At 48.9% G+C, this 56,394-nt stretch carries 58 protein-coding genes and 1 tRNA gene (2 of these 59 running past the window's edge); 34 read left to right on the top strand and 25 right to left on the bottom strand.

From position 1 onward, the window contains the following. The 4 genes from AC5JMP_RS25390 to larC form a co-directional block, all read right to left on the bottom strand. Nucleotides 1-495, bottom strand: the beginning of a protein-coding gene (locus tag AC5JMP_RS25390; RefSeq protein WP_495854288.1) for a chemotaxis protein CheW. The gene continues 498 nt to the left of window position 1, outside the view; 495 of the gene's 993 nt are visible here — the first part of the coding sequence; it begins with the start codon at nt 493-495; its stop codon lies off the left edge, out of view. Between the two features lie 2 nt (nt 496-497). Next, nucleotides 498-863, bottom strand: coding sequence for a response regulator transcription factor (locus AC5JMP_RS25385; RefSeq protein WP_495854287.1), 366 nt, complete (start codon nt 861-863; stop codon nt 498-500). Nucleotides 864-926: 63 nt separating this feature from the next. Further along, entirely contained in the window at nt 927-2,318 is a 1,392-nt protein-coding gene (locus tag AC5JMP_RS25380; RefSeq protein WP_495854286.1) for a response regulator, read from the bottom strand. A 388-nt stretch (nt 2,319-2,706) separates the two neighbouring features. Beyond that, nucleotides 2,707-4,191, bottom strand: coding sequence for a nickel pincer cofactor biosynthesis protein LarC (gene larC / locus AC5JMP_RS25375; RefSeq protein ID WP_495854285.1), 1,485 nt, complete (start codon nt 4,189-4,191; stop codon nt 2,707-2,709). Nucleotides 4,192-4,390: 199 nt separating this feature from the next. Here larC and AC5JMP_RS25370 point away from each other — a divergent pair, with 199 nt between their 5' ends. The 4 genes from AC5JMP_RS25370 (at nt 4,391) to AC5JMP_RS25355 (ending at nt 9,972) form a co-directional block, all read left to right on the top strand. Continuing rightward, entirely contained in the window at nt 4,391-5,035 is a 645-nt protein-coding gene (locus AC5JMP_RS25370; RefSeq protein ID WP_495854284.1) for an L-threonylcarbamoyladenylate synthase, read from the top strand. Nucleotides 5,036-5,127: 92 nt separating this feature from the next. After that, nucleotides 5,128-5,253 carry a hypothetical protein gene (locus AC5JMP_RS25365; protein ID WP_495854283.1) on the top strand — a complete coding sequence of 42 codons (126 nt, stop codon included), beginning with the start codon at nt 5,128-5,130 and terminating at the stop codon, nt 5,251-5,253. Nucleotides 5,254-5,559: 306 nt separating this feature from the next. Further along, nucleotides 5,560-6,798 (top strand): HetZ-related protein, encoded by a 1,239-nt coding sequence (locus AC5JMP_RS25360; RefSeq protein WP_495854298.1) that lies wholly within the window; start codon nt 5,560-5,562, stop codon nt 6,796-6,798. A 498-nt stretch (nt 6,799-7,296) separates the two neighbouring features. Further along, a complete protein-coding gene (locus AC5JMP_RS25355) occupies nt 7,297-9,972 on the top strand; it encodes a serine/threonine protein kinase (protein ID WP_495854282.1) in 2,676 nt (891 codons plus the stop codon). A gap of 124 nt (nt 9,973-10,096) precedes the next feature. Here AC5JMP_RS25355 and metK read toward each other — a convergent pair whose 3' ends face one another. From metK to psbB, 6 genes are all read right to left on the bottom strand, one after another. Further along, the gene (gene metK, locus AC5JMP_RS25350; RefSeq protein WP_495854281.1) at nt 10,097-11,368 is read right to left on the bottom strand and encodes a methionine adenosyltransferase; all 1,272 of its coding nucleotides are present in this window, start codon (nt 11,366-11,368) and stop codon (nt 10,097-10,099) included. Between the two features lie 224 nt (nt 11,369-11,592). Continuing rightward, a complete protein-coding gene (locus AC5JMP_RS25345; protein ID WP_495854280.1) occupies nt 11,593-12,333 on the bottom strand; it encodes an HAD family hydrolase in 741 nt (246 codons plus the stop codon). Nucleotides 12,334-12,466: 133 nt separating this feature from the next. Continuing rightward, complete coding sequence (locus AC5JMP_RS25340) at nt 12,467-13,576, bottom strand: 30S ribosomal protein S1 (RefSeq protein ID WP_495854279.1); 1,110 nt, start codon at nt 13,574-13,576, stop codon at nt 12,467-12,469. Between the two features lie 318 nt (nt 13,577-13,894). Continuing rightward, a complete protein-coding gene (gene nrdR, locus AC5JMP_RS25335) occupies nt 13,895-14,410 on the bottom strand; it encodes a transcriptional regulator NrdR (protein ID WP_495854278.1) in 516 nt (171 codons plus the stop codon). Nucleotides 14,411-14,662: 252 nt separating this feature from the next. Continuing rightward, nucleotides 14,663-14,761: a photosystem II reaction center protein T gene (locus tag AC5JMP_RS25330; protein WP_495854277.1), complete on the bottom strand. Its 99-nt coding sequence runs from the start codon at nt 14,759-14,761 to the stop codon at nt 14,663-14,665. A 146-nt stretch (nt 14,762-14,907) separates the two neighbouring features. Continuing rightward, nucleotides 14,908-16,440, bottom strand: coding sequence for a photosystem II chlorophyll-binding protein CP47 (psbB, locus tag AC5JMP_RS25325; protein ID WP_495854276.1), 1,533 nt, complete (start codon nt 16,438-16,440; stop codon nt 14,908-14,910). Nucleotides 16,441-16,806: 366 nt separating this feature from the next. Here psbB and AC5JMP_RS25320 point away from each other — a divergent pair, with 366 nt between their 5' ends. Together AC5JMP_RS25320 and psbM are read left to right on the top strand one after the other, a co-directional pair. After that, entirely contained in the window at nt 16,807-17,109 is a 303-nt protein-coding gene (locus AC5JMP_RS25320; protein WP_495854297.1) for a 2Fe-2S iron-sulfur cluster-binding protein, read from the top strand. 96 nt (nt 17,110-17,205) lie between these two features. Beyond that, entirely contained in the window at nt 17,206-17,319 is a 114-nt protein-coding gene (psbM, locus tag AC5JMP_RS25315) for a photosystem II reaction center protein PsbM (RefSeq protein WP_495854275.1), read from the top strand. A gap of 185 nt (nt 17,320-17,504) precedes the next feature. Here psbM and AC5JMP_RS25310 read toward each other — a convergent pair whose 3' ends face one another. Together AC5JMP_RS25310 and AC5JMP_RS25305 are read right to left on the bottom strand one after the other, a co-directional pair. After that, on the bottom strand, nt 17,505-17,933 hold the full coding sequence (locus AC5JMP_RS25310) for a photosystem I reaction center subunit II PsaD (RefSeq protein WP_495854274.1): 429 nt from the start codon (nt 17,931-17,933) through the stop codon (nt 17,505-17,507). Between the two features lie 180 nt (nt 17,934-18,113). After that, on the bottom strand, nt 18,114-19,793 hold the full coding sequence (locus AC5JMP_RS25305) for a DUF6930 domain-containing protein (RefSeq protein WP_495854273.1): 1,680 nt from the start codon (nt 19,791-19,793) through the stop codon (nt 18,114-18,116). A gap of 150 nt (nt 19,794-19,943) precedes the next feature. Between AC5JMP_RS25305 and AC5JMP_RS25300 the strand changes: the two genes are divergently transcribed. The 6 genes from AC5JMP_RS25300 (at nt 19,944) to AC5JMP_RS25275 (ending at nt 26,303) form a co-directional block, all read left to right on the top strand. Further along, nucleotides 19,944-20,309: a HesB/IscA family protein gene (locus AC5JMP_RS25300; RefSeq protein WP_495854272.1), complete on the top strand. Its 366-nt coding sequence runs from the start codon at nt 19,944-19,946 to the stop codon at nt 20,307-20,309. Between the two features lie 139 nt (nt 20,310-20,448). Beyond that, nucleotides 20,449-20,880 (top strand): tetratricopeptide repeat protein, encoded by a 432-nt coding sequence (locus AC5JMP_RS25295; protein WP_495854296.1) that lies wholly within the window; start codon nt 20,449-20,451, stop codon nt 20,878-20,880. A gap of 263 nt (nt 20,881-21,143) precedes the next feature. Further along, nucleotides 21,144-21,332 carry a hypothetical protein gene (locus tag AC5JMP_RS25290; protein ID WP_495854271.1) on the top strand — a complete coding sequence of 63 codons (189 nt, stop codon included), beginning with the start codon at nt 21,144-21,146 and terminating at the stop codon, nt 21,330-21,332. A 111-nt stretch (nt 21,333-21,443) separates the two neighbouring features. Then, nucleotides 21,444-21,695 (top strand): DUF8620 family protein, encoded by a 252-nt coding sequence (locus AC5JMP_RS25285; RefSeq protein ID WP_495854270.1) that lies wholly within the window; start codon nt 21,444-21,446, stop codon nt 21,693-21,695. A gap of 288 nt (nt 21,696-21,983) precedes the next feature. Then, entirely contained in the window at nt 21,984-23,663 is a 1,680-nt protein-coding gene (locus tag AC5JMP_RS25280) for a Ppx/GppA phosphatase family protein (protein WP_495854269.1), read from the top strand. Between the two features lie 261 nt (nt 23,664-23,924). Then, on the top strand, nt 23,925-26,303 hold the full coding sequence (locus tag AC5JMP_RS25275) for a putative PEP-binding protein (protein ID WP_495854268.1): 2,379 nt from the start codon (nt 23,925-23,927) through the stop codon (nt 26,301-26,303). On the opposite strand, the gene AC5JMP_RS25270 is transcribed toward AC5JMP_RS25275, so the two are convergent. From AC5JMP_RS25270 to petN, 3 genes are all read right to left on the bottom strand, one after another. Continuing rightward, nucleotides 26,287-26,640 (bottom strand): hypothetical protein, encoded by a 354-nt coding sequence (locus tag AC5JMP_RS25270; RefSeq protein WP_495854267.1) that lies wholly within the window; start codon nt 26,638-26,640, stop codon nt 26,287-26,289. The two genes, AC5JMP_RS25275 and AC5JMP_RS25270, sit on opposite strands and share 17 nt — an antisense overlap. Before the next feature lie 173 nt (nt 26,641-26,813). Further along, nucleotides 26,814-26,990, bottom strand: a complete 177-nt coding sequence (locus AC5JMP_RS25265; protein ID WP_495854266.1) for a hypothetical protein — start codon at nt 26,988-26,990, stop codon at nt 26,814-26,816. A 35-nt stretch (nt 26,991-27,025) separates the two neighbouring features. Then, nucleotides 27,026-27,115 carry a cytochrome b6-f complex subunit PetN gene (gene petN / locus AC5JMP_RS25260; protein WP_495854265.1) on the bottom strand — a complete coding sequence of 30 codons (90 nt, stop codon included), beginning with the start codon at nt 27,113-27,115 and terminating at the stop codon, nt 27,026-27,028. A gap of 330 nt (nt 27,116-27,445) precedes the next feature. On the opposite strand from petN, the gene AC5JMP_RS25255 reads away from it, so the two are divergent. Then, complete coding sequence (locus AC5JMP_RS25255) at nt 27,446-27,931, top strand: hypothetical protein (RefSeq protein ID WP_495854264.1); 486 nt, start codon at nt 27,446-27,448, stop codon at nt 27,929-27,931. Between the two features lie 118 nt (nt 27,932-28,049). On the opposite strand, the gene AC5JMP_RS25250 is transcribed toward AC5JMP_RS25255, so the two are convergent. Beyond that, nucleotides 28,050-28,487, bottom strand: coding sequence for an Hsp20/alpha crystallin family protein (locus AC5JMP_RS25250; protein ID WP_495854263.1), 438 nt, complete (start codon nt 28,485-28,487; stop codon nt 28,050-28,052). A gap of 272 nt (nt 28,488-28,759) precedes the next feature. After that, nucleotides 28,760-30,286, bottom strand: a complete 1,527-nt coding sequence (locus tag AC5JMP_RS25245) for a YifB family Mg chelatase-like AAA ATPase (RefSeq protein WP_495854262.1) — start codon at nt 30,284-30,286, stop codon at nt 28,760-28,762. 411 nt (nt 30,287-30,697) lie between these two features. Between AC5JMP_RS25245 and AC5JMP_RS25240 the strand changes: the two genes are divergently transcribed. Beyond that, a complete protein-coding gene (locus AC5JMP_RS25240; RefSeq protein ID WP_495854261.1) occupies nt 30,698-31,114 on the top strand; it encodes a hypothetical protein in 417 nt (138 codons plus the stop codon). A 522-nt stretch (nt 31,115-31,636) separates the two neighbouring features. Here AC5JMP_RS25240 and AC5JMP_RS25235 read toward each other — a convergent pair. From AC5JMP_RS25235 to AC5JMP_RS25225, 3 genes are all read right to left on the bottom strand, one after another. Next, nucleotides 31,637-32,227 carry a hypothetical protein gene (locus AC5JMP_RS25235; RefSeq protein ID WP_495854260.1) on the bottom strand — a complete coding sequence of 197 codons (591 nt, stop codon included), beginning with the start codon at nt 32,225-32,227 and terminating at the stop codon, nt 31,637-31,639. A gap of 19 nt (nt 32,228-32,246) precedes the next feature. Next, on the bottom strand, nt 32,247-33,224 hold the full coding sequence (locus AC5JMP_RS25230; RefSeq protein ID WP_495854259.1) for a hypothetical protein: 978 nt from the start codon (nt 33,222-33,224) through the stop codon (nt 32,247-32,249). 459 nt (nt 33,225-33,683) lie between these two features. Beyond that, nucleotides 33,684-33,830, bottom strand: coding sequence for a hypothetical protein (locus tag AC5JMP_RS25225; protein ID WP_495854299.1), 147 nt, complete (start codon nt 33,828-33,830; stop codon nt 33,684-33,686). Nucleotides 33,831-34,165: 335 nt separating this feature from the next. Here AC5JMP_RS25225 and AC5JMP_RS25220 point away from each other — a divergent pair, with 335 nt between their 5' ends. The 6 genes from AC5JMP_RS25220 to AC5JMP_RS25195 all read left to right on the top strand — a co-directional run bounded on the left by AC5JMP_RS25220 (nt 34,166) and on the right by AC5JMP_RS25195 (nt 39,235). Then, a complete protein-coding gene (locus tag AC5JMP_RS25220) occupies nt 34,166-34,516 on the top strand; it encodes a histidine triad nucleotide-binding protein (protein WP_495854258.1) in 351 nt (116 codons plus the stop codon). Nucleotides 34,517-34,663: 147 nt separating this feature from the next. Beyond that, nucleotides 34,664-35,746, top strand: a complete 1,083-nt coding sequence (gene psbA / locus AC5JMP_RS25215; protein WP_495852956.1) for a photosystem II q(b) protein — start codon at nt 34,664-34,666, stop codon at nt 35,744-35,746. A 293-nt stretch (nt 35,747-36,039) separates the two neighbouring features. Beyond that, nucleotides 36,040-37,023, top strand: a complete 984-nt coding sequence (gene accA / locus AC5JMP_RS25210; RefSeq protein WP_495854257.1) for an acetyl-CoA carboxylase carboxyl transferase subunit alpha — start codon at nt 36,040-36,042, stop codon at nt 37,021-37,023. Between the two features lie 478 nt (nt 37,024-37,501). Continuing rightward, the gene (locus tag AC5JMP_RS25205) at nt 37,502-38,215 is read left to right on the top strand and encodes an SDR family oxidoreductase (protein WP_495854256.1); all 714 of its coding nucleotides are present in this window, start codon (nt 37,502-37,504) and stop codon (nt 38,213-38,215) included. 76 nt (nt 38,216-38,291) lie between these two features. Beyond that, entirely contained in the window at nt 38,292-39,002 is a 711-nt protein-coding gene (gene folE / locus AC5JMP_RS25200) for a GTP cyclohydrolase I FolE (protein WP_495854255.1), read from the top strand. Nucleotides 39,003-39,052: 50 nt separating this feature from the next. Further along, complete coding sequence (locus tag AC5JMP_RS25195) at nt 39,053-39,235, top strand: hypothetical protein (RefSeq protein WP_495854254.1); 183 nt, start codon at nt 39,053-39,055, stop codon at nt 39,233-39,235. On the opposite strand, the gene AC5JMP_RS25190 is transcribed toward AC5JMP_RS25195, so the two are convergent. After that, the gene (locus AC5JMP_RS25190) at nt 39,215-40,930 is read right to left on the bottom strand and encodes a potassium channel family protein (RefSeq protein ID WP_495854253.1); all 1,716 of its coding nucleotides are present in this window, start codon (nt 40,928-40,930) and stop codon (nt 39,215-39,217) included. The genes AC5JMP_RS25195 and AC5JMP_RS25190 overlap by 21 nt on opposite strands. 207 nt (nt 40,931-41,137) lie before the next feature. On the opposite strand from AC5JMP_RS25190, the gene AC5JMP_RS25185 reads away from it, so the two are divergent. Then, entirely contained in the window at nt 41,138-41,470 is a 333-nt protein-coding gene (locus AC5JMP_RS25185; RefSeq protein WP_495854252.1) for a hypothetical protein, read from the top strand. Between the two features lie 83 nt (nt 41,471-41,553). On the opposite strand, the gene AC5JMP_RS25180 is transcribed toward AC5JMP_RS25185, so the two are convergent. Continuing rightward, entirely contained in the window at nt 41,554-42,009 is a 456-nt protein-coding gene (locus tag AC5JMP_RS25180; RefSeq protein ID WP_495854251.1) for a DMT family transporter, read from the bottom strand. A 216-nt stretch (nt 42,010-42,225) separates the two neighbouring features. Between AC5JMP_RS25180 and AC5JMP_RS25175 the strand changes: the two genes are divergently transcribed. The 11 genes from AC5JMP_RS25175 (at nt 42,226) to AC5JMP_RS25125 (ending at nt 52,322) form a co-directional block, all read left to right on the top strand. Next, nucleotides 42,226-42,720 (top strand): MarR family winged helix-turn-helix transcriptional regulator, encoded by a 495-nt coding sequence (locus AC5JMP_RS25175; RefSeq protein ID WP_495854250.1) that lies wholly within the window; start codon nt 42,226-42,228, stop codon nt 42,718-42,720. Between the two features lie 130 nt (nt 42,721-42,850). After that, the gene (locus tag AC5JMP_RS25170) at nt 42,851-44,941 is read left to right on the top strand and encodes an ATP-binding protein (protein WP_495854249.1); all 2,091 of its coding nucleotides are present in this window, start codon (nt 42,851-42,853) and stop codon (nt 44,939-44,941) included. Between the two features lie 48 nt (nt 44,942-44,989). Beyond that, nucleotides 44,990-45,364, top strand: a complete 375-nt coding sequence (locus AC5JMP_RS25165; RefSeq protein ID WP_495854248.1) for a response regulator — start codon at nt 44,990-44,992, stop codon at nt 45,362-45,364. 5 nt (nt 45,365-45,369) lie between these two features. Then, complete coding sequence (locus AC5JMP_RS25160; RefSeq protein WP_495854247.1) at nt 45,370-47,301, top strand: response regulator; 1,932 nt, start codon at nt 45,370-45,372, stop codon at nt 47,299-47,301. A gap of 89 nt (nt 47,302-47,390) precedes the next feature. Next, nucleotides 47,391-48,146, top strand: a complete 756-nt coding sequence (locus tag AC5JMP_RS25155) for a phycocyanobilin:ferredoxin oxidoreductase (RefSeq protein ID WP_495854246.1) — start codon at nt 47,391-47,393, stop codon at nt 48,144-48,146. A gap of 342 nt (nt 48,147-48,488) precedes the next feature. Next, the gene (gene cpcB, locus AC5JMP_RS25150) at nt 48,489-49,007 is read left to right on the top strand and encodes a C-phycocyanin subunit beta (RefSeq protein WP_495854245.1); all 519 of its coding nucleotides are present in this window, start codon (nt 48,489-48,491) and stop codon (nt 49,005-49,007) included. Nucleotides 49,008-49,101: 94 nt separating this feature from the next. Continuing rightward, on the top strand, nt 49,102-49,590 hold the full coding sequence (gene cpcA / locus AC5JMP_RS25145) for a C-phycocyanin subunit alpha (protein WP_495854244.1): 489 nt from the start codon (nt 49,102-49,104) through the stop codon (nt 49,588-49,590). A 226-nt stretch (nt 49,591-49,816) separates the two neighbouring features. Further along, complete coding sequence (locus tag AC5JMP_RS25140) at nt 49,817-50,635, top strand: phycobilisome rod-core linker polypeptide (protein ID WP_495854243.1); 819 nt, start codon at nt 49,817-49,819, stop codon at nt 50,633-50,635. A gap of 295 nt (nt 50,636-50,930) precedes the next feature. Continuing rightward, nucleotides 50,931-51,800 (top strand): phycobilisome rod-core linker polypeptide, encoded by an 870-nt coding sequence (locus tag AC5JMP_RS25135; RefSeq protein WP_495854242.1) that lies wholly within the window; start codon nt 50,931-50,933, stop codon nt 51,798-51,800. A gap of 53 nt (nt 51,801-51,853) precedes the next feature. Continuing rightward, the gene (gene cpcD / locus AC5JMP_RS25130) at nt 51,854-52,108 is read left to right on the top strand and encodes a rod-capping linker protein CpcD (protein WP_495854241.1); all 255 of its coding nucleotides are present in this window, start codon (nt 51,854-51,856) and stop codon (nt 52,106-52,108) included. Between the two features lie 140 nt (nt 52,109-52,248). Next, nucleotides 52,249-52,322, top strand: a tRNA-Cys gene (locus AC5JMP_RS25125). A gap of 18 nt (nt 52,323-52,340) precedes the next feature. Here the strand turns inward: AC5JMP_RS25125 and AC5JMP_RS25120 are convergent. The 3 genes from AC5JMP_RS25120 to AC5JMP_RS25110 form a co-directional block, all read right to left on the bottom strand. After that, a complete protein-coding gene (locus tag AC5JMP_RS25120; protein WP_495854240.1) occupies nt 52,341-53,282 on the bottom strand; it encodes a DUF6816 family protein in 942 nt (313 codons plus the stop codon). 99 nt (nt 53,283-53,381) lie between these two features. After that, nucleotides 53,382-53,861 carry an NUDIX domain-containing protein gene (locus AC5JMP_RS25115; RefSeq protein ID WP_495854239.1) on the bottom strand — a complete coding sequence of 160 codons (480 nt, stop codon included), beginning with the start codon at nt 53,859-53,861 and terminating at the stop codon, nt 53,382-53,384. Between the two features lie 28 nt (nt 53,862-53,889). Further along, nucleotides 53,890-54,333, bottom strand: a complete 444-nt coding sequence (locus tag AC5JMP_RS25110) for a GNAT family N-acetyltransferase (RefSeq protein WP_495854238.1) — start codon at nt 54,331-54,333, stop codon at nt 53,890-53,892. Nucleotides 54,334-55,411: 1,078 nt separating this feature from the next. Here AC5JMP_RS25110 and AC5JMP_RS25105 point away from each other — a divergent pair. Then, nucleotides 55,412-56,017, top strand: coding sequence for a cell division protein SepF (locus tag AC5JMP_RS25105; protein WP_495854237.1), 606 nt, complete (start codon nt 55,412-55,414; stop codon nt 56,015-56,017). A 119-nt stretch (nt 56,018-56,136) separates the two neighbouring features. Beyond that, nucleotides 56,137-56,394, top strand: partial view of a pyrroline-5-carboxylate reductase gene (proC, locus tag AC5JMP_RS25100; protein WP_495854236.1) — the 5' portion only. Its footprint extends 543 nt past the window's final position; 258 of the gene's 801 nt are visible here — the first part of the coding sequence; its start codon is at nt 56,137-56,139; its stop codon lies off the right edge, out of view.

Genomic DNA, 56,394 nt, shown 5'->3' with positions numbered 1-56,394 from the left:
TTGATCGGCATCAACGGCAGAAATGGGCTGAATCAGAGCTGACAGATCTGCCTGCGCCTTCTGGTTCAGCCAATCTATCAGAGAAGTAGGAGCAGGCGATGGGCGATCGGGCAACGGGCGATCGCTGCTCTGAATTCCGCTCTGAATTCCGCTTGTCTGAGCCATAGCCTTTTGAACAGGTGCGATCGATCGCTCTTGGCTCCAGGCAATATGAGGTGTGCCTATTTGCCGACAGCTCACCTTCAAGGTTTTGAGGCTGCTGAGCTGTAGCCTCAAAACCGTACGATAAATGCTAGACATGAGCGGCTCTGGATTAGGAGCCTGAATTGCTTCAATGAACACATGTAGACCGCTGCCCTTCCAGCCTACCTGAGCCAACATCCTTTGCCGCTTGAGGTGGCGATTCATCAGGGTGGCGATCGCTCTCGCATCGCCCTGGTAAGCTAGCTGCAAGAGATGGGCATGGTTGTGGCTGTCATCTTGTGACTGCGCCATACCTATCTCCCTATCAGACGGCTGATGGTTTGCAAAAATTCCTGCTGATTGACGGGTTTCGGCAGATAGGCATCGGCTCCTAACATGTTGCCCCACATCTTATCTACGTCAGTATTTTTGGTGGAACACATGACGATGGGAATTTTGCTGGTTTCCTGGTTTGCCTTGAATTCGCGGCAAAGTTCAAAACCGCTCTGTCCCGGCAAGATCACATCTAGAACAATTAGGTCAGGTTTTTGCCAATTCAGGCAATCCTGCGCTTCTTCACCACTCTTGGCGCTGATCACCGACAAACCTGCCTGCTGGAGATATCGGGTAAGAATCTCGGATTCCGTCAAACTGTCTTCAATTAACAAAACAGTACTCATAGGATGAAATGCTCCGGTAACGGTGTATTGAAAGAAGCTGACGCTTTTGAAGTAAACGTGCAGCTACGGAATCGCAGAGGTTTCGCTCATGCCTTTTTGAAGAAGTAAGGCGGTAGTTTCACCCATCTCGTAAGTGTTCCCTGGAAAAGCAGGCTGCTCAACAAGAATGGATCTATCAACAGTGTTCTGTTTAGATGAAGTGACAGATGGAGTGGAATTGGGCGCTATGGAATTTGGTGCGATCGGTAAGTATTGACGGACGATCGCCAGCACCTTCTCTGTATTCACAGGCTTTGACAGGAAGTCGGACGCGCCAACTACCCTGGCACGCACTCGATCGACAATGCCGTCATTTCCCGTCAAGATCACAACCGGGGTATTTTTGAAGGCAGACATCCGACGAATCTGAGAGCAAATTTCGTAGCCGCTGGCGATCGGCATTACTAGATCTAGAAAGATCAAAGCTGGCTTGTTTTCCAACAGTAGCGGTAGAGCATGAACCGAATCCTGAACGCTCACATAGCGATAGCCAGCTGATGTCATGATCTGCTCCATTAATTTGCAGACTGACAGGCTATCGTCGATGCAGACAATCAGCGGGGCGTTAATTGCAGGAGAGACGGCTGTCGTAGGTGCCGCTACCGGAGGATTGGGCGTAGACACGGCAGCAACTGCTCCGCCTTCGGAGCAGCCGGGAGGCGGAAAGTCTGGCATTTGGCACAGCTCAATCAAGTCTCGCTGAATGTGAGGTGCCAACACACGGGTTAAGGTAAGCAACTCTTGCCCTGTGGCTTTCGCTAAGTCTCTCAGGGTTAGATCCCCGCGCATCAGCGTTTCTAGCGTCTGATAAGTTTTGGCGCTCACGGCTTGCTTCAAATCAGCCGGACGCTTAATCACGGGCACCGCATTCGGCGAATAATGCACCAGTCCTGCACTATTCCACTCGCTCCAAGACTGTCGCGCTTGCTCAAGCACTTGCTCTGCGCTAAGAGGTGCTAGCGGATCGCCAAACTGCTCCTGTTTGTCAGGAGCGTAGCTAATTTGCGTAATTTGCTCGCTAGCATGGAGCAGATCAAACAAGACTTCAAAAGCTGCCGTTTGAATGAGAGAGATTACTGTCTCACGTTTAATATGCTGCCGTTTAAGCAAGACCGATAACACCAGATACTCCCAGTAGCGCGGAAGCTCTTTTTCCTTGGGCTGAATAGCATTGGGGTGAATGGTAGGACAAAATTGCTTCATCAAGCGATGCCAGCGTCGAAATCGGTGCTCGCCCCCTGCTGTCCAAATTAACCGACCTAGTCGAAAGTAGAGACTCCACTGCCTTTCGTTGGCAGTCAGGAAATCCAATCTACCGCTAAATTGGGAGTGAGCAACACTTTGAAGCTGATTTGCCAATTGGGTAACAGTAATCCCTTTCACCGATCTCGAAACTTCATTTACACAATTCACCATAAGTCTCACCATCCTTGAGAACACACTGACATCCCTGATTTCTGCATGTCAGAATTGTTCTGATACCGATTAGGATTTGAGAACAAATCGAACATGGGAAAATGATTCAGAAGTTTCCAGATAGCGGATGCATTGTCGGAAAAGCGAATCAGGGAGGCTATACGCAATTGAAAGCTATAAACAGCCTATATTTTTCAGCACATTGCCTCAATCGTAATCCTGCGGAATTGTACGAAGGCGATCGCCCCCACCCTCGCTTTTCTCATGAATTTTCCGTGCTTGTACTTAAGCTTTGCCCTACGTGCGCTGCTGGTTTTACATATGAACTTTTTTGAAGAAGCGCTCTGTGTCCCTTTCAAAAAAATTTATACCTAGATTCAGCACCGCCCTACGTACTCTGCTGGATAGGGCTAGCTTGATGAGATTGCCATGCCTGTAAAGCCATGCTGTGAATCTCTCGCCAGGAGAGGTGGTTCTGCTGAGCTATCTTTGCGCAGTCCTCATACTCAGGTTGAACATTGACGATCGCCTCCCCTTTCTGCCAACGTGCGATCTTGATGCGAACCTGACCATAGGGAGTTTCTACGGTCTGAAACTCTCGCTCTAGCGTCATTCGCTGCTGAGTTCTGTATCGAATGCCCAGCGTTGTGGTTTCTCGAAAAATGATGGCTTGGCAAGTCTGCATCTGTTCTGGGTAGCAAATTACGGTCAGTAAGATTCCCGGACGAGACTTTTTCATGCCGATCGCTTGGGTAAAAACATCTAGTGCCCCTGCCGCCAGCATTACGTCAAATAAATAGCCGATCGCTTGTGGATTGAGATCGTCAATTTGAGTTTCAAGAACAGATACAGTATCTGAATCTGTAGAGTCTGAGGCAGATAAAGCGGTTGCTTTCGGCTGCTCTATACGTTGCTCAAGAGAATGCTGCTCAAAAGAATGCTGCTCAAGAGAACGCTGCTCAAGAGAACGGAGAGATTTTTGGCTTTCGCCAATCCACAGGCGCAGGATATTAGGAATTGGAAAATCGCGAGAACCTGCGCCCAAGCCCACATGCTGAAGCGTCATGGGTGGAATCTCACCAAAATGGGTCGCCAGTGTAGTGACGATCGCCGCTCCGGTTGGCGTTACGAGTTCGCGATCGATGCCGTTGCTGTAGAGAGGAACCTGCCGCATTTCCCAAAGCTTGAGGACGGCAGGAGCCGGAACGGGTAAACGACCGTGAGCTGCCCAAATTGTGCCGCCGCCCACGGGCAAAGCCGAACAGTAGAGGTGATCAATGTCTAGCCAGTCTAGCCCCAGACAAGTGCCGACAATATCGACGATCGCATCAGTTGCACCTACCTCATGGAAATGAACTTGTTCAGGGGCAATGCCATGAACTGCTCCTTCAGCCTCGGCAAGCCGACGAAAGACTGCCAAACTCCAGCTCTCAGCACGAGCGGGTAAGCCTGCCGATTTGATTAGGCGCTCAATTTCGGGCAAATGACGGGTAGCGGCATGAGCATGGGAGTGAGCATGGGAGGCTTCATGGGAATGGTCACGATCGTGTCCATGGGATGCTCCGTGTGAGTGGCTCTCTGAATGGGAAGGATTAACTGTGTGTAAATATGGAATAGCTTGGCTGGATTGTTTGAGAGGGGCGTTCTCATCTCCTCCCTCCTCGATACCATTTGCCAGCTCAACATGGACTTTAGTCGCCTGTTGTCCGTTCCGGTGGACTGGCTCTGCCCATAGCCTAAACTCATCCGTTATTCCCAGAAGCGCTAACTTCTCAATTAGATATTCCAGGGGCACTCCTCCATGCACTAGCGCTCCGAGGCACATGTCTCCCGCAATTCCGGTTGGGCACTCTAGGTAGGCAATTTTTGTCATGTTTATAGAGTCTTTATTTAATTAAAGTTGCGCCACTGAGAGGTATAACTAATACGCTGTAGTTTTCTATACGAGGTATGTTTTGAAAGAGCGTAGTCCGCAGCAAGCTTTCGAGCCACGCTTTCTCAAAACATACCTGATTTGGAACATTATCTGAAGCCTCTCATCGCAAGAGCAAGAAGGTTTTAAGGAGAGAATAATGGCTACTGTGCATCAGATCCATCCAGACAGCCCTCAAACGCGAACTGTTGATATTGTTCGAGATGCCCTGCGGCAGGGTGCAGTCATGCTGTATCCCACAGACACGGTTTATGCGATCGGCTGCGATCTCAACGCCCGATCGGCGATCGAGCGTGTCCGCCGCATTAAGCAACTCTCGAATGACAAGCCGCTGACGTTTCTTTGCCCTTCGCTTTCCAACGTCTCCGAGTATGCCTTGGTCAGCGACTCTGCCTATCGTCTGATTCGCCGATTGGTTCCAGGCCCTTACACCTTTTTGCTGCCTGCTACCAAGTCGGTGCCTCGGCTAGTGATGAACCCTAAGCGCAAAACGACGGGTATTCGTGTCCCTGATCACGCTATCTCTCAAGCCCTCTTGCAGGCGCTTGGCAATCCCATTATTTCAACCTCTGCCCCCAGCGCCTTAGAAACACAGGATAGCTATCTCTCTCCAGCTGAACTCTTCGATCATTTTGAAAAATTGGTAGACATTATTATTGATGATGAATCGTCGATCGGTTCTCAGGTTTCTACCATTCTCGATTTAACTGAAGTTGAGCCAGTTGTGGTTCGTAAAGGCTTGGGATGGGAGACGATCGCCGATTGGATCACGGACTCTGCCTAAGGAAAGTCGATTTACTCAAAAAAACTGCCCATACCACCTGAGAAACTGTCTACTCAAATAGCAAAATCCCTACCCCAGGACAAGAAGGAGGGATGAGTTCCCCAAGCCAAGCTCAACCCAAGCTCTTACTCTACTCTGAAGCTATAGTCGGCATCCGCACTAAGCTTCATCGCACCAAGGCTTTCACACAACAATTGCCGGATCAGGAAACCATTTGAAAAAGTGCCACAGCAAAAAGCGGCAATCCCCGTAGTTTGAATCTGCATAGGTGTAGAGAAAATACAGCGGGGCAGAAACAACTATCCGGATTTTGAGTTCTAAGGTCTTAGCCAGGCTCAATATCAAACTCGTTACGTCGTCAAACTTGTCGCTTATCGCTCGTTTTCGAGTTTGCCCCCTGCTGCTGTCGTGCACTACCACCTAGGCAAGCCATGAACCGTGAACCCATGAACTCCCCCAGTTCTTTTACTCCAACGTCACTCAGCGATAGCGATACCCGCTTTCGTGTATCGGTAGGGCTGCATATGGAAAATCAAATGACGATCGCCCCCACAGAACTAGATTCTGCTCCATCAGATGCAAGTCCGGTTGAAGCTGAAATCTTAAAGTTAGTTCAACTTCTGCTCAATGAATTTCAGGCAGAGCTACCCGCGCTATCGAACAATGTCCGAGCGGTGATGACTCGCATTGCCGTTGAGGTCGATCGGATTTGCAGTAAAAGCGATCGCATTCAAAGCTCTGGACAAATACAAACTTGGCAAATAACGCTTGCCAAACATCGATTACAGAAATGCCTCAGCTACTATAGCCTTGGCTCTCGGCGCGGCAGAGTCGATCTCCATAGCCACCTCAGTACGATGGTCTATCGCCATATTGTCGTTGGGCAATCGCAAATGGGGTTTTCGGCGCGCTATGGGCTGATTGAAGACTTTCTACAAGGATTTTACATTGAGGCTCTTAAAGCTTTTCGGCGAGAGAATGAGCTGACCTTAGACTATAGCCCCCGTACCCGCCTGGAATTAGCGGAATATATGGCTTTTACCGAGCACTATGCTAAACGCCGCATTAGTCTACCTGGACGGCGGAGCCAGCAGCTTGTGGTGCTGCGCGCTCAGGGTTTTGCCCACCGTCAGCCGCCTGAAACGACGCTAGATCTAGAGCTAGCCGTAGAATCTGCTAAAGGTGAAGATGCTGAAATGCACAGCCGATCGCCCGTCATGCAGCAGGTGAGAGAGCAGATGGTTGCTGATGCTGTTGATCCCACAGATTCGGTGGTGCGCGATCGCGTTATTAGCGAACTCACTGCCTACTTGCAATCTCAAGGGCAAATCGACTGCGTTAATTACCTGACCCTAAAGCTACAAGACCTCTCGGCTCCCGAAATTGACGAGATATTGGGGCTATCTACCCGTCAAAGAGACTATCTTCAGCAGCGCTTTAAATACCATGTAGAAAAATTCTCGCGATCGCACCGTTGGCAGTTAGTTCATCAGTGGTTAGGTGCCGATCTAGATCAAAATTTGGGAATGCCCCAGCAGCAGTGGCAGATTTTTACTCAGCAGCTTACCTCAGACCAGCAGCAGCTTTTGCAGCTTAAAGCCAGTAAGGCAACCGATCAGGAAATCGCTAAAGCGTTGCGCTGTACGGCTAAACAGGTGCATAAGCGATGGGTGCGTTTACTAGAGCTAGCCTGGCAAGCTCGAAATAGCAGCATGGTTGAGAAAGATAGCGGTACTGATAGTCCTAGTCTAGATAAAGATTAATGTTTATGATCCTGCTGCCCTAAAGTCTCTATCGGAACCCTGTAGACTAAAACTGCGGCTCTGAAATTGCAGACAACAGGGCAATTGTCGGCTAAGATTTACGAGGCAACGGATGTGCATTATTTCTCAGCATCTTGCTTTCGAGCAACGCTTTGGGGTGGTTGCTGACTTTATCTACCAGGCGTGGTCTCTACCAGGTGCATCTCTGCAAGAGAAGCGAACCTTCTTAAAATATGTCCATTTCATGCAATACAGATATTTGCAATACGGCGAAAACATGAGGGTTTCTGCTATTGTTTGAGCGATTCATTGCTAGAGGTGCACTCGTACACTTTGCTTAGCTGCGTTTCTTCCTCTATCTTTAGTTGGGTGCATCGTGCATTCTCATTCGCGGTAGATTCGTGGAAGAGAAGGCGATTTTGGCTCTTCCATACCCAGGTTTGAAATGCTATCCGGACTTTACATTGATAAAGGCATTTAGCAATAAGGAGCTAGAGAGTGACGGCAGGATTGGAGCTAATTCCTGGAACCCACATTGATGGTCGTTATCGCATCCAGCGAGTTCTGGGGCGAGGCGGCTTTGGGCGTACCTACTTAGCAGCAGACGATCGCCGCTTTGGCGATTTGTGTGTGCTTAAAGAGTTCGCACCTAGCAACCAGTCTGATCCCGTTGTTGCTCAAAAGCTTCGCGAACTGTTCCAGCGAGAAGCAACGGTTTTGCACAAGCTCAACCACCCTCAGATTCCGCGATTTTTTGCGGTGCTTGAGGAAAACGATCGCCTGTTCATTGTGCAGGAATACATCAACGGCAAAACCTATTGGCGCGTGCTTCAAGAGCGACAGCAGCACCGGAAAGCGTTTACGGAAGCCGAAATAGTTAAGTGGCTCAGCGATCTGCTCAAGGTTCTGGACTACATCCACGGAGAAAATATTGTTCACCGCGATATTGCTCCTGACAACATCATGCTGCCTCGCGGCAAAAAGCTGCCCGTCTTGATTGATTTTGGCGTGGTCAAGCAGGTGGCTACCCACTTTTATGGCATGAGCGCTATCCATCCCGATGGCTTGATTCAGGCTTCTGTCTCGGTGGGTAAGTTCGGCTATGCGCCCTACGAGCAGATTCGTATGGGGCAATGTTCGTCTAAAAGCGACCTGTACGCCCTAGCGGTCACGGCTGTGGTGCTGCTGACCGGTAAGCCTCCCAATCTATTGATTGATCCCCGATCGCTAGAGTGGAAATGGCAGTCTCAGGTGAGGCTAAATCCGCGTCTGGTGGAAATTTTAGAACGGATGATGGCAGAGAAGCCTCAAGACCGCTATTCTTCGGCAAAAGTTATCCTGCGAGATTTACATCTAATGAGTCGATCGGTAGCGGCGATCGGTGCAATCTCCGCTCACTCTTCCCGCAGTTCTCTACCCAACTATGGCTTGGGTGATGCGCTAACCTCTAGCCAAATCAGACATACAGGTATTCGGCTGGTATCGCCACCTCATAATTTTCCGGTGGCTCAAGGTGAGTTGGCACAGGTTCAATCTACGAATGGCGTTTCTGACAAGCTGGCGATCGGATTTACCCAGAGCCAGTCCACGCAAGCCACTCAATTAGTGGGATTGAATACTCCAACTGAAATTCAAGTCCAAACGCACTTGCTTGAGTCGGAAGTATCGGAAATGTACGCTTTCCATTCCAGTGCTGCGAGAGCTGCCCGTAGCACGATGACTCCCATTACAACTGCACCTACGACTTCTAGAGTGCTGATGAAACGGGACAAACAGCCTCACCGACCGCTGAAAAATATCTTGGCGCTGGGTCTTTTGGCTCTATTGCCGCTGAGTGGCGTTGTGGTAGGCGTGCGATCGCCCTATTTAGCGACGCTCTGCTACGCATTCAACAACTGCGCTGGGGATCAGCAGTCGGAGATCCGCTACCGTCGCGCGATTGAGCAGGCGGTGAGCGCTAAAACTCTTTCTGAGAACGCCCGCAATTTGTCAGATTTGCAAAGCGCTCGCGATCGCATGGCGGATTCATTGTCCCAGCTCGCAGCCGTTTCAGGAGGCAGCAAAGTGTATGCCGAGGCACAGCAGATTTTGCTTAGCTACCGCAGTACGCTTGAAGGACTGGAAACTCATCTTGAAAAAGAGAATCGATCGGCTCAGCTTCTAAGGCGGGCAGAGGCAGAAGCAGAGAGAGCCGCCGAGCAAACCAAGACGGCGAAGACGCTTAAAACCTACGCAGCGGCAGAGAGAGAGTGGCGGCGTGCGGTGCAGACTCTAAAAGCAATTCAGCCTGATACGTTTGCTTCTAGCCAGGTGTCGGCAAAGTTGCAGGAATATGGTGCGCGCTGGCAAACCGTGAGCCTGCATGTGCCAGATTCGCCTGAGCGAAGACAAACCTCAGAATGGTTGCAGTCTCGAATTATCCAGACGGCGGCTCGTCCCGCTCAGCCCTCTGGAGCGTCGGGAGCGATCGCATCGCCTATTCAATCTAGTCTTCAGGTAGATGCTCCCCTTATTAACAGTTCAGGATTCGTCAAGCAAACGCCCTACTCTCCTGATTCCATCACCAAGAACAGACCAATAGATTCGCCTCATTTTAATTCATTACCTGAGCTTCAGCTCTCTGGCAATTCAGACGATCGCTCTACTCGCTCTGCCCCTCGTCGAGAGGCAAATGTACCGTTGATTTCGTCCATTGACCGTTCTCGCAGCATTTTGCAGACGCTTGCGCCCAGAGCAGGATCGCAAGCTGCTCTCGCTACCCCCCTGTCTATCGCAGCCTCATCTGTAAGCAGTAGCCCATTTTCCAGCTCCCTTTCGACGGGTAGCGTCCCCCTCTCTGCCTTGCAAACTTTGAATAATGTATCGATCGGGTTGGACGGTGCTTGGATTAATCCAGGCGGAACCTATGTAGCAAACCTGGTGCTGGAAAACTATAGCGATCGCACCTTTGGTTTTGTGCCTCTGTTTGCCGAGGTTAGAGATGCTGGTGGTCAGGCAGTGCAGTCTAGGATTTTGCTGCGCGGCGTTCAAGATGGCATGGTCGAACCTGGCAGCAAGTTGAGAGGGCAGCTATTTCTACTGGATCGCCGCTGGAAAAACTCTGGCGGACAAAATCTGACGCTAGTTATTCGAGAAGGCACGAGCGGCAGCCGCAATTTTTATCTCCCCTTCTAACAATCTCTGGGAAGACTCATAGCATTACGTAATTGAGTTATAAAAAGGGCGTTGCTAGTTTTAGGAATGCTTTAAAAAGCAGGGTCGCGACGCGACCCTGCTTTTTATCCACAGAGCTAGTAATTTAGAGAGCTAGATGCCTAGCGCCAGAAAGCATATGGCTTGCGGCCTGCTTGAGCAAATCTGCCTTATCAGTTTGTTCCCAGGGAAGGTCTAGGTCGGTGCGCCCAAAGTGACCGTATGCCGCCACATCTTGGTAGAACCGCCCGCCCCGTTCCGCCGGGAGGGTGGTTAAACCAAAGGTTTGAATGATACCTGCTGGACGCAGCTCAAAGTGCTTTTTCACCAGATCCAGAAGGCGATCGTCGTCAATTTTTCCGGTGCCAAAGGTATCCACCATGATGCTGACGGGACGAGCTACGCCGATCGCATAGCTAAGCTGCACCTCGCATTTATCTGCCAACCCTGCTGCCACAATGTTCTTGGCTGCATAGCGACAGGCATAGGCAGCACTCCGATCCACCTTTGTAGGATCTTTGCCCGAAAAAGCGCCGCCGCCGTGGCGTGAATAGCCGCCGTAGGTATCTACAATAATTTTGCGACCCGTTAGCCCTGAGTCACCTTGAGGCCCTCCAATGACAAACTTGCCTGTGGGGTTGACCAGAAAGCGCGTTTGACTATCTGGCTTGATGGCAATATCTTCAAAAACAGGCAGCGCTACGGCTGTCCATAAATCTTCTCTGATTTTGCTTTGCACGGCAGCCGTATCAGTGATGCTTCCAATAGCTTCCGTATGCTGAGTAGATACCAAAATTGTATCAATGCCTACAGGCTTGCCATCTTCATAAATGACGGTTACCTGAGTTTTGCCATCGGGTCGTAAGTAAGATAACTGACCCGTTTTGCGGACAGCTGCCAGCTTACGAGACACTCGATGTGCCAAGCTGATAGGCAAGGGCATCAGTTCAGGCGTCTCGTTGCAGGCAAAGCCAAACATCAAGCCCTGGTCGCCTGCGCCGATCGCATCTAGCTCCTCTTCACTTTTTTGTTCACGGGTCTCGTGAGCTTTGTTAACACCTTGAGCAATGTCCGCAGACTGCTCATCAATTGCCAGCAAAACAGAGCAGCTATTGGCTGAAAAGCCGTTTTCGGAGTCGGTATAGCCGATTTCCGCAATTTTTTTTCGCACCAGATTAACAAAGTTAACCTGTGCCGAGGAGGTAATTTCTCCAGTCACAAGCACCAGACCTGTATTGACAACGACCTCAGCTGCCACGCGACTGCTGGGGTCGAGGGATAGTAAAGTATCGAGAATGGTATCTGAAATCTGGTCACAGATCTTGTCTGGATGACCTTCTGTAACGGATTCGGATGTAAAAAGATAACGACGAGCCAAGGAGATAACCTCGCTTTATTCTAGACGGCTGAGATAGATAGAACTTCTTGGAGAATGCATCCCTGCATATCAAATCTGCTGCTTCCAGTCAATGTGAAATACGCCCAAGAAGTCCATAATGAAAGGGCGGCTAGTTCTGGAGAATATCACACTTCTAATTTGTTTAAGGTAAACCAAGGATGTGGGTTGTACCAAATTGTATATGGAGTGAGTAAAGGATTTTTCTAGGTTAGGACTTCAATCTGAGCAAATTTCTCGATTTGCACGTCAGCTTGGCTCAAGCTAACGGCTGTAGACCAGCCTCCGGTAAATCCAATAAAGCCGATCGCCCCTAAATTACGAGCCACCTCAACATCCGTTGCAGCATCGCCCACAACTACAACCTCCTCTGGCGTCACTTCTAAAAAAGATAGAATTCTCTGAAGCAGAACAGGATCGGACTTACTTCTATACCCGTCAACGCCAAGCTGAATTTGAATATGGGGTGCGAATTGATAAGCCTTGGTAAAAGCCTCAACTTGATGCGTGCTATCAGCAGATAAAACAGCTATCTTCAAGCCTTTTACCATTAGGGTTTCCAAGAGCTGTGCAGCGCCTTCGGTTGGCGGAGTCTGCTCCGCCTTACAAAGCGAGTGCTTGTCCGCCTCGCTAAAGGCTGAGCGGACAATACTCAGAGATTCTACCCAGCCACGTCCAGTTTCGGCGACATAGGCGGCGGCAGCAACCTCATTCTCTTGGCGGGTACCCACTGCCGTCAATCCAGCTGGATCGATGCGATCGCCCTCTATCCCAAACGCCATCAGCAAAGGCTCCTGAACGCCAGGAATTTGAGCATCAATGAGGCGCGATCGCCGTTGAGCTAAATTGCGCAAAAAGGCTTCAGAGTTCGCCAAAGTTCCATCCTTGTCAAACAGAATGGCTCGGACGTTATTAAATTGGGTACCTTTACAGCGAATAGTTGCCAAAATTCTGAGTTTTTCCTGAGTTCTCTTTGCAGCAAACCCCAGCTATCTATAGAACTGCAAAAAGGAGGAGGATTCCCTTCTCCCTCTGCTTTAATCTACAGGTAGACGCGATGATTAACGCAATCATCGCGCATTACGCCTCCAGTTTATGCTCTGACTCCAGTTCGACCTCATCAACCGAGTCAACTCCATCGACTGACTCATCTACCTCAACGAGTGCATCCACATCAACCAATGCATCTTCATCAATTGACATATCCACATCGACTGGCTCTTCCGCCTCTTCCATAGCGCTAGGAATATCCAGTTCCTCATCCAGAACCTCTTCCTCTACCGCAGCTTTGGGCTGTGACTGCTGCAACATCCGTTCGCGATACTTTGCAGCCATTTCCTCAGCTTTGTCGTAGACAACCTGTGGATTCTTCACCATATCGCCAGGTTCAGGCTCTAGCTGCTTGGTCGAGAGTGAAATCCGTCCGCGCTCGGCATCTAGGTCAATAATCATCACTTTGACTTCATCGTTGACATTGAAAACGCTGTGAGGCGTATCAATGTGGTCATGAGAAATTTCAGAGATGTGCAGCAGACCGCTAACGCCGCCTATATCGATAAAAGCACCATAGGGCTTAAGACCGCGTACTGTACCAATCACAACCTCGCCGACTTCCAATCGGTTCATCTTGCGCTCAACCAGCGCACGACGATGGCTCAGAACCAGACGGTTACGATCTTCATCAACCTCCAGGAATTTCAGCGGCAGATCTTCTCCAACCAAATCTTCCTTGGGCTTGCGAGTGCTGATATGAGAGCCAGGAATAAAGCCTCTTAATCCTTCAATCCGCACAAGCGCACCGCCACGGTTTGTAGCGAATACAGCAGAGCGCACAGTAGCATCTTCAGCTTGCAGCTGCCGCACTCGTTCCCAAGCGCGCATATACTCGATGCGGCGAATGGACAGCGTGAGCTGACCGTCTTCATTCTCATCGGTCAAGATGAAGAACTCGCGAGTTTCGTTAGATTGCAGAACTTCTTCAGGTGTGTCTATTCGGTTGATAGACATCTCCTGGATAGGGATGTATGCAGCCGTTTTGGCACCAATATCAATCAGAGCGCCCCTTGGCTCAATGCTAAACACCGTCCCGGCTACAATGTCTCCAGGACTAAAATGATAGTCATATTTGTCTAGGAGAGCAGCAAAATCTTCGTGGGTAAAACCAATATCTGTTAATTCCTGATTGACCATGCGATGTGTTTCCTAGTGGCGATCTCCGTAGTAGTAGTTGTCAATTTCGGCGCGTAACCCCTGCGAACTTAATAGCACACAGCCTTGCACGACTAATTGCATCAATGCTGCCCGAGAAAATTTAAGCCTTACTCAATTTTTCAGACCTTAGAAGAACCATGATAACTTAATTTTGGTCGCGATCAAATCCTTCCTTAAGAGAAGACTCCTTTAGTCTTAAGAAACGAGGGGTTGATAAAGTTTTACCTGAAAGCTTGATTGGCAACCTTGCTAGCTGGCGCGAGACTTGCTCTCTAAGCATCTCTTAAACATCTGCCTCTACCTGACCATTCCCATTGGAACCACAGCCATCTGGCTATCGGGAGCAGAATCTGCTAGTTGGGTAGACTCCTTCAGGTGATTTAAAGTTTCCACAAAATCACGGATGCCTCGAAACTGCTTATAGACTGAAGCAAAGCGAATGTAGGCAACTTCATTCAATATGCGCAGATGGCTCAGAACCAATTCGCCAATCTCGCTGCTGGAGACTTCCCGAACCGCCCGTTGCTGAAGCTCAACCTCAATTTCATCCACAATATTTTCTAGCTGCAGGGGAGAAATTCCGGTTTTTTCGCAGGCCCTTACCATTCCCCGCAAGACTTTTGAGCGATCGAACGATTCTCGATCGCCGCTGCGTTTTACGACAACGATCGGCACAAATTCAATCCGCTCGTAGGTCGTGAAGCGGTGGGTACATTGCAAGCACTCTCGCCGCCGCCGTACGCTATGACCAGACTCGGCTGAACGCGACTCCAAAACCCGGTTATCTGGACATTGGCAGACTGGACAGCGCATACAGCAACACCCTCCGGGGATTTAAACATGCTCAAAGAGAATCACTGCCTTTTAAGGCGCGATCCTCATAACCATCATACTGCAATTGCGGATTGCCGTTAAAAATTGCGAACTGTGGTTAAAGGGCGATCGCTCCCTAGGTGCAATGAGGCAAAAGCGAAGTGCGCAGCACCTTTTAGTACCGCGCACTTCATTCACTTAGCACTTGATTCACTTAGCTCTTGCTTCGCTCAGAGAGCGAAGCTCAAAAAATTAGTCTTTGGTAATGCGGGGGGGTTCACGGAAGGCGATCGCAAAAAACAAAACACCAATTCCCAATGTCAGTACCAAAATGTAGGCAACAGCTTCCATAATCAGAAATCCTCGAAGACGAGTATGAACATTTCTTAAATCTTCGTAACCGACCTAGATTCAGCAGAAGCTCAACAAGCTTTAAGAACAGATCTAGCAGACCAGCTTCTCAGCCGCGCTAGATCTCTCTTACTCCCTAAGATAACTTAGATTGCTTCCTTACGTCGGGTTGTCTTATCGCCCAACTTCTGGAAGTAGCCCCATTCCACTTGCTCTTCAGAAAGGTCAGGGTCAATACCCGCAAACACGTCTCTGAACAGCGTCCGGGAGCCATGCCAGATATGCCCGAAGAAGAACAGCAGCGCAAAGCAAGCATGTCCGAAGGTAAACCAGCCCCGAGGACTCGTGCGGAATACCCCGTCTGAACCTAGTGTTTCGCGATCGAACTCAAAGGGTTCACCCAACTGAGCCTTACGCGCAAAGCGCTTGACTAAAGCCGGATCGGTAAAGACTTGACCATCTAACTTACCGCCATACAAACTGGCTGTCACCCCGGCTTGCTCAAAGCTGTACTTAGATTCTGCACGGCGGAAAGGAATGTCAGCTCGGATGATTCCGTCGCTGTCCACCAAGACAACCGGGAATGTTTCAAAGAAGTTTGGCATTCGACGAACTGTTAGTTCGCGCCCATCAGAATCTTTGAACACGACATGGCCATCCCAGTCCTGAGCAATGCCATCACCCTGCACCATTGGACCTGTTCTAAACAAGCCGCCCTTTGCTGGGTTGTTGCCAATGTAGTCGTAGAACGCCAGCTTCTCAGGAATAGCAGACCAAGCTTCGGAAAGACTAGCTCCATCTGCCACACTCGCCTGAACGCGGCGGGTGATTTCTTTCTGATAGTAGCCGCTATCCCACTGATATCGGGTGGGACCGAACAGTTCAACAGGGGTTTCCGCGCAGCCATACCACATGGTGCCAGCGACCACAAAGGCGGCAAAAAATACCGCAGCGATACTGCTAGACAGAACCGTTTCAATGTTACCCATCCGCAAAGCCCGGTAGAGGCGCTCAGGCGGACGAACCGTGAGATGGAATAGACCCGCAATAATGCCAACGATTCCGGCAGCAATATGATGGGCAACAATACCGCCCGGATTAAAGGGATCAAATCCTTCAGGTCCCCAGGCAGGGGCAACTGGCTCGACGTGACCCGTTAACCCATAGGGATCAGACACCCACATACCGGGGCCGAATACGCCCGTGAGATGGAATGCGCCAAATCCAAAGCAGAGCAAACCCGATAGAAACAGGTGAATCCCAAACATTTTGGGCAAATCCAGAGCAGGTTCGCCTGTGCGAGGATCTCTGAACAGCTCTAAATCCCAATAGACCCAATGCCAGCAAGCTGCCAAAAACAGCAGACCTGACAGAACAATCTGGGCGGCAGCCACGCCTTCAAACGACCAGAAGCCAGGATTGACTCCTGTTTCGCCAGTGACGCTCCAGCCAGCCCAGGAGTCAGTCACGCCAAGGCGCGCCATGAAGGGCATGACGAACATACCCTGTCGCCACATAGGATTTAGAACCGGATCGCTAGGATCAAAAATAGCTAGCTCGTAGAGTGCCATTGAGCCAGCCCAACCTGACACAAGAGCAGTATGCATCAAATGTACAGAGATTAGCCGACCTGGATCATTCAGGACGACTGTGTGTACGCGGTACCAGGGTAGTCCCATTGACTACGCTCCTCCTAAATGAATAAATTTCAACGATTCCTTCAGCCTTTTATTAAGGTGCCTAATACTGGTTAGACTACCAGATTAAGGAGCATTACATCCGATGCGATCGCCTGTCATTCATCTGTTTTGTCGTCATCACGGTGACTTGAAGCAGATAGAAATCCGAACCTTGTGCAGTTTGGCTGTAAGCTTGTAAAAATGAAAGTGTATAAAGAAGTGTAACCAGTGTGAGAGGCGATTGCAAGCACTATGCAAACAGGCTCCAAAGAAGAATTTCAGCAAGGCTCAGAACCCGAATTGAGTCAGCCAATTGAACCAGCCGATCCCACAGTTGAGCTATCTGCCGCGTCCCCAACTAAGCCAATGTCCTGTATTACGTTTGTTAAAGAAGATAAAGTGGCGTTTGCAGCAGAGGGAGCCAACCTTCGTTTCAAGGCTCTGGAGAATGGTATCGACCTGTACACCTTCATGGGCAAGATGATGACCTGTGGCGGCTACGGTCAATGTGGCACCTGCGTCGTCGAAATTGTTGAGGGTATGGAAAATCTCTCTCCGAGAACTGAGGTTGAGGATCGTAAGCTCCGCAAGAAGCCTGACAATTATCGGCTAGCCTGTCAGGCACTGGTGCAGGGAGCCGTGAGCGTGGTGACGAAGCCAGGCAAGTAGGCTGGGTTACTCGTTTTGTCCAAGTTGAGAGGTATTCTTAATCTTGGGAGTGTTTTGAATTCATTTCGGTAATTCAGTTATGCGAGGCTGATTCTAATGCAAGTTAATGATCTAGGGTTTGTTGCAACTATTTTGTTTGTTCTGGTTCCTTCTGTCTTTCTACTCATTCTTTACATTCAGACTGCTAGCCGCGATGGGACAAAATCCTAGTCTGAGGGCAATAACTAAAGTGAAGCGCTGGGGAAATTTCTCAGCGCTTTTTTGTGGCGACTTTGCGGCGACTTTGCGGCGATCGCCCAAAACCACAAAAAAAGGATGGAAAAGCTCCACCCTTAACAAACCGCATATTAAAGAAATCAGCGTCTAAACACTGTTCAGATTTTAGGAATCAGATTTTAGGAATCGTAGGTCTTTTTGCCAGTAAACTTGACCGCAGCTGGTTGAGGGTTGCTGCCAATATTACGGGCGACTGCATTCACCTTCTCGCGTCCGGCATTCACCTTTTCAGGGAAAACGCCGTCTGCTGGATGCAGGTACTGAATTTCACCACTGGGATAAACCCGGTAAATCTTGAAATCCTCGATTCTGGGCTTAAATTTGGTGCGGAGTTGACCGCCAAGAGCCAAACACTGCTCTTTGCGTGCTAAATACAGCAAGTTTTCACCTTGCCGCATAATGGCCGCACCACCTGTGGGCATTTCAAACACCTGTTCCTTAGAACTGGTCCAGGTGATCGCGTACTTTTCTTCTTCTTCGGCCTTGCTGAGGAGTCCGCCAGTGCTACCGCCAAACAAAGGCGTTTGTCCAGTAAGAGTTTCTGCCATGGATGTTTCTCTGAACATTTTTCAGGAATCCTACCATCGTGCCTGACCCCCGATCGCGACTTTGCTCTGAACTGTAACAGTTCTTCGTGAACAATTTTTTGAATCTGCTTCTGGGGAGTGAGGAGCATATCCAGAGAGAAATAGTCTCTCTTTAAATTTGTTATTCGCTGTTACTTTTTATTACTCAAAGTAAGGCATGAGTTGCAGCGAACCTAAGCCCAAATCTTCAGATGAAACCGATCGCGCCTCAAATAGCGCCAGCATATCGGCAAACTCAGGATTTCCTTTAGATGCGCCTGTGAAGCCTTTGGCAATGACTAATCCGCAATATCCCTTAACCTTTTTGCAGCGTTGATCCCACTTTTTGCGAGCTTGAATGTGAACTGGATCTGCCTCTAAAAATTCTCCAAACAGATGCATTTCGCCATTCTCAGTTTGCAGAATGCCAAGATCGTAGCGATCGCCCGAAATCGGATCTTCGCCAGGATTAAAGCAAATTGCTTTTAAGCCGCCAGAGGCTTTGAGGGCATCAATTAACGCTATGGCTTTGGGACGAGAGGTTTGAATCAAAATCACTGGAAAGCCATCGCCGCCTTTGGAGAACGTCACCTCTAAACTTTGATGAAACTTAACGTTAGTTCGTAGAACGTCTAACGTGTCCCAAGGCATTGCCCCTAGACTGTAAAACGAGTCTTCGGGAATCAGATCGCTACGTAGAATAGGCGATGCATCTACTTCCCACCCGTCCGCTGTGTCAGACGCAGCGGACATCTCAAACAGCTCTTCGGCGATCGCAGGTAAGGTGCAAACCTTGACAGAAATTTTTTGAGTCGGCTCCTTGGGATCGGGAATGCGATAGCGACTTTGAATTGACGGAAAATCTTCGGCAAGTTTAGAGAGGTGCTGCCGACAGAAACGATGCAGTGCATCCAGCGCCACCAACGCCACACGGGCTTCCTCCTCATAAAGCACAGGGCGCATTCCCTCTAGCGGATGCAAATTGCCAAAGGCGGGATACACGCCTGTTTCGGCAAAGAAATTGGCAAATTCGCTAGGGCGATCGTCTTCCTCCCAATCCTCTTCGTTTTGGTCAAAGGTAACAAATAGGCAGTCTTGCTCTAGAAAAGCAGATTCTAGATCTTCTGCTTCCTCTCCCGCCAACAAAACCTGCTGCCGAAACTTTTTTAAGGAGTCTAGCGATCGATACATCAGCAGCCCATATTCTACGCCCAGCATCCCCAAAATCGAGACATAGAGAGTGCCGACATCGCTATAGTTCAGCTCAATCGAGATAATTTTCTCTTCGTCGAGAGTTTCCCACGGGGCGTCGCGCCAAATCTGGCGGGTGATTTCTGCCATCGGCTGAATGTATTCGTCTGGCAGCTCTGGCGGACGAGTTTGCAACATCCCTTGCAATCCGTCAAAAAATTCATCAATCAGCGGTAGTTCAGGCGCGTACTCGACTACGATATCGAGATCCTGCAAGACCCCACGCAGAAAAAATTGCAGCTCTCGATCGCAGACAATAATTCTCTGAGGTCGAGCAGGCATGGCAGAGCCGTGAGGAAATTCCATGGCCTGAAGCAGCGTACGAACGATCGCCTCTTGCCCCACATCTGAAGGTGCCATATCCATAGCACGGACTAGCCCCTCGGTGCCATCCATCCAGATGATGCAGTTCCCGCGATCGCTGAACTGAGATTCTATACTGGCAGCCATTCCAGACATTAAGCCAGATGCCATTCCAGAGCCTAAGCCACCTAAACCAGATGCCAAGGCTCGGCAGTCGCCCTCCCAAATGCTAGGAACCTGACGCAATTTCTTGAGCCGCCGACGGGTAGTGCCACTGAGAGCAGTCATAGATAAAGTTGACGCGCGAAATGCGGTGATTCTGAACGGAGTAATTCTACTGATGCTAATGCAATCCTGACGGCTTGAGGGCAAAACCTGAAGATGAATCCGCTACTATCAGAGTAGAGATCAGCGAAATAGTGGGAGCTTTAAACACAAATGACCCAGGCAACTCAACAGACAACTCAGCCGCAACAGCGCGGAATCTTGATGTCTGATAACGCTCTACGCCATGTCCTAGCGCTACGGGATAAACAGGGCAAAGATTTATGCCTACGGGTGGGCGTTCGTCAGGGAGGCTGTTCCGGCATGTCTTACATGATGGACTTTGAAGACCCTAGCAATATCCAAGCAACTGACGAAGTGTACGACTACGAAGGCTTTAAGGTGATTTGCGATCCTAAGAGCATGTTGTATCTGTATGGGCTAATGCTGGACTACAGCGATGCCCTGATTGGCGGTGGGTTTCAGTTCACCAATCCCAACGCTAATCAAACCTGCGGCTGTGGCAAGTCTTTTTCGTAAAGACCGATTCTTCCTAACTAAACTCGGTATTTTGGATTAAGATTTGTTCCCAACTTTGGGAATGACTGAGCTAAAAGATGGGGCTGAGTGCTGTATTTGCGGTACTCTGATAGACCGTGACGTTTTTTAATCGATGGCTATGACTGAAGAGGTTTCTGTTGAGGATCTGTTTGATCAGGGTTTGGAGCGCTATCAGGCAGGTGAGTCTGTTGAAATTTTGCTGCCGCTGTTTAAAGAAGTGTGCGATCGCGCTCCCAAAACCAGTTCGGCATGGACTTGCTTAGCATGGCTCTACTTACTAAGTGACAAACCCCTTCAGGCAGTTAAAGCGGCTCAGAAAGCGGTAAAGCTGAACCCTCAAGACCCTCAGGCGCGAGTAAATTTGGCGATCGCCATGCTAGAAACTGACCAGAAAGGCGTGCGGCAGCACATTGAGTTAGCGGGCCAGATCATCATGGTGTCACCTGAGTTAAACGATGAGCTGAAGCAAAATTTTGAAGATGGATTAAGCAGAAAGCCAGACTGGAAAAGTCTAAACCGCGTAAAATCGTGGCTCTTTGAGGGGAAATAACTTAAAACTTCATCTCTAAAAGTAATTCTCTCTTAGTAAGTTAATGTTTGCTTAGTGCCTCAGCGGTTGATACTGCTGAGGCACAGGTTTTAAAGTCAGAGAATTGCGATCGTGTTTTTTTATGTATCCTATCTCACTATTTCGCAAGTATTTTTAACAGAAGGATCAGAAATCGAATGATAAGATTTGGTGAAGTCAGAGATTAGCTATGCTGATGGCTAATTTTTTTATCAACCATTTTAATATTGAAGGAGCTGGAGTCTATGCAAGGTCATATCGTTGATGTCAAACCAGATACTCGTAACCATAAGGGCTTTTTCATTGATCAAGGAGAATACAAATTCATGGGCGTTGATCAGTCTGGTTGGGCACTGATTTGCGTTGATGATGTATCTTGCCACTATATAGATCCAGATAATATAGAAAGCCTTGAAGAGCTGGTAGCAAGCTAGTTCAGCAGTTTTTTTCAAGTTTTAATAAGATTTTGTGGCTGTTCCTGATTGATGGTACAGCCATATTTTTTGATAGTCTAGATAGCATTAGCAACTATACGATTTTGGATAATGAAAGATAAATTTTTAGAGTGGTTGAACCTCGCTTTAATGGCGAATTTATTCCTAGTTTTGTTTAGCTTTTTTTGGCTGGCGATCGCTGTTATGGGTCACTCGTTTGGCATTTCGCTAGGACTCGATCTCTGGTATAAGCTCTGGGAACCTGTATTCACACCCGCGATCGGCATTTTAATGGGGGGCGCCATCTTGAGCGGCGTGGCAAGCTGGGTTAGACAACGCTTAGAGGATCGTCAGGCTCAATAGCAATCAAGATCAACAACAATCAAGACTAAGAATGACCAAGGCAGGAATCACTCAGATAGCTGAGGCAGTCCGGAACTTTTTGAGTCCTGAAAGGTCTGAGTGGACAACCTACATTGAATCTTTGAAGTAGCATGAATCTTTGATGGGATGATTCTTGATCTTCAGTGAGCAGCCTGTAAGCAGGCGAGACATCACGGTAAGATTTTACAGGAAAGTTTATAGACAGTCTGAACTCATACTGGCTCTCTAGCTTTTGCTCTGACCAGCCTAACTACCCCCAACACCTGGATGATCGATCTGATCTGTGAGAGCCAAGAATCTCTACCTGTTCCTGTATTACCTTCTGTAGGGAGTGAGCCTTCTTCAGACAGGCGAGGCGATCGCATTCTAGCCGCCATTGATGTGGGCACAAACTCGATCCACATGGCGGTAGCAAGAATTCAACCCAGTATTCCTGCTTTCACCATTGTTGCCCGCGAAAAAGCGACGGTGCGGCTGGGCGATCGGGACAAGACCACGGGGTGCCTGACGCGAGAAGCGATCGATCGAGCCATTGAGGCGCTGAAGCGCTGCAAAGAAATTGCCAAAAGCCTGAATGCTGAGGAAATTGTGGCGGTTGCGACTAGCGCTGTGCGGGAAGCCCCCAACGGCAAAGATTTCTTGCGTGAGATTGAGCGAGAAACGGAGCTAATTGTAGATCTAATTTCGGGTCAGGAAGAAGCCCGTCGGATCTATCTGGGTGTGCTGTCGGGCGTAGAGTTTGGCAATCAGCCCCATGTGATTATTGATATTGGCGGCGGCTCTACAGAGCTGGTTTTGGGCGATGGGCATGAGCCGCGAACGCTCAGCAGCACCAAGATTGGGGCAGTTCGGCTGACCTCAGAAATGGTCAACACTGACCCGATCAGCAATAGCGAGTTTAACTATCTACAAGCCTACGTGCGGGGAATGCTGGAGCGATCGGTCGGCGAGTTGCGGGCGCAGATCCAGCCCGGTGAAGAAATCCACATGATTGGAACTTCTGGGACGATCGCTACCCTCGCCACGATCCATGCCCGTGAGAAGCTGGGAGTGGTTCCGGCTCCTCTCAATGGCTATCAGTTTAGTTTGCCGGATTTACGTGAAATTGTTAGTCGTCTGCGGAAGCTCAACAATGCCGAACGTGCGGTAATTCCGGGTATGTCCGATCGCCGCTCTGAGATCATCATGGCTGGGGCGATGATTTTGCAAGAGGCAATGGCGCTGCTGGGTCTGGAAAACATTACTATCTGCGAACGCGCCCTCCGGGAAGGCGTAATTGTGGACTGGATGCTCACCCACGGCTTAATTGAGGATCGCTTGCGGTTTCAAGGCTCTGTGCGGCAGCGCAGCGTGATTAAAATTGCTCATAAGTATCAGGTGAATCTGGCGCACAGCGAACGCGTGGCAAACTTTGCCCTGAGCTTGTTTGACCAAACCTCAAAGATTTTGCATCCGTGGGGAACTGCTGAACGAGAGCTGCTGTGGGCAGCGGCAATTTTGCACAACTGTGGTCACTTCGTCAGCCATAGCGCTCATCACAAGCACTCCTACTATCTAATTCGCTATGGCGATTTGCTGGGCTATACGGAAGTAGAGATCGAAACGATCGCCAACCTAGCCCGCTATCACCGTAAGAGCACCCCCAAGAAAAAGCACGATAGCTATCGCAACATCACCAGCAAGAAACATCGCCGCGTGGTGGATCAGCTTAACCCGATCCTACGGCTGGCTGTGGCGCTCGATCGCCGCCAAATTGGCGCAGTCCAGCACGTTCGCTGCGACTATAATCAGGTCGCTCAAGAACTGCATCTGCATCTGCAAACCGATCGACCGGACAATGACTGCGCTCTAGAACTCTGGAGTTTGGATCTGAAGAAGCTCGCTTTTGAAACGCAGTTTGGCGTTAAATTAGTGCCAGTACTGGATGCTGTAGCTGCTGTTGTTTAGATTCTCACCACGGAGATTTTTGACATTGCTTAATTTGGGTATGAGTTTTTTGAAAAGGTGGCAGAGCGACCCTTTCAAAAAACTCATACCTGAAATCAGTAACACCAATTTTTCTCGGCATTGCGTCCTCAAAGTCCACAGTACGGACGAGAGAATGCAGAATGAGAAGGTAGGAGTCATAAAAGACAGCGATCGCCTCAATTCCAATTGGCGTTACCTTAGGTTAAAACACTTGCTAAATCGCCTGAGTAAAGCCCTCTAATGCCGCATGTGCCTGTGGAGTATTTGTATCGGCTAGAGCAAATTCAGTCTCCCGAGCGCAGATTAGTGGGAGATAAAGCGTTTTACTTAGGATTGCTCAAACAGCAGGGTTGCCCTGTGCTTCCAGGCATCGTGGTTTCGGCTAAAATGCTTCAGGCGTTTCTGGAAAAGATTGCTTGGCAGTCTCCAATGCTGACCGACTTACCTCACTCTTCGCTACATGTGAATGTGGAACAGCCTCAGCAGCTCCAGCTTGTGACTCGGCAGATTCGGCAAGCTATTTTGTCTAGTGAGGTGCCTGAAGAGTGGCTGGTGGCGATCGCATCGGCTGTCCAAGACTGGAGACTAGAGGAGAATCGATCCGGGAGAAATTTACTAGCAGAAAGTTCAGCCCTGATTTTTCGCCCCTCATTTACGCTGCAAACCCTAGATGCCACCGTTACCCATCGCACTGCCGGATTGCTGGAGTCACATCTGTGCGGCTGGAGTCAGGATGCAATCGCCTATAGCCTGAAGCAAACCTGGGCAGAGTTGTTTCGCGCCAGAAGCTTGCTCTACTGGCAGCGTCTAGGAATTCAGCTTCAGCACATTAACTTAGCTGTGCTAATCCAGCCCATTGGAGCGGCGATCGCTTCAGGAGATATGCAGATTTCCCCTGACTATCTAGATATTCGAGCCACTTGGGGGCTGGGACAGGGATTGATAAACGGCGAAGTCATCCCCGATCGCTATCGCATTCATCGGCAGACTGGATCTCAAACGCAGTCTTTAGGCAGTAAATCATATGCTTACACAATCTCTCTGTCGGAGAATCTGTTGGAGAATTTGTCTGCCGCTCACTATATCCGACTGACTACTGAGGATAGTGGATCTTCTGCTCAGTATGCCCTTACAGAAGACCAGCTTCAAAGCCTGAAGCAGCTCGCTGGGCAAGCTACCGTCAATCTGGCATCTGCTGCCAGCCTAGAATGGACGCTCTGCAAACTGCCCAAACAGCCGCCAGAACCTTACATTACTCAGGCAATTCCGCAGCTAACGATTGATCTAGACGAGGAAGGTCAGAAGACCGCAGCATCTGCTCATTTAGTAACTGTGCCGCCTCACTCATCCTTGCTAACCGGACTTCCTGCTTCTCGTGGGACGATCGCTGCCGTAGCCTGGGTTTGCCAGCCCGGTCAGGTCATTGCCCCAATTCCTAACCAAGCCATTTTGGTTACCTCCATGATTACCCCTGATCAGATTGCAGGATTAAGTCAGGTTGTGGGTATTGTTACAGAGCAGGGCGGTATGACCAGCCACGCGGCTATCTTGGCGCGGGAGCTGAAAATTCCTGCGGTTGTGGGGGTGCATCATGCAACTCAACAGATCAAGACAGGCGATCGGCTTTGGGTGAATGGCGATCGAGGAGAAGTGCGTCGGGTTGTTGGGGAGCAAGAGTTTTTAGACTATCAAGCTAAATCTAAATCTGAATCTAAGCCAGAATTCCTATCGCTCCCTCGTCCCACTCGATCCAAAATCGCGACACAGCTTTGGGTGACACTCAGCCAGTCAGGCTCAATTGCTGAAGCTTCCTGTGCCCTGACCGATGGCGTAGGATTGCTGCGGTCTGAACTGCTTTTGATGGAGGCGTTACAAGATCAGGGGCAGGGCGTGAGCAATCGCATTGCTGCCTTGGTCACGCCATTTGTGGCAGCGTTCTCGCCTCGCCCAGTATTTTATCGATCGCTGGACTTGCGATCGCATGAGTTTCCTAGCCTATCAGAAATCCCGGAAACAAATCCGGTACTGGGAATAAGGGGCACTTTTAGCTATCAGATTAATCCAAGACTATTTGATCAAGAACTGGCGGCATTGCGACAAGTTCAGCAAAACGGTTACAACAATCTCCGTCTGATTTTACCCTTTGTGCGGACTGTAGAAGAGTTTTGTTTTTGTCGTCAACGGGTTGAGCAGGCTGGACTGACTCAAAATCCAGATTTTCAGCTTTGGATTATGGCAGAAGTGCCTTCGGTATTGCTGCTGATGCCAGACTATGTGAGGGCAGGAGTGCAGGGTATCGCCATTGGCAGTAATGATCTAACACAGCTGTTGCTGGGAGTCGATCGCGATCACCCACGGATGCAAACCGCCTTCAACCCCAATCATCCGTCGGTGATGCGGGCGTTTCAGCACCTCATTCAAACAGCTCATCAGCTAGGAATTCCCTGCTCAATTTGCGGTCAGGCGGTTAGTCAATATCCTAAAATCATCGAATCGCTCATTCGTTGGGGAATTACCAGCATTTCGGTCGATTCAGCCGACTTAAGATGGGTGCGTGACGCGATCGCCCTTGCAGAGTCTAAGGCAGAGTCTAAAGCAGGTTTTAAAACTGTGTTGTAACTCCTAAACCAGAGCGAGTTGGACGAATTCTCACCGTTTCAGGCAAGCCAAGCACCTGCTGAATGGGATCTCTACGCTGTCCTGATCTAACAGGACGGTTTTGATTAATCGTTGCTGCTTGCTGACTGAGTTGCTGAGAGCGATCGCCCTTAGCATTCTGTGATGGAACTATTGACGTACCCAATTGTGAAGCTCTGGAAGAAGGCGCTGATTGAACTTCAGGCGCGACAGACCGCCCCACGGATGCACGCGAAGGCACATCTGCCCATGCACTATTGGCTAAAACCAGCGCTGTAGAGGATGACGCTAGTGCAATCAAAGCTGTAAATAATTTCATTGGTTGTCCTGCCCAGAACAGAGAAATTATTTACAGCATAAATAGCTGAAACTTGAATGGCGACCGAATTGCTACCGATATCGCTGAGTCGTCAATTTAAAGGCACTGCTAATTCATAAGTCTGGTTTTCTGGAGGGAACGCTCCCTTCAGAAAACCAGACTTAGAATTATGTCTATCTGCGCTTGGGTCGCTGATCTCGCTTTTCCTGATCTTGACGACGGCGATCGCGCCACTCCAGCGTGGTCAGATAGGCAACACCACCCGTGACGACCACCAAAAGCCCCAGCGCTAAAGTTGCCAGAACCGTAAGAAATATCGTGTCGGCGCTCATGCCTAGGATCTCTGACATACTGTTTCCTGCCGTGAAATACTGAAGCCTATGAACTAAAAGCCGTTACGACCCCAGATCACCATGGAGATCGAGAATGTAAACACGGCTAAAAGTCCTACCCAACCCAAAGACAAAATATCCATAGTTATGACTTCAAAAGTAGCAAGGTTTTTTGTATCTATACCTTCAATCATAATTTAAAGCTGTACCCTTCTTGCCCTACTCTCGATCGCCAGATTGGCTTTCTATCAGCTGCATCCTGGAAGAGTCCGAGCGATGTTTACAAATCGCTAAAGTTAGTAATATAAGGACTCACGAATCAAAAATTGCTTACAAGCCATATTCAGACAGCTTTTACGGCTTTGAGCCTCAGCGATCGGCTTTACTAAATATCTTCTTCTGCAACGATAGTTTATCCTCTAACCGAAACACATTCGTTAGGCTGGACGTACATCATCATTCCGCACTTCATCATGTCTGCACTGACGACCTCTCAACGCCTTAACTGGAAGACGATCGCCCTCTGCGCTCTGGCTTTCTGGTTCAGCGGTAGCCTCCTCCTGGATCTTGTCCTCATGCCCACAATGTATATGACCGGCATGGTAGCTGAGCCAGGTTTTGCAACGGCTGGCTACTCCATGTTCGGGGTTTTTAACCGAATTGAATTGCTCTGTGCAGCGATCGCCCTCACGGGAGTTCTAGCCCTTCGTAGTAGCCATCAGGCGATTGAACATTGGGCTGTGCCTTTGGCGATCGGTCTGCTGGGCATTGTTATGGTCTATACCTATGGGCTGGCTCCAGAGATGAGCGCTTTGGGCTTGCAGCTTAATTTGTTTGAGGTCACTTCTGAATTTCCTGCTCAAATGAACCAGATGCACTTTGAATATTGGGTGCTAGAACTCATGAAGCTCACGGGTAGCGGTCTGCTGTTAAGTCAGCTCTATCGCATAGTCCAGTAGCATCCCAGCATAACGTTAGCAATTACATGAAAGCTACAAATGAGAAAGCTAGAAACGAGAGATGGCTAGCAGTTGCTAACATAGCAATCCACTAGCCATCTTGGGCAATTAGCGGCAACTAGCCCAAGTCTACTTTAAAGATCTTGTTCTTTTCCTCTTCAGCTTTCGGAAGCGTGAGTTTCAGGATGCCGTCTTTGTAGTCTGCTTTTGTGTTGGTGTTTTGAACTCTAGCGGGTAAAGGGATAACACGCTGGAAGGAGCCATAGCGAAATTCTGTGCGCATCATTCCTCTGTCTTCAGTCTTGGCTGATTCTCTGCGTTCACCGCTGATAGAAACCGCATCAGCAGCGACTTGAATATCCAGGTCTTTTGCGGCTATCCCAGGTATCTCAAGACTCAGGTGAATTGAATCAGACGTTTCCTGAAGTTCTGCTGGAGGAGTAAAAGCAGACCGACTGCTTTCCCCATCTGTTGTGGTCAAGCGATCGAACAAACGGTTCATATCGCGTTGCAGGTATTCCATTTCTTGAAACGGTTGCCAACGAATAAGAGCCATAACAATCACCTTTGAACTCGACTTATAGCGTTTACACATCGTTCACCGATGTGCCTTTAGTGTAGTGAAGTCTCAGGATGTATAAGTTCGGTTTACTGGAATAGCATAAGTCGTTTTTTCCGAACAGGGTATGGCGCTGCGCGCTTAGATCCAATGGGTTATTTTTTGAGAGCCGCGCTCCGCGCGGCTCTCAAAAAATAACCTGTCCTAACTCAATCACGTAGTGCCATACTGAGTTAAATCTCAGATTCACGCTCTCACAGCAATTAGCCTTACTGCATTCGATCGATCGTCCGATACTGAATGGCTTCTGCGACATGAGCCGTCTGTAAGTTTTCGCTGCCCTCTAAATCAGCGATCGTTCGTGACACTTTGAGAATGCGATCGGTGGCTCTTGCTGACAGCCCCATTCTGCGAATTGCGTTTTCTAGCAAAATGCGGGTTGCATCCTCTAACCTACACCACTGGCGCAGATGCCGTCCCTGCATCTCGGCGTTGCAATGCAGCGTTTCGTTCTGGAAGCGATCGCCCGCCCTCACTCTTGCCTGCTGCACCCGTAGTCGAATATTTTCTGATTCCTCGCCTAGGCTTTGTTGCGTAATCTCTTCAGGCTTCAGCCGATTTACCGCTACCTGCAAATCAATTCTGTCCATCAACGGGCCTGAGAGTTTTGCCCAATACTGCTCTCGATGCCGGGGCGAACAGGTGCAAGGCTGAACTGTATCGCCAAAATAGCCGCAGGGACAGGGATTGGTGCTGGCAACCAGAGTGAATTTTGCTGGGAAGGAGACCGATTGCCTTGTGCGAGAAATGGTGACATGTCCGTCCTCTAACGGCTGACGCAGAAACTCCAGCACGTCCCGCTTAAATTCTGTCAACTCATCAAGAAATAGAACACCCCGATGTGCCAGCGAAATTTCTCCCGGTCGCGGAAAACTGCCGCCCCCCACCAACGACGGGCCGGAAGCTGAATGATGAGGGCTGCGAAAAGGGCGATCGCTCACCAGAGATCCCTTATCTTTCAGCAGTCCAGCGACAGAGTGAATTTGTGTCACCTCCAGCGCTTCCTCGAAGGTTAGCGGCGGCAAAATTCCCGGCAACCGCCTTGCCAGCATTGTTTTACCACTTCCAGGCGGCCCAACAAAAATCAGGTTGTGTCCTCCAGCAGCGGCTATTTCTAATGCACGCCGAGCTTGAGCTTGACCTTTAACATCCTTGAGATCAAGCCCTTGGAAGCGCGATCGCGCCAGTTCTTCCGCACCATTGATTCGTGTCGGCTGATGGTGGCTGGGATGATTGAGAAAATCTGCCACTTCTGAAAGGTGCTGAAACCCATAAACTTCCAATCCTTCGACTACGGCAGCTTCGCGAGCGTTGTCAATCGGCACAATCAGCCCTTTGATGCCAAGCTGATAGGCTGTGGCTGCGATCGCCACCACTCCTGCAACAGGTCGTAGTCCGCCATCTAAAGAGACTTCCCCTAAGAACAGGTAATCTTCCAAGAGCTGCGGGTTCACTTGTTCAGAAGCCGCTAAAATCCCGACGCTGATAGGCAGATCAAAGCTAGGGCCTTCCTTTCTCAGATCGGCAGGAGTTAGGTTAATGACAATCTTACGCATCGGAAAGGCATAGCTCGCATTTTTCAGCGCTGCCTTCACCCGCTCTCGGCTTTCTTGAACTGCTGTGTCGGGTAAACCTACTACCACAATTCCGGGCAACCCACCTGCAATATCGACCTCTACCCCTACTTTGATAGCATCAATTCCAACTAGGGCGGCGCTCCAAACTTTGGCAAGCATGTTTGTCGTACTCTATGGTGCAGTGCTTTCAGCGTCTAGAGTGCCCAATATAAGATATTGAAACAACAAAAAAGCCCTCAAATTGTTGTTTACAGCCAGAAAGAAGCAATTCTTATCATGAATTTTATTTCAACATGAGGCTTGCTGAGCTAGAAAGCTTCGATCACATAGGAAGGCTACGAGATAGCTTACGATACTTTCTAATCCCGATGAGAGCACGCTAATACCAATTTTCTGTAAGGCTGCACAGAATAATCTCCTTAACTGACTAGGGTTTCAGCTCCTCGTATTTTATGCAGTTTTATATAAAATTAGTATGAGCGGTTCAACTTGCCAATCCTATTTAAGTCACAAGAGAGCTGATACCAGTGATAATATGCTGTTATTGGCAAGGAAACACAAGAGGTGCTTATGAGTTCTTTTTTTAGCGATTGCTTAAAAATTCTAAGAGAAACTTTCAAAAAACCCTTCGACACAACATTACTTGTTCGCTCTAATTCGTCAAACAAAATTAATGTTTACGTAGCTAAAAAAGTGGGCAAGCAGAATAGCCAAGACAGTCAAAACCCAGAAGAAGAGCTTCTGCCACCTCAGAACGAAATTGTCAAAGTTCGTAACTCTGTGTCTATTGGACCTATATTCAAGCTGGCTTTTCTATCAGCCTTAGCCCTAACAATAGTTTCGTTACTCATTGTGACCGCAATCGCTATATTTTCTTCTAATCGTGAATTGTCCGAGTATCAAAAACAGCTCTTCGAAACGTGTTCTACTACTTGGAAAATGGGATTTGGAGCTATTTTAGGACTGATAGGAGGCAAAGCGACCTAAATAGTCAAGTAACTGAATAATGTGAATAAGGTGCTCAAAAATCTACCCAACCAACTTCTGCTCTGGTCTCCGCCTGTATGAATAGTAAGTTTCTCGTTGGGTCCATTAAAATCAATACGATATCTATTGATTAAGTCTCTACCAATAATTGTGACTTCTCCATTCCAAGCTCTTGCTGTTAGTGATATCTCGCACCCGTTGAAAACAACGGTAGTCCAATAATTTCTTACAATTAATTCACCACTTATCCCATTGATTACTTCATTACTCCCAGTTGGTCTAGCTTCAACTTCCTCTAATAAGCCTAGAGGTATGAGTGTTATGCACGAGCCTGTATCCAATAGAGCATTATCAATCAGAACCTTGAACTCAGGGTTTTCAATACTTTTCAGTTCAAGAGCTACATAAGGGACTGATGGGATCTTGGAGTTCACTCTACTGTATGAATAAGTGCTAGTTTTCACTGTGAATTTGTTTAACGAACTACTGAGTACATACAAGAACTGTGAACTCTACCAAACTTTAACAGATTAACGGTGTCCAAATGGTAAATTTGGGTTCTTCTTTAAGAACTTTTCTTACAAATAAAGGTCTTAAACCCATTGTCCCATAAGCAGTTTTCATTAGAGTAGCTTCATCATCGTGACTAAGAAGAACTAAGCCATTTTCAAAAAGAACATATTTGTTAGGATAGTCTTTAACCAGCTCAGGAAGCTTTTCCTTGAAAAGCTTAGATTGATTCTCAAGATAATCCTGCTCTTCTTTGTTTGAATAAGGAAGCTTATCTGAGGAATACGAATGGATAACGCTTCCGCGCACAGCTTGTGTAGTCGATTTGTTTAAAGAACTTACAATAAAGTTCAATTCTTCCATTCTTGATGGGTTGGCAAGCTGATGCACGTAATAACTAGAAGAGCTAGGTTGCAAAGGCTTGTGGACAGAAAGATTTTGATGATCGTGTAGTTTTATCTTGGCTTGAAATCTGCTTATTCCAAAACTCACAGGTGTAATACTTTTACACAATGGTGGAGGGACTTTAGCTTGCTGATATCCTGAAGCTTTACTTGCCAGTTCCTTGTCTGCCAGCGTTCTGATGGTATTAATACCCCACATAGTTGAGCCTTAGAATAGATTAATGACCTAGATGACTTAGTAAAGTTGCTGCTTGGTAATATATTGACGAGTACTGCGTATAAGTTAATTGCTGAATCAGATAAAGCGATAGTATATCGGCTAAAATGTATCCAAAGGCGACATCAAGAGTTTCGTCAAAAAAATCCACATGTCGATGGTCAAAAGATACGAAACCAAAAATTGCTCTGCCTGATTCAGTAGAAATGTTGAAGTGTGATACAAATGCCTCGTCTAACTTACCCGTCTCCAAAGACATAGGGATAACAAGAATAGATTTGTAGCAACTATCTAATGGAGGTTGCATCGTCCTCTGACTATTTCCCTCAACTACAACTATTTCCTTCCAACATTCACGCCAAGCCCTACTTGCATCATCTATTTCGTCGTCGTACAAGAAAGAGTTTCGGAAATCTGACTTGTTAAACTCTAGAACCTTCTCTTTGATAAGCCTTACATTTTGATATCCCCCGTTCTCAACACTTTCCGGAATATCATTACAAATAAAGTAGTCTGCACCTGCTGCAATTTTTTCAAATGCTGTATTGCCATCAGTAGATATGTTTAAGCTTTGAATTTGAAGTTCTGGGCGGCGAAATAAAACCACGAGCTGGTCGCCCGCAATGACTTTTACACAGACCCTTGGTAGTACAAACGATCTATCTTTAAAGAACTTCGCTACATAATCGAATGCAACCTCACAGGCGTCTTTGAACGTAGAGTACAAATACTGTTCTAACTGGCTCAAACTGTCAGCTAGCTTTTTTCCCAATACTCTCTTATCAGGGATAAGTGGAGGATTTGTCAGTTTCTTAATATTTTCTTCATTTCTGCCCACTATGCCTTCTAAATGCATCAGGCATTCCTTCACATCTTTGTGCCTTTCGCTTGCAATAAAAGTATGCTGCGATAGCCTAAGTTGGTTCTCGCTAATAAACTCATTCAGAAGAGCGAGAAGTTCACTTGTAGAAATGGTCATACAGTATACAGTGCTTGGTTTTCTCAAAGGCTTTGCGCAAAGTACGTGGATTTTAGGCGAAGTACACAATCTCAAGACTCTAGCTGTTAAAAATAACACAGAGCTAAAGTGCGTATGAGAAAATCCCTATATGTTCCCCATGAATTGGACAATAATCCTACATTAAAAATAACTTTGACTTCTGAGGATAATTATACAGAATACCAATCTGACTTTATCTGTATGGGAGTATGCCATAGTATACAATTATTTTTCCCTCTATAGAAAATTTAAACAAAGCATGACCACCATACAGCAAGCATTACAGCGATTTAATTATAAGTAATAGGTGATTATGTTCTCCCCTATTGTAGTTTCCAATGGGCATCAGGCATCGGGCATTAGGCTGTCCTTATTTTGATACCAATCCAATCGACTGCTTCTGGGAGTACCAATATGCTTACAACTGATCTCAGACTGCTATCTTAAGGACACTTCGCTCAAAAACAGGTAATCTTCTTGTCGCTGTGCGACAAATCCCGTTAGTTCACCTGCAATATCGACCTCTACCCCCACTTTGATGGCATCAATTCCGACTAGAGCGGCACTCCAAACTTTTGCAAGCATATTCTTTCGTTGTGCGCTTCGGCACAGGGCTTTCAGTGGCTAGAGTGCCCAATGCAAAAGGATGAAGCAACAAAAGGATAAAGCAACAAAAAAGCTCTCGAACTGTTGTTTACAGCCAAAGAGCTTCAAGCACTCATCGCAAATTTGAGAAGGTCAATCAATTTGCTCAAACCATGGCACTACAACAGGTCGCAAGGACAACATTGAAATGCTAAATCATTCTGGGCGAGCAGAGTTACTGTACCTACTCTCCCCTTAGAATTACAGCAAATGAGAACATTTTCGATTTCATTTTGTGAACTAAATTGTGAACTAAGTTTATGAGTGAGGCTTCTATGAGTGAAAAGGTAGACACTATCTTTGGCAAAATTATCCGGCGTGAAATTCCAGCAGAGATTGTCTATGAAGATAATCTCTGTCTCGCCTTCCGGGATGTTAATCCTCAGGCTCCGGTGCATGTGCTGATCATTCCCAAAGAGCCGATCGCCCAACTGTCTGATGCTGAATCTAAAGACCATGCTCTGATAGGCCATTTGTTGCTGACTGTTAAGCGTGTGGCAGAGCAGCTTGAACTTGCCAAGGGCTACCGTGTGGTGATCAACACTGGCGAAGATGGCGGACAGACCGTACACCACCTGCATTTGCACCTTTTGGGCGGTCGTCAGATGCAGTGGCCACCCGGATGAAAAGGGCGATCGGTTAACCATTAAATCTTAAGGAAAGTGAAAATCTGAGAAGATTGCTTTACAAATCTCAAAGAAACCGTTACATTAATTCCATGGGCGGAAAACCCTACATCATCTCAAGCAAATTTATCCAAGCACTCATCAACCATGACAACTACACTACAGCAGCGCGAAAGCGCTAACCTGTGGGCGCGGTTCTGCGAGTGGGTCACCTCCACCGACAACCGCCTCTACATCGGCTGGTTCGGCGTCCTGATGATCCCCACCCTGATCTCCGCCACCATCTGCTTCATCGTCGCCTTCATCGCCGCACCTCCTGTAGACATTGACGGCATCCGTGAGCCTGTTGCCGGTTCCTTGATGTACGGCAACAACATCATCTCCGGTGCAGTCGTTCCTTCCTCCAACGCGATCGGCTTGCACTTCTACCCCATCTGGGAAGCAGCTTCACTCGACGAGTGGCTGTACAACGGCGGCCCTTACCAGTTGGTGGTTTTCCACTTCCTGATTGGCGTCTTCTGCTACATGGGACGTGAATGGGAACTTTCCTACCGTCTGGGTATGCGTCCTTGGATCTGCGTGGCTTACTCTGCCCCTGTTGCAGCCGCAACCGCAGTTTTCCTGATCTACCCGATCGGACAAGGTTCCTTCTCTGACGGCATGCCTTTGGGTATCTCCGGCACCTTCAACTTCATGTTCGTGTTCCAAGCTGAGCACAACATCCTGATGCACCCCTTCCACATGTTGGGCGTAGCAGGTGTGTTTGGTGGTGCGTTGTTCAGTGCGATGCACGGTTCATTGGTCACCTCCTCCCTAGTGCGTGAGACCACCGAGACCGAATCGCAGAACTACGGCTACAAGTTTGGACAAGAAGAAGAGACCTACAACATCGTTGCGGCTCACGGCTACTTCGGTCGGTTGATCTTCCAATACGCCTCATTCAACAACTCCCGCAGCTTGCACTTCTTGTTGGGTGCATGGCCAGTGGTGGGTATCTGGATGACGGCATTGGGCATCAGCACAATGGCATTCAACCTGAACGGGTTCAACTTCAACCAGAGCATCATCGACTCGCAGGGTCGCGTGGTCTCCACCTGGGCAGACATTTTGAACCGTGCGAACTTGGGGATGGAAGTGATGCACGAGCGGAATGCTCACAACTTCCCGTTGGACTTGGCTGCGGGTGAAGCGGCTCCTGTGGCTATCACTGCTCCTGCCATCAACGGCTAGAGGCGGGTCAGTCGGCTCCTGAGTTAGATTTTGAGGCGCTCTCCCTTGGGAGGGCGCTTTTTGATCTGTGTCTCTAAAAAGTTAATTTTCAAAGGCGCTTCGCGCCTTTGAAAATTAACTTTTTGGGTTTTGGGTTGCGCTATCCGCAACCCAAAACCTCGTCTACGATCTCCTGAAACTTGCAGTTAAACTCGCTGCACAGTCTACTGAGCCTCCTGTATCAACTGGGTTAAGAGGCTCAGTAGAGTAAAATGTTCACTGAAAGCTTTTAAGTTTCCACCTTCTCTTACGCTATGGCAGCTTCCGATCGCAAACCCATCTTGCTCGACTTTGAAAAACCTTTGGTAGAGCTGGATGCTCGTATTGCCCAAGTGCGAGAACTTGCCGAAGAAAATGATGTTGATGTCTCTGACCAGATTTTTCAGCTCGAAGCCCGTTCTGTGCAGCTTCGACAAGAAATTTTTGGTAGCCTTACTCCTTCTCAGCGGATTCAGGTGGCGCGCCATCCGCGTCGCCCTAGTACCCTCGATTATATTCAGGCGATTAGCGACGAGTGGCTTGAGCTGCATGGCGATCGCCGCACGGGTATTGATGACTTGGCGTTGGTAGGTGGTGTAGGTCGGATTGATGGCAGACCTGTTGTGATGTTAGGGCACCAGAAAGGCAGTGACACCAAAGATAATGTGCGGCGTAACTTTGGCATGGCATCTCCAGGCGGTTACCGCAAAGCCATGCGATTGATGGAACATGCCGATCGCTTTGGGATGCCAATCATTGCGTTTATCGACACGCCGGGAGCTTATGCTGGGTTGGAAGCAGAGCGGCTAGGGCAAGGAGAGGCCATCGCCTACAATTTGCGGGAGATGTTTCGGCTAGAGGTGCCGATTATTTGCACAGTGATTGGGGAGGGTGGTTCAGGTGGCGCGCTGGGCATTGGTGTGGGCGATCGCCTGATGATGTTTGAGCATTCTGTGTACACGGTCGCTAGCCCTGAAGCCTGTGCCGCCATTCTCTGGAAAGATGCTGCCAAATCGCCCCAGGCAGCTGAAGCCCTACGGATTACCGCCCCCGATTTGAGAGAGTTAGGGATTCTCGACCAAATTTTGCCCGAACCCATTGGCGGCGCTCATTCTGACCCTTTACTGGCTGCTGCCACGCTCAAGCAGGCATTGCTTGAGAATCTCCAGGTGCTGTCTCAGTTCTCTATCCAAGAGCGACGGGAGTTGCGTTACCAAAAATTTCGCAATATTGGCGTGTTTACGGAAGCTGCAGTTTAGGTCTGAGACTGCGTTGTGATACTTGCGTCGTACAACCCGATCTTGGAGGGTAATTATTCTTCTTCTCTTGATGCTTTAGGATCAAAGAGGAAATTTATGGCTTCCTCTTTATAGCTCCCCAAAGTCTGCACATTTAGAGAACGCAATCGCCAGTGCTATAATTTTCAAGTAACAATTGTTTACAATTCTTTAATCTTGATTCAGAACCACTTGTGAATGAAGGTTCAGCAATGATGCTTTGTTGATGTGGCACTTTTGTTGATGTAGCACTTTGTATGTCTATGAGAATTATCAGCTGTTCAAAGGCTTATCTTTCTCGATTGTTCAGGTGTTCTTAACCTGCATCACAGATCAGTAGCGTAGATTGGGTTCTTGGAGTGCCTAGGTTTCCCTAAAAAGCCTTTGGATTCCTTAAGTTTAAGCCAGTCGTCAACTGGCAGGTTGTTCTGGCGAATTCGATCGCTCTTCGGAAGGTTTCATGACAGTCTTGACTCAACATCGTGCTCTGATTACAGGCGCAAGTAGCGGAATTGGCAAAGCAACTGCTCTAGCTTTTGCCAAGGCGGGGATTGATATGGCGCTGGTTAGCCGATCGCGCACCGACCTAGAAAAAGTTGCCCAGGAAGCAGAGGGTCGAGCGGCAGTCTATCCGCTTGACCTGTCTGTCGTTGGTCAGGTAAAGGCGGCAGTGAGTGCGATCGCTGCCGAGTTTCAGCCGACCATTCTGATTAACAATGCTGGAATGGGCTACACGGGTGACTTGCTGGAAACTTCTCTGGAAGACTGGCAGCGGGTGATCGACCTTAACCTAACCAGCGTCTTTCAGTGCATTCAGGCAGTACTGCCTGGAATGCGACAGCGACATCAGGGCATGATCATTAACGTGACCTCGATCGCTGGACATCAAGCGTTTCCCGGCTGGGGAGCCTATAGCGTCAGCAAGGCAGGGCTAATTTCTCTCACCAAAATACTTGCCGTTGAGGAGAGAGCCAACGGTATTCGCGTCGTCAATGTCTGCCCCGGCTCTGTGAACACTCCCATCTGGGATACAGACACGGTGCAAGCTGATTTCGATCGCTCCAAGATGCTGACCCCGGAAGCGATCGCTCAGTCTATTCTTCATGCTGCTCTGCTTCCACCCCAGGCGGTCATTGAAGAAATCATCATCATGCCTAGTGCGGGTGCGCTTTAGGCATGACTAAGAATCTTTTTACGGATTCATATTCGTAGACTCATACTGACTTTCTCTTTGGAGTTTCATTCCGGTTATGACTATTGCTTCTAATGGAATCAACGGTGCAAGTAGTATTGGTGAGGAGCAACCCGAAAGCCCAGTTGCGCTTCAGCCTCGTCCCGATCGCGCCACAATTCAAGGTCGTGAAGCCAAGCCTCAGTCCCCTCCTCCAGTTGATCAAGAGGGCATGATGGGTGCCGTGCGGACTATGCTCCTAGGCGTGGGAGAAGATCCAGAGCGCGAGGGATTATTGAAAACGCCAAAGCGCGTCGCTGAAGCAATGCGTTTTCTCACAAGCGGCTATGACCAGTCGCTTGAAGACCTGGTTAACGGCGCGATTTTCGATGAGGGACACAACGAAATGGTGCTGGTTCGAGACATTGATGTCTTTAGCCTCTGCGAACACCATATGCTGCCATTTATGGGCAAAGCTCATGTTGCCTATATTCCTAACCAAAAAGTGGTGGGCTTGAGCAAGTTGGCGCGAATTGTGGAGATGTATTCTCGCCGTTTACAGGTGCAAGAGCGTTTGACGCGACAAGTTGCAGAAGCGGTGCAAGAAATTCTTGATCCGCGAGGCGTGGCGGTAGTGATGGAAGCCACCCACATGTGTATGGCGATGCGAGGTGTGCAAAAGCCAGGATCTTGGACGGTGACGAGCGCTATGATTGGCGTTTTCCAAGAAGACTCCAAAACGCGGGAAGAGTTTCTCAGCCTGATTCGTCACCGACCTGCCTTTTTCTAGGATAAATTTTCAGAGCGAACAATAGCACTATCTGCTCTGAAAAACCAGGTATGAGCTATGCCACTCTGCAAAATACTGCTGAAGTGTCCACCGATCGCCCCCTACCGAATGACACCGCGGTATTGTTGTGGAGTGTGAGGAAAGAGTTAAGCAAAAAGCTTCTGGGGTCGAAACATGGACAGACTCCCAGAAGCTTTTTTAATGCTGATTTTTCAGCCTATCGATCGCTTTAGTTGCTTGCCCAGCGCGATCGGCTCGGTGCGCCACAGCATTTCCAAATTTTTTGCCGGAATCGTTAAATACAGCACGTCGCCTACGCCTAAGTCAACATCCAGCAGATTCCAGCCGTGGGTAGTTTGCCGTTTTGTTTCTAGGTAAAGCGGCACAAAATCTGCATCCATTGCCACGTTCTTGATGCGCTTGCCGCAGAACGGGTGATCGAGCGTGATCACTGTGGCGATCGACACCCACAAAATTCCAGCCGTCATGCCGTTCCCTAAAATGCGACCGCCCAACGCCGCCGCCGCGAAGGACGGAGCTGCCAAGTCAGCCGGACTCAAGACAGCCTCAAACTCAAACACCTGCTGAGCTAAGGGCGCGAACTGGGGATTTTGGCTGCGAACAATCACCGGAATTTTGGGCGCAATGCCCTTTGCGGTCAGGGCAATTTCTAAATTTGTCACGTCATTGCTGGTAACGGTGATCAGGGCAGAGGCGCCAGCAAGCCGTGCGGCCTGCAACGTCGTATCTAGGTTTGCCTCACCATGAATCACAGGCACCCTGAGCGATCGGGCAACATTCAAAAATCGGTTGTTCAAGTCTCGCTCAATCACAACAACTTCGCAGCCGTTGGTTCGCAACTGCCGAATAATTTGTACGCCCACACCCCCCAAACCGCAAACCACATAGTGATGGCGATGGGGCACCCGTGCCGTGTTCCAAAACTGCTGAAGCCTTGTGCCTAAGACAAAGTCGTTGAGCAGGGCATAGAATAAGCCGATGACCGCTGCGCCCACTAGCATCATCACGACCGTGAAGATTTTAATGTCTAGAGGAGCCTGCTCCATCACGCCTTCATTCCCTCCGGCTCCGGTAATTAGACCCACAGAAAAGTACAGGGCATCGATCGCCGAAATTCTGGAGTTGGCGGTCGTGTAGGTGAGCGTTGCGGCAAATATGGTGAGCAGCAAGATCAGCGTAATCATCACGGTGGGCTGAACATGGCGCTGAAAATGCCGCAGTCCCAAAATAAAACCAAAAAACCTTTGATTCAGAGAGCTGTGTCGGGGTCGCATTTCGGGCTTGCTAGCGACAATGAGACGATCGCCCGTCTGCAAATGCTTGTTGCAGACCACTGCCGACACCAGATCCATTTGATTGTGGGCTGGCAGATAGTAGATCAACATTCGCGATCGATCTTCCCAGAGTTCGCTCAGCCTACGACCGCGCCAGGAATGGGTTTCGTCAATCAGCTCTTCATGGATCGGCCAAATTTGATTGAAGAGGCGCAGTTGACCGATCGCCCGATTGCCTGAGGCCGCAAAGGCAAACACCGGAGCCGCCAAAGCCGCGACGCTCATAGAAAAATGGTCGGGTAGGGTTTGGTCGAGACGATCGCCCAGGCTGGAATTGAACAAACGGTTAATGATGCGGATTTTGGGATTGAGGACGCGGGCTTGCGTCAAAGTCGCCAGGTTAAGCGAGTCATTATGGGTTGCCAGCACTAGCGTCTGGGCTTCTTTAATACCCGCCGCCAGCAGTGTGGCTGCCGAACCCATATCGCCAATCAAAATATCATCTCCCGGCATCTCGTGGTTTGAGAGAGGGCGATCGTGAATTCCTGTGACTTTGGCTCCCTGCTGCTTCAGCAAGCAAAAGACCTGGTAGCCTGTACGACCCAAGCCACAGACAATAATTCGGGGTTTCATAAATGAAGAGCAGTCAGCGCTATTAAAGCTGATCAGAAAAGCTGACCCGTAAAGCTGACTAGAGGCTTATTGTCAGTGACCCAAAGACTTGAGAACTGTAGCTGACAACACGGTGTTGCAAAAGTTAAAGAGCCTGGTTTGCGATCGCTCCCCTGGGGCACACTGATTGGGCATAATGACGATACTTTCCCATTCCCCCATTTTCTCATGCGTACTCCCTCCAAAGGTCGGATTTTGCCTAAGATCAGCACCATGCCGCGTCAGCAAACTGAGGCAGCGGCAGTCTTAGATCTGTATAAATTGGCGATCGAGAAAAATCGGCTTCAGCAAGAGCTACAGGATATCGAACTGCGGCGACTGCAAATTCTCAGCCGTCTGACGGTGTTAGAAGGTCAGGTTGATAGCCTGGAAGCTAAAGCTCACCAGATGCGTGACTCGATACCTGTGGACAGTTTGCTGCCCGTAGATGGTTCGCTGCCCAGAGCGCGATCGAAACCCTACCCGGCAGAAGAATTTGACCTGCTGTTTTTAGAATATTAGCTCTCTTGCAGAGTAGAGTCTTGGGGTTAGGTTTTGTGAGGCTATGCTCCACAAAACCTGATTTGCAAAAGGTCTATTGAGATCTACCGTTTGACATACGCCACCAGGGAAACCCCCAAGACGACCAATACAACTCCTGCGATGCGGGTTGGGCTTGCCGGATATTTCGCCAGTCCGATCGCACCATAGTGATCGAGGAAAAGGGCTGCAATCATCTGACCCGCAATGGTCAGTCCAAGGGCAAGAGCGGCTCCAATTCTAGGGGTGGCAAAAATGGTTGACCACACATACAAAGTTCCTAAACAGCCGCCAACCCACATCCACCAAGAGGTCTGAACAAGCGAACCCCAGGCAGGAACGGGATATCGCGCCAAGAAACACAGCGTGAGCGATGCCAATGTGCCCACGAGGTATGAAATAAACGTCACCTGCATTGGTTCTCCCACGTAGCGCCGCAGCACTGTGTTCAGCGCGACCTGAACGGGTAGAACCGCTCCGCCCATAAGAGCCGCCAAAAGATAAATTGTCCGCCCGCCCATCTTGAACTCTCCTGCTAATTTGTCTTGAAGATAAGATACTTGATGTCAAGATTATAGCTTTTATTTTGATGTCAAGATATCTAGTGTCAAGATATTTAGGCAATACAGCAATTTTCAATTGCATAGACTACAGTTATTTTTGTAGAAGCCCTGCGGAGCAAGGCTTCTACAAAAATAATCCACACTTAATCAAGCGCAAAGCGCTGTAAGTCAGAAATGGATCGTGATCGAGTCGATAAGATTTTGGCGGAGTGGCAGCGCGAGCGCCCTGATTTAGATGCTTCACCGATGGCGATCGTCGGACGAATGACGCGATTAGCCAAGCACTTAGAACGAGCGATTCAAGAAACGTTCTCAGAGTTTGGTTTGAATGTCGGCGAATTTGATGTGTTGGCTACCCTCCGTCGCGCGGGTCAGCCTTATCAGCTTTCACCCACCGCATTATTTAATGCGCTGATGGTTTCATCGGGAACCATGACCCACCGGATTGACCTCTTGGAAAATGCCGGATTGGTGAAGCGCATTCCTGCTCCTGGCGATCGGCGAGGCACTCTCATTGTCCTCACAGAGACAGGCTTTGAGCTGATTGAAAAAGCTGTCGAAGCTCACATTGCTAATGAACATCGCCTCCTCAGTATTCTGGATAAGTCAGAGCGTGAGTCGTTGACCCTTCTGCTTCGCAAACTCCTGCTGTCCTTTGAAGGAGAGTAAAGAATGCCTATTAAGTTTTGCAATATTAACCTGATAAAACTTGAACTTTCGATAGGTTAAGTAAAGAAGAGCAATACTTTCTTGCATTAGCTTTCTTACATTTTTCTTGCATTAGCTTGCATTAGATTGAGTGCCCAAGCCTAGTCAACAATTGAGTGCAAAAACTCATCAGCGGCAAAATCAGAAGCGGCAGCTTCAGCCACTGCTGGAAAATCTGCACGACGCGATCGCCCTGATCAACAATCAGGGCAACTTAATTGACGTGAATAAAAGAGCCTGCCAACTCTTCGGTCTGTCTCGTCGGGCGCTGATGAAGCGATCGTTCTCCTCTTTTCTGACCGCTTTTGAGCGTGAGTCGTTTGCTCAAAGTCTTCGATCTGGACAATCTTTGATCGGAGAACTCTGTCTATGCAGTGCAGATCGCGTTCAGCGAGAGGTAGAGTACAGCCTCACGCCAAATATATTGCTCGACTCCCATCTGTTGCTACTGCGCGATATTAGTCAGCGTAAGGCAGATATGGCGGCTGAGCTGCGACGACAGCGGCAGCGAATTGAGCTGTTCTCGGAAGTGACGCTCAAAATTCGGCAGTCCTTGCAGCTCAAAGAAATTTTGCACACCACCGTCACAGAAGTGCAGCGAATCTTACAGGCCGATCGCGTCCTGATCTACCAGGTGTTTGCCAACGGCACCGGGAAAACTATTAGCGAAGCCGTGTTGCCAGACTATCCCACCATTTTGGACTTAGAGTTTCCCGAAGAAGTTTTTCCAGAAACCTATCAACAGCTTTATGCTCAGGGGCGGGTGCGGGCGATCGCCGACGTCCAAGATTCAACCTTTGGGCTGGCAGACTGCCTGGTGGAATTTGTCGAGCAGTTCCAGATTAAAGCCAAGCTAATTGTGCCGATCGTCCAAGTCCATCCTCAAGCGCTATCGGATCAGAATCAGCTTTGGGGGTTACTGATTGCCCACCAGTGCAGCAGTCCACGCCATTGGGTAGAGTTTGAGCTGGAGCTAATGCAGCAGCTTGCCGATCAAATTAGCATTGCCCTGGCGCAGGCACAGTTTTTGGAGCATCTGGAAGAAGTTGTGGAAACCCGCACGGCGGAACTGCAAGAGGTAAACCGCAGCCTACAGCAAGAAATTACCGATCGCAAACAGATCGAGGCGGCGTTGCAGCAGAGTGAAGAGCAGTTGCGCCTGATCACGAATGCTATGCCTGTGCTAATTGCCTATGTGGATGATCAGCAGCGCTATCGCTTTAACAACAAAGCCTATGATGACTGGCTGGGGCAGTCTCCCGACGCGATTTACGGTTCGCATCTAGCTCAAGTTTGGGGTGTGGATTGCTATCCGCAAATGCAGCCGCAGATCGAGGCAGCGCTGTCTGGGCAGGTTGTCGCCTACGAGAATGAAATTGTGTTGAAGAATGGCAATCGCCGCTCCGTAGACATTACCTACATTCCGCACCGGGATGACCAGCAGCTTGTGAAGGGCTTTTTTGCGCTGACGAGCGACATTAGCGATCGCAAAGCCATTGAGCGCATGAAGGATGAATTTATCTCGGTGGTGAGCCACGAGCTGCGAACGCCGCTCACTTCTCTGCACAGCGCCCTCAAAATTCTGGCGACCGGACGGCTGGGCACGCTGTCTAATGAAGGGCAGCAAATGTTGGCGATCGCGGATGACAGCACCGAAAGGCTTGTGCGGCTGATCAACAGCGTTTTGGACTTGCAGCGGATTGAGTCGGGTCAGGTGATTATCGATCGGCAGATCTGCGATGCGGCAAATTTGGCAATCCAGGCAGCAGAAGCAATGCAGGCTTTGGCACAGCAGCATGGAGTGAGTCTGGTGACACAGCCCCAGAGTGTCTCAATTTGGGCGGATGCAGACTATATTTTGCAGGCGCTGACGAATTTACTCAGCAATGCCATCAAGTTTTCACCGCAAGGTAAAACTGTCTGGTTAACCCTAGAGCAGGGGCAGTCTGAAGTCATATTTCGCGTGCGAGATGAAGGGCAGGGCATTCCTGCCGATCAGCTTGAGCGAATCTTTGAGCGATTCCAGCAGGTTGATTCTTCCGATTCGCGCAAAAAAGGAGGGACAGGATTGGGGCTGACCATCTGCCGCAAAATCATTGAGCAGCATAACGGCAGAATTTGGGCAGAGAGTTTTCCTAAATATGGCAGCATTTTTTCATTCACTGTACCTGTTCTTGAATGAGTAGCATCTACATTCTATTTTCGTATCCTTTGCGATCGCCCCACCATCATGCTCTCCAAACGAGTCTTAATCATTGATGACGAAGAAACGATTCAAACGGTGGTGCAATTTGGCATCAAACTAGCGGCAGGTTGGGAAGTGTTGACCGCCAGTTCTGGACTCAAGGGCATTGAGACGGCACAAGCTGAACAGCCCGACGTGATTTTGTTAGACGTGATGATGCCAGATATGGACGGTATTGCCACGTTTAAAGAACTCCAAGCGCATCCTGAAGTTCAGAAAATTCCTGTCATTCTCTTGACGGCAAAGGCTCAGACGGCAGAAAGGCGTCAGTTCAATGATTTGGGGGTCAGCGGTGTGATTACCAAACCGTTTAACTCACTGGATTTGCCAGAACAAATTAGTCGAATTCTCCATTGGTAGCGGCAATGAAAATTTTGCTTGTAGAAGATGATGAGTCTCTGATCGCCCTGCTGACTCGAAGCCTAGTTGCCCAGCGCTATGTGGTTGATGCCGTCAAAGATGGCGAAATGGGCTGGAGCTATGGCTCTACATTTGAGTATGACCTGATCCTCATGGATTTGATGCTGCCTAAGTTAGACGGCATTAGTCTCTGCCAGCGGTTTCGCGCCGAGGGATACACGACTCCGATCATGCTGCTCACAGCTCAGGACAACAGCACGGCAAAAGTGCAGGGATTGGATGCCGGAGCCGATGACTATGTGGTCAAACCTTTTGACCAGGCAGAACTCATTGCCCGGATTCGGGCGCTGCTGCGTCGAGGCAGCACCCAGCCGTTTCCGCTGCTGACCTGTGGCGACTTGCTGCTCGACCCCAGCACTTGTGAAGTTAGCTATGATGGGCAGCCGCTGATCTTGACCACCAAAGAGTATGAGCTGCTGGAACTGCTGCTGCGGGATAGCCAGCATGTTCTGAGTACAGATGAAATTCTCGATCGCCTCTGGTCTTCTGAGAAGTTTCCCTCGGAAGCAACGGTGCGTTCTCATATTCGTCGGTTGCGCCACAAGCTGGTGGCAGCGGGTGCCCCTTCAGATTTCATTGCCACTTTGCATGGACGGGGATATTACCTGAAGGCGCTAGAGCCAAAGACAGAAGAGGCGACGATGCCTCACCTCAAAGGTGATTTGGCGGGCGATTTGGCAGGCGGTTTGGCGATCGCCAGCACCTCATCAGAAACGTCTCCATTCTTTCCCATCTCCCAGCCAGATTCCCAGCGGCAGTACCTCACCTTCCTCAACGAAACTTGGGCAACGACTCAGCCTAAGTGTCTGGCTCAAACTGAGATTTTGCTGCAAGCCGCCGCAGAGTTGCAGGGCGATCGCCTCAGTCACCCGCAGCAGGTTCAGGCGCAGCAAGTCGCACACAAGCTAGCGGGTACGCTGGGAGTCTTTGGACTTACTCAAGCCATGCACCTCTCACGCCAGCTAGAGCATTGGTTGGGCGAAACGCTTCACCCCAAACAGGCGGAGCTGATGCAGACTTTGGCGATCGCCCTCCAGCAGGAGATTAAAAACAATCGGACGATTCAAGCTCCTCAGATTGTGGGGAGAGTGCCGTTGCTGCTGGTCGTTAGCACCGATGCTAAATTCAATCAATCTCTGATGCCTGTCGCGATCGATCGAGGCATTCACATTAGAATTGCGCCAGAAATTGCGCCAGAAATTGCGTCATTGGAGCCAGCAGAGGAGCAATCTCCCGATGTCATCCTCTTTCGATTTCCTGACGGTTCGCCTAAAGATCCTGATCGATGTAGCACCATAGACGATCTTTGGAAAACGTTACAAACATGGGTACACCGTCATCCTGCGCTGCCAATTTTGGTAGTGGGCGATCGAAGCGAGTTGAGCGATCGACTCAAGATTGTGCGATCGGGTGGAAAACTTTTTCTAGAACCCTCAGCTGTTCCAGATCAGGTCATTTCAGCGGCAGTTCGTCTATTGCGTGGTTCTGACTCACCCGCCAGGGTGATGATTGTGGATGATGATCAGAATTGGCTACGAATGCTGCCAACGCTGTTGAAGCCCTGGGGATTTAAGGTCACAACCTTAGCCGATCCGCAACAATTCTTAACGGTGTTACAGTCCGTCATGCCTGATCTGCTGGTACTCGATGTCAATATGCCCCAGGTGAATGGGTTTGAACTGTGTCAAATCCTGCGCAGCGATCCCGATTGGCAGCGGTTGCCAGTATTATTTTTAAGTGTGCTAACTGATGCCGCTAGCCAAAATCAGGCTTTTACAGTGGGTGCAGATGACTATCTCTGTAAACCTATTATGGGCGTGGAGCTTGCCAACCGAATTCTTCGCCGATTGCAGCGGGTGCGGGCTTGGGCAGGCTAATTTGCGCCTTTGGTCGCTCGCTGCCCTGCACAAATTTTGCACGAAGAATGCGTCAGTGTAAATATTAATCCTTTAAGTTAAATAGCAGCATGTCGAAGTCTCTACAAAAGCCCACTCAAATGTCGTTAAGAAATCAGCAGCATCCCCTGATCTGCCGCTTGGCAGATTGCATTGAAGAAACCTGGCATCAGCACCTAGAGCTTTCCCCTTATTCTGTTCCAGAGGATTTGGGCTACATTGAGGGCGCTCTGGAGGGCGAACGGCTGGTGATTGAAAATTACTGCTATCAGGCTCCTCAATTTCGTAAGCTGCACTTAGAACTGGCTCAGGTGGGAACTGGACTAGATATCTTACATTGCGTTATGTTTCCCAATCCTGATTATGCACTGCCTATTTTTGGGGCAGATCTGGTGGGTGGACGCGGGGGTGCCATTAGTGCGGCGATCGCCGATCTCTCTCCCGTCAATGCCGATCGATCGCTACCAGAACCCTATCGTCAGGCACTCTCGACCCTGCCAACGCTTCAATTTTCGCAAGCGCGCGCCTTGCCAGAATGGGCAGACATTTTTTCAGAGTTTTGTCTGTTTGTCCGTCCGATGGGCGTGCTGGAGGAAGATATGTTTTTGCAGCGAGTGCGTGACTTTTTGACGCTGCATTGTCAAAACGCCAGTCTTGCAACTCCGCTCACTTCTCAACGGGAGATTGCTAGCGCCATGGCTGGGCAACGCTATTACTGTACGAAGCAGCAGCAGAATGATAAGACTCGGCGAGTCTTGGAAAAGTCTTTCGGTGCTGAGTGGACCGATCGCTACATGACTACTATGCTGTTTGACTATGCCACCTGAGTCGTACGCTTTGCAAAGCGCCATTTGGAAAACGTTATTTCAGAACCCAGCTCGCCACTCTCTTAATATTTTTTAATCAATTCTCCTTTTACGCTTCTAAATTTGCACAAAATTTGCACAAATAGATTGCTTTAATCAGGATTAGGTTCAAACCCACTGAGTAGATCAATCCTGTTGGGATGACGCTCTCCTTAAAAGTATTCTCCTGACGTTGCTATGACATCGCAAGCTCAACTTGCAGTGCAATGCTTCTTTACTCAAAATGATGGTGTTTAATTAACCTTCATGACTGGGCTTGAACCTTTTCTAATTCACACATCAACATGATTAGGAGATCTTGAAATGTTAGATGCGTTTACTAAAGTAGTTTCTCAAGCAGATACCCGTGGCGAGTACATCAGCGGTGGTCAAATCGATGCGCTGAAAAACATGGTGGCGGAAGGCTCCAAGCGTATGGATGTAGTCAACCGGATTACCTCAAATTCATCGACGATCGTGGCAAATGCAGCCCGCTCTTTGTTTGCAGAGCAACCTCAGTTGATCGCTCCAGGCGGCAATGCTTACACCAGCCGTCGAATGGCTGCTTGTCTGCGTGACATGGAAATCATCCTTCGCTATGTCACCTATGCAACCTTTGCGGGTGATGCTAGCGTCCTCAACGATCGCTGTCTCAACGGTCTGCGCGAAACCTACCTAGCACTGGGCGTTCCGGGGGGTTCTGTGGCGGCAGGCGTGAACAAAATGAAAGAAGCCGCGATCGCTATTGCCAATGATCCGAATGGCGTAACCCGTGGCGATTGCAGCAGCTTGATGGCTGAGCTAGGCGGCTATTTTGATCAGGCAGCATCGGCAGTCGGCTAGTCGTTGCTCTGATTTCTAGTGGTTCTGATTTTTAACGGCTTGTACTTTTCTAACTTGTTTTGTAACTCGCACATTTTTTGGAGGAATAACTCGCATGAAAACACCTTTAACCGAAGCGATCGCTACAGCAGATTCTCAAGGACGCTTCCTTAGCTCCACTGAAGTTCAAGTTGCGTTTGGGCGTTTCCGTCAGGCGGCCGCTAGCCTGGATGCAGCAAAAGGTCTGAGCGCTAAAGCTCAAACCCTTGCAGACGATGCTGCCAATGCGGTTTACAAAAAGTTTCCCTACACGACTCAGATGCAGGGTGCTAACTTTGCCTCAACGCCAGAAGGAAAGGCTAAGTGCGCGCGCGACGTGGGCTACTACCTGCGCATGATCACCTACTGCTTGGTTGCTGGCAGCACAGGTCCCCTGGATGACTATCTGATTGGCGGCATTGCTGAAATCAACCGCACCTTTGATCTGTCTCCCAGCTGGTACGTTGAAGCGCTGAAGCACATTAAAGCCAATCATGGTTTGAGCGGCGATCCTGCTGTGGAAGCTAATTCCTACATTGATTACGCCATCAATGCCCTGAGCTAGACTCGACTGCCCAGATCTTTAGCCGCTTCTGTAGAGGAGGTTTTCTAAAGAGCTGGACATATAGCTATCGCCAGTTTGCTTAGGACATTTTGGGTGGGGCGCTTCGCGCCCCACCCAAAATGTCCCCGTCCTAACCTCTAAGGCGGTTGCTATAGGTCTTTATCTGGGTAAAGTCTTCGCTTTCCTATTGAAATGCTCTCTTATTAAAACGATATGGAGATCAGTCATGACGAGTTCTACGGCAGCGACGCAGCTGGGATTTGAGCCATTTGAGGGCACATCTCCCGTTGAGTTACGGACAAATTGGACAGAGGGTGATGTGCAGACGGTGATTTATGCTGCCTATCGCCAGGTTTTTGGCAATGAGCATTTGATGCAGAGTGAGCGCCTGACCAGTGCAGAATCGCTGCTGCGTCGCGGCAACATTACAGTTCGGGATTTTGTGCGGGCGCTGGCACAGTCTGAGCTGTATCGAAAAAAGTTCTTTTATTCGACGCCTCAAGTTCGCTTGATTGAGCTGAATTATAAGCATTTGCTGGGTCGTGCACCCTATGATGAGTCGGAAATTGCCTATCATGTCGATCTCTATACTGAGAAAGGGTATGAGGCGGAGATCGATTCCTATATTGATTCGTTGGAATATCAAGAAAATTTTGGCGAATCTGTGGTTCCCTATTACCGGGGTTTCGCAACTCAGCGTGGACAGAAGAGCGTGGGCTTTAGCCGGATGTTTCAGCTCTATCGGGGCTATGCCAATAGCGATCGCGCTCAGGGTAAAAACAAGTCTGCTGGATTAATAAGCGATTTGGCGCGTAATGTTGCCTCTCCAGTGCAGACCGCGACCTTTGGTCGGGGTTTGACGGGTACGGCAGGGGGCGATCGCGGTCAGCTTTATCGGGTACGCGTGACGCAGTCGGGGAGCGGGCGGACTCCACAGGTTCGTCGGAGTGTGAAAGATTATCTCGTTCCTTATGATCAGCTTTCGTCTACTTTGCAGCGGTTGAATCAGCGGGGGAGTCGGGTAGTGAATATTTCTCTCGCGTAAGCGTTTAGCCTGAATTTCTCGCCTAAACTTGGAAGAGAGCCAACAGCCTTTGGGGTTTCCCCTACACCCCTAGCAGGGGATGGGCGCGTCCCCCACATACTCTCTGCATGAGGGTAGTCAGGGGTAAGGATTTTTTGTTGCGCGGGCTTCGCCCGCGCAACAAAAAATCCTTACTTAAGTACCGCTACCTGCATAAGATGGGAGATGGCTGGGAGAAGTCGCGTTGCATGGGTGGGGCAATCGGGCATTAATGGCTTGTAGGTTTGCAAATTAATAAGAGAAGGAGTTTATATCCGTGGCAATTACAACCGCAGCTTCCCGTTTGGGAACGACTGCTTTTAGCGAATCTCGTCCGATCGAGTTGCGTCCAAACTGGACTTCTGATGATGCCCAATCCGTCATTCGAGCGGTGTATCGTCAGGTCTTGGGGAATGATTACTTGATGCAGTCAGAGCGTTTAACTAATCTAGAATCTTTGTTCACCAATGGTCAGCTGACCGTTCGTGATTTTGTCCGGGGATTGGCAAAATCTGAGTTGTATAAGACAAAGTTTTTGTATCCTCACTTTCAAACTCGTGTGATCGAGCTGAACTTTAAACATCTTCTGGGTCGTGCTCCCTATGATGAGTCTGAGGTGACTGAGCATCTCGATCGCTATCAAACTCAAGGATTTGAGGCAGACATTGATTCCTACATTGACTCAGAGGAATATGAGCTAAATTTTGGCGATGCGATCGTTCCCTACTACCGAGGGTTCTCAACTCAAACGCAGCAAAAGACAGCTGGATTTCCTCGGATGTTTCGTCTCTATCGGGGCTATGCGAATAGCGATCGCGCTCAGCTCGGTGGCTCTAGCTCTCGTCTGGCAGGCGAGCTGGCTCGGAACAGTGTCTCTGCGGTAATCGCACCTTCAGGGAGCGGCAATGGCTGGGCTTACCAACCTTCTAAGCAGGGAGTGGCTCCTAACCGGACGTTTGGTCGCTCTTCGACAGGATCGACCGATCGCCTCTACCGCATTGAGGTCGCTGGAATTAGCTTGCCCAGATATCCTAAAGTTCGTCGCAGCAACAAAGAGTTCATCGTGCCCTACGAACAGCTGTCTAACACCCTCCAGCAAATCAATAAGCTGGGCGGTAAGGTTGCCAGCATTACCCTTGCCCAGTAAGACACTCAGTAAAAGCTCGCTCAGTAAGAACTCACTCAGTAAGGAGCCACCTCATGTTGGGACAATCCGCATTGACTAAAGCCTCTAGCTCTACTTCAGATGGCCGCATATTTGTCTATGAAGTGGCAGGGCTGCGGCAAAATGAGCAGACGGATAAGAATAGCTACGCCGTGCGCAGCAGCAGTACTGTTCTGATTCAAGTGCCCTACAGCCGCATGAATAACGAGATGCGCCGGATCACTCGCTTGGGCGGCAGAATTGTTGACATCCGCCCCCTATCTGAGCCGGAACCTTCAGCAGACATCTAGAGCTGTTTTTTGAAAGATCCGCCGAGCGGATCTTTCAAAAAACAGCGGGGTAGTCCTCAAAATGTAATGACTTTTACATGGAAATGAGTCGTTTTTCTAGGTTGCCTCGGTAGGTCTACTTATGCTACTCTTAGCGATCTGGGCTAGTGGCGAAGTGGTCTAACGCTTCGGTCTGCAAAACCGACATTCCCCGGTTCAAATCCGGGCTAGCCCTTCAAGCATCATCACCCTCTCAGAAGTTTGAAATCTGATCGGTGTCCCTGACAAACTCTAGTTTGTAGCGATACAAAGCCACAGGCTGCGGTTCACCCAAGAAGTTGCCGTTGGGAATGGTCTTGAAATAATTTGGATCTTGAGGAGAGAGGTAAATTGCGGTTACCTGATCTGCTTCAATTGCTATTGCATCATCCTCAGAAGCATCGGCAGAAGTATCAGCAGAGTGATGCAGATAGGCTGTAGTATTCTCCACTTCGTTGAAATAGAGTTGTGGCGTGCCTCGAAACTCTTGCTGAAACACTTCCGTGGTGATGAAGCGATCGTCTGTGGGCGCTTCAACTGCCCGTCCGATGACGGTAGAAATAAGCTGGCGTTCGCTAAACAAGGCTTCGGTTGATTCACCGCGCAGCAGCGTGATTTGGCGATTGGGGTTATTGGGATCAACTTTTACGGCAAGGATGGCGCGATCGCCCAGATAAGCTTTTGCCAAACTCATGCCGTTAAAGGCGCGATCGGAAATAATTTGCTTCCCTCCTCGATTTAGCACTAGCGAGAGAAGGGCATCAATACCTTTAGTTTCCGCCTCTATGAAGCGAACTTTGAAGGCGATCGGCTGATTCAGAAACTGGCGATTGCTTTCATATCCCGGCGTAACAATGTCGGGGGCTAGGGGAGCCGCCATACCCAAAAGCGTCGTTGTTACCGTCCAGTTGCCTTCAAACCACTCAGGGTAAACTAAATCTCCTCGTGAAGGCTGCACGGGAGGTTTACTCTGCCAGTTAGGATACTGGGACAGGCGAGCCGATAAGGGAGAAGCGGCTTGAGCGCTGATTTCGCTAAGGGCACTAATTTCGCTAATTTTGTAGGAACTAGAGGAATCTGCTTGGGCTATGCCACTACAAAATAGCCACAGCGCCAGCAAACTGGTGATCCAAACTATGCGCCATATCCATTTCATAAAAAGTTCTTTTCTAGCCAGAAAGTTAAGATATCTGTCTTCAGCAAAATTGCAAACATCGTAGAGCGCTACGGCTCCATCAGAATATTCATCTAATATTTACCCAAACTTGGTATGACGCACCACCAAATGCAGAGGTACTTCTTCAAGATGGGTCAAATGTTGTGCAATGCCTTTGGGATGGAGGGTGCGATCGCGCAGCAGGCTCAATTCTCGCCAAACAAGCTTAATATTGTCATGTTCTTTGTGCCAGAGCGTACGTGCGATCGCCAACTCCTCTAGAAGCCGACAAACATGAAACAGTCCTAGCTGATGATACAAATGTCCATCTGAAGGATAAAAGTTTTCGCAAACGCAGCAGAGCTTGCCCACTTCAACGGCAAGATCATACTCTTCCTGAAACTCACGCACGATCGTCTCAGCTGCCGTTTCGCCAAACTCAATACCGCCCCCAGCAAACCGATAAAATGACTCAGCTCGATCGCATTGCACCAAGAAAAAGAGGCGATCGTTGGCTTCTCGTCGGGCAATAATTCCAGCCGCTTTAAGGCTAAGTTTCTGAAGGTTCAGGTTCTGCATCTCAGGTTCAGTGATCCCTAACAGCTCGTCAACTCAAACGATTGGTCAATGATCGCGACCCTGTATCTTGCCCGTGATAAACCCACATGGGTTCAGTTTGTCCAGCGCGCTCAAATCCACATTTTTTGTAAAACTCGATCGCTTCACTATCGGCGACTAGCATTTGCTGATGAAAACCACGGTATTTTTCCATCAGCAGGCGCATAATTTCTGCGCCAATGCCTCCAGCTTGATACTTGGGATGCACAATCAGATGTGGAAAATAGACAACCAGATAACCATCGGATATGGCGTTGCCCAACCCCACCAAACGCTGATATTCCCATGCCGTCACCAGCGCATGGGAGTTGTGGAGCGCCTGAATCAACAGATTCGGCTTGCTAGCAGATGACCACGAATTGGCAACGTAGAGGGGCAAGACGTCGTTTAGGTCGGGCTTCTTGGTGTCTGAAAAGGTGATGGAGTCAAGCATTGCACGGATCTTCGCTTCGCTTTAGCTTACCTCACATTTTGCACCTAGCGGCTGAAACTGCAAGCCAACTGAATAAAGCTTATCGACACAGGCTGAGAGCCTATGTTGCTCATAATCTAATCAGTAAACCTACGAACTTAAAATTAAGCCAAGCTTCTAAATCTCAGTAAGATTACCCTTGAAGCAATCCGGCTTTCAACGTTAAATGGTCTTTCTGATTTTTAATCGGTATCCGGACTCTGAATAGTATCCGGAATAAACTATTTTTTTTAGAAAATAGTTCAAAAGGCAACTCATGGAGTATACTCTACGGGTGGTATTGGAATCCCTAGGTAAACGCTACATATAGTACGTCTAGCCTAGCATATCCAGTAGTATGTTTGCTCTTCTAGGTTTTGGACAACTCTACTACAATCAAAAATCGTTAGATTCAAAAGCTTTACTTAACGGTTGAGGAATGCTTTTTGCACCTAAAAGCTGGAAAGCAGGTTATCAGGCGGCTAAGGGAATCTTAAGAATCACTTTAGATTTCATTGATTTAATTTGAGGGCTAAATCTCCTATATTGAGCAGTGCTTGAGCAGTCCTGAATTCCTGAGGAGTTAGGGTAGGCGATCGCCTAGATAACTAAGAGTTATCGGTTTTATATCTATCTATATCGATTTAGGTGGCGCTTCCTGACACTCTCAGTTTGTTTTCAAGATTTGCCTTTTTTACGTTCCTGAAAGTGTTGATCTCAAACGGTTTCTGCTTAATATCAGCTTAGGCTTTTCATTTGAGAAATTTGATGTATACTGATGACTCAAATCGGAGAAGCAGAGATGTATTAGGGTGCAGCCTCTCAAGCAAAATGTTCTGGGATTTCCCTGTGGCTAGCATGGTGCAGTCACAGAAAAGATTCTAAAACTTTGTCTCATGAGGTTTTGCTGAACTGTCTTTTCTAGGGTGTTCCTGTTGCTTGGTCTTATCTCTAGTTAGCTATTTCTATCTGTGGTTGTCTTGTTTAGGGCACCAGCTTTAACTAACCAGCCCTAACTGAATTTTGATTAAACCTTAGTTGTGATGATGGAGCGTGGATTGTGAACAGCATTTTTTCAAAGTTGAGGGATTTCGTTGGACTGAACGATCCTGTTGACTATGAATATGAATATGCCGAGGTAGACGGCGAAGAATATAGAAATCTTTATCAAGAAGAGCATCCTCAGCCTGTGCAACCACAGCAAGAAGAGGAGCCTCGGCGACGCAGCGCCAGCAGCAGACTTCGGGATCGCAGCATTCTTTCTAGTGAGGTAAATATGGGTTCACCTGTGAGCAATGTAATCGGAATGCCCGGTGCGGCAAATGGTATGTCTGAAGTGATGGTGATGGAACCACGCACCTTTGAGGAAATGCCGCAGGTGATTCGCGCTCTGCGGGAGCGCAAGTCTGTGGTGTTGAACCTGACCATTATGGATCCTGACCAGGCGCAGAGGGCTGTTGACTTTGTTGCTGGCGGTACCTATGCGATCGATGGTCATCAAGAGCGGATTGGCGAAAGCATTTTTCTGTTCACTCCAAGCTGTGTTCAGGTCAGCACGCAGCTCGGCGGTATGGCGGATATTGCCATGCAGCAGGCTCAAATGCGCAATCGTCCCATGACTTCAACGCCCGCTTGGCCCGCAGAGCAGACTGCCCGCATGGCTTAGGTTTAATCGAGATCTTCGATTGGTTAGCGCTGGGTTTCTTGCAAGGTTAGCGATCGATCTCAGATCGATCGATCGCTCCTTACAAGAAACCCTTCAGTTTTTGGAGCTTGGAGGTGTAGTTGTCAGCAAAGCTTGGAATTATTGGGGGCGGGGTTATGGGCGAAGCCCTGCTGTCTCGCCTCATTGATCAGAAGACTTATCTATCTAGCGAAATCTTGGTGAGCGATCCGCAAGCTCAACGCCGAGATTTTTTGTCGTCTCAATACGGAATTGAAACCACATTTGACAATCAGGCTGCCTTGAGCGCAGAAACCCTGCTGCTTGCCATTAAGCCCCAGGCTTTTGATGCTGTAACGGCTACTTTACAAATCACGAAG

Source organism: Drouetiella sp. (assembly GCF_059504425.1).
The sequence above is the reverse complement of the archived record's forward strand: the minus strand, read 5'-3'. Positions and strand labels throughout refer to the sequence as shown.

What these genes read in the sequence shown, in the direction of transcription:
- AC5JMP_RS25110 (WP_495854238.1), bottom strand. Translation starts at nt 54,333, where the DNA reads ATGCTTGACTCCATCACCTTTTCAGACACCAAGAAGCCCGACCTAAAC.
- psbA (WP_495852956.1), top strand. Translation starts at nt 34,664, where the DNA reads ATGACAACTACACTACAGCAGCGCGAAAGCGCTAACCTGTGGGCGCGG.
- AC5JMP_RS25115 (WP_495854239.1), bottom strand. Translation starts at nt 53,861, where the DNA reads ATGCAGAACCTGAACCTTCAGAAACTTAGCCTTAAAGCGGCTGGAATT.
- AC5JMP_RS25340 (WP_495854279.1), bottom strand. Translation starts at nt 13,576, where the DNA reads ATGGTCAATCAGGAATTAACAGATATTGGTTTTACCCACGAAGATTTT.
- AC5JMP_RS25310 (WP_495854274.1), bottom strand. Translation starts at nt 17,933, where the DNA reads ATGGCAGAAACTCTTACTGGACAAACGCCTTTGTTTGGCGGTAGCACT.
- AC5JMP_RS25160 (WP_495854247.1), top strand. Translation starts at nt 45,370, where the DNA reads ATGAAAATTTTGCTTGTAGAAGATGATGAGTCTCTGATCGCCCTGCTG.
- AC5JMP_RS25265 (WP_495854266.1), bottom strand. Translation starts at nt 26,990, where the DNA reads ATGTCAGAGATCCTAGGCATGAGCGCCGACACGATATTTCTTACGGTT.
- AC5JMP_RS25290 (WP_495854271.1), top strand. Translation starts at nt 21,144, where the DNA reads ATGCAAGGTCATATCGTTGATGTCAAACCAGATACTCGTAACCATAAG.
- cpcB (WP_495854245.1), top strand. Translation starts at nt 48,489, where the DNA reads ATGTTAGATGCGTTTACTAAAGTAGTTTCTCAAGCAGATACCCGTGGC.
- psbB (WP_495854276.1), bottom strand. Translation starts at nt 16,440, where the DNA reads ATGGGACTACCCTGGTACCGCGTACACACAGTCGTCCTGAATGATCCA.
- AC5JMP_RS25195 (WP_495854254.1), top strand. Translation starts at nt 39,053, where the DNA reads ATGAGCTATGCCACTCTGCAAAATACTGCTGAAGTGTCCACCGATCGC.
- AC5JMP_RS25220 (WP_495854258.1), top strand. Translation starts at nt 34,166, where the DNA reads ATGAGTGAAAAGGTAGACACTATCTTTGGCAAAATTATCCGGCGTGAA.
- AC5JMP_RS25235 (WP_495854260.1), bottom strand. Translation starts at nt 32,227, where the DNA reads ATGTGGGGTATTAATACCATCAGAACGCTGGCAGACAAGGAACTGGCA.
- AC5JMP_RS25140 (WP_495854243.1), top strand. Translation starts at nt 49,817, where the DNA reads ATGACGAGTTCTACGGCAGCGACGCAGCTGGGATTTGAGCCATTTGAG.
- AC5JMP_RS25245 (WP_495854262.1), bottom strand. Translation starts at nt 30,286, where the DNA reads ATGCTTGCCAAAGTTTGGAGCGCCGCCCTAGTTGGAATTGATGCTATC.
- AC5JMP_RS25250 (WP_495854263.1), bottom strand. Translation starts at nt 28,487, where the DNA reads ATGGCTCTTATTCGTTGGCAACCGTTTCAAGAAATGGAATACCTGCAA.
- accA (WP_495854257.1), top strand. Translation starts at nt 36,040, where the DNA reads ATGGCAGCTTCCGATCGCAAACCCATCTTGCTCGACTTTGAAAAACCT.
- AC5JMP_RS25285 (WP_495854270.1), top strand. Translation starts at nt 21,444, where the DNA reads ATGAAAGATAAATTTTTAGAGTGGTTGAACCTCGCTTTAATGGCGAAT.
- AC5JMP_RS25180 (WP_495854251.1), bottom strand. Translation starts at nt 42,009, where the DNA reads ATGGGCGGGCGGACAATTTATCTTTTGGCGGCTCTTATGGGCGGAGCG.
- AC5JMP_RS25275 (WP_495854268.1), top strand. Translation starts at nt 23,925, where the DNA reads ATGCCGCATGTGCCTGTGGAGTATTTGTATCGGCTAGAGCAAATTCAG.
- psbM (WP_495854275.1), top strand. Translation starts at nt 17,206, where the DNA reads ATGCAAGTTAATGATCTAGGGTTTGTTGCAACTATTTTGTTTGTTCTG.
- AC5JMP_RS25175 (WP_495854250.1), top strand. Translation starts at nt 42,226, where the DNA reads ATGGATCGTGATCGAGTCGATAAGATTTTGGCGGAGTGGCAGCGCGAG.
- AC5JMP_RS25185 (WP_495854252.1), top strand. Translation starts at nt 41,138, where the DNA reads ATGCGTACTCCCTCCAAAGGTCGGATTTTGCCTAAGATCAGCACCATG.
- AC5JMP_RS25320 (WP_495854297.1), top strand. Translation starts at nt 16,807, where the DNA reads ATGTCCTGTATTACGTTTGTTAAAGAAGATAAAGTGGCGTTTGCAGCA.
- folE (WP_495854255.1), top strand. Translation starts at nt 38,292, where the DNA reads ATGACTATTGCTTCTAATGGAATCAACGGTGCAAGTAGTATTGGTGAG.
- AC5JMP_RS25380 (WP_495854286.1), bottom strand. Translation starts at nt 2,318, where the DNA reads ATGGTGAATTGTGTAAATGAAGTTTCGAGATCGGTGAAAGGGATTACT.
- AC5JMP_RS25230 (WP_495854259.1), bottom strand. Translation starts at nt 33,224, where the DNA reads ATGACCATTTCTACAAGTGAACTTCTCGCTCTTCTGAATGAGTTTATT.
- AC5JMP_RS25270 (WP_495854267.1), bottom strand. Translation starts at nt 26,640, where the DNA reads ATGAAATTATTTACAGCTTTGATTGCACTAGCGTCATCCTCTACAGCG.
- cpcD (WP_495854241.1), top strand. Translation starts at nt 51,854, where the DNA reads ATGTTGGGACAATCCGCATTGACTAAAGCCTCTAGCTCTACTTCAGAT.
- AC5JMP_RS25385 (WP_495854287.1), bottom strand. Translation starts at nt 863, where the DNA reads ATGAGTACTGTTTTGTTAATTGAAGACAGTTTGACGGAATCCGAGATT.
- larC (WP_495854285.1), bottom strand. Translation starts at nt 4,191, where the DNA reads ATGACAAAAATTGCCTACCTAGAGTGCCCAACCGGAATTGCGGGAGAC.
- AC5JMP_RS25300 (WP_495854272.1), top strand. Translation starts at nt 19,944, where the DNA reads ATGACCCAGGCAACTCAACAGACAACTCAGCCGCAACAGCGCGGAATC.
- petN (WP_495854265.1), bottom strand. Translation starts at nt 27,115, where the DNA reads ATGGATATTTTGTCTTTGGGTTGGGTAGGACTTTTAGCCGTGTTTACA.
- AC5JMP_RS25155 (WP_495854246.1), top strand. Translation starts at nt 47,391, where the DNA reads ATGTCGAAGTCTCTACAAAAGCCCACTCAAATGTCGTTAAGAAATCAG.
- AC5JMP_RS25330 (WP_495854277.1), bottom strand. Translation starts at nt 14,761, where the DNA reads ATGGAAGCTGTTGCCTACATTTTGGTACTGACATTGGGAATTGGTGTT.
- AC5JMP_RS25190 (WP_495854253.1), bottom strand. Translation starts at nt 40,930, where the DNA reads ATGAAACCCCGAATTATTGTCTGTGGCTTGGGTCGTACAGGCTACCAG.
- AC5JMP_RS25255 (WP_495854264.1), top strand. Translation starts at nt 27,446, where the DNA reads ATGTCTGCACTGACGACCTCTCAACGCCTTAACTGGAAGACGATCGCC.
- AC5JMP_RS25365 (WP_495854283.1), top strand. Translation starts at nt 5,128, where the DNA reads ATGAGTTCCCCAAGCCAAGCTCAACCCAAGCTCTTACTCTACTCTGAA.
- cpcA (WP_495854244.1), top strand. Translation starts at nt 49,102, where the DNA reads ATGAAAACACCTTTAACCGAAGCGATCGCTACAGCAGATTCTCAAGGA.
- AC5JMP_RS25370 (WP_495854284.1), top strand. Translation starts at nt 4,391, where the DNA reads ATGGCTACTGTGCATCAGATCCATCCAGACAGCCCTCAAACGCGAACT.
- AC5JMP_RS25225 (WP_495854299.1), bottom strand. Translation starts at nt 33,830, where the DNA reads ATGCTTGCAAAAGTTTGGAGTGCCGCTCTAGTCGGAATTGATGCCATC.
- AC5JMP_RS25295 (WP_495854296.1), top strand. Translation starts at nt 20,449, where the DNA reads ATGACTGAAGAGGTTTCTGTTGAGGATCTGTTTGATCAGGGTTTGGAG.
- AC5JMP_RS25165 (WP_495854248.1), top strand. Translation starts at nt 44,990, where the DNA reads ATGCTCTCCAAACGAGTCTTAATCATTGATGACGAAGAAACGATTCAA.
- AC5JMP_RS25205 (WP_495854256.1), top strand. Translation starts at nt 37,502, where the DNA reads ATGACAGTCTTGACTCAACATCGTGCTCTGATTACAGGCGCAAGTAGC.
- AC5JMP_RS25240 (WP_495854261.1), top strand. Translation starts at nt 30,698, where the DNA reads ATGAGTTCTTTTTTTAGCGATTGCTTAAAAATTCTAAGAGAAACTTTC.
- nrdR (WP_495854278.1), bottom strand. Translation starts at nt 14,410, where the DNA reads ATGCGCTGTCCAGTCTGCCAATGTCCAGATAACCGGGTTTTGGAGTCG.
- AC5JMP_RS25120 (WP_495854240.1), bottom strand. Translation starts at nt 53,282, where the DNA reads ATGAAATGGATATGGCGCATAGTTTGGATCACCAGTTTGCTGGCGCTG.
- AC5JMP_RS25280 (WP_495854269.1), top strand. Translation starts at nt 21,984, where the DNA reads ATGATCGATCTGATCTGTGAGAGCCAAGAATCTCTACCTGTTCCTGTA.
- AC5JMP_RS25305 (WP_495854273.1), bottom strand. Translation starts at nt 19,793, where the DNA reads ATGACTGCTCTCAGTGGCACTACCCGTCGGCGGCTCAAGAAATTGCGT.
- AC5JMP_RS25360 (WP_495854298.1), top strand. Translation starts at nt 5,560, where the DNA reads ATGGAAAATCAAATGACGATCGCCCCCACAGAACTAGATTCTGCTCCA.